Here is a 57531-nt window from a genome sequence, read left to right on the forward strand (position 1 = left end):
CCTGAATGAATTGGTATGCCGGCTTTGGCCAGACAACCTGGCTGCCGAGCAGTTGTTTGGCATGTATCAGCATAGCCTGGGGCAGTTACAAGATGTTAGCGCAGGCAAAGCTGAATTGGAGCCTTGCCTGCGTGAGTTTGAGTTTGCGCTATTGGCTGAGCTGGGTCAGCCCATAGACTGGCAGTATGCTGCAGACGGCAAGCCACTGCAGCCGGATTTGCACTACCAATGGCAACATGAGCACGGCTTTGTGCCCGCATTGCAGGGGTTTGCTGGCCAAGATTTACTGAATATTGGCTGCGGGCAATGGCAAGATGCACAGACCCGCTTGTGTGCAAAGCAGCTAAGCCGGCACATTTTATCTCCCCGGCTTGGCAGTAAACCGCTGGCCAGTAGAGCCTTGTTTGAGCAAGGTTAGTTAATGACTTTATAGTTTTGGAGTAACGCATGCATAAGCCTATCTTTCTTGGTGTTAATATCGATCATGTGGCCACATTACGTCAGGCTCGCGGCACTTATTATCCTGAGCCGGTGCATGCGGCGTTAATGGCAGAGCACGCCGGCGCTGATGGCATTACGGTACATTTGCGTGAAGACAGGCGGCATATTATTGATCGCGATGTTTTTTTACTGCGCCAGACTATTGCTACCCGGTTAAATTTCGAAATGGCGGTGACCGACGAAATGTTGGCTATTGCCACCGAGTTAAAACCACACTTCGCCTGCTTTGTGCCAGAGAAACGACAGGAGCTAACCACGGAAGGCGGGCTGGAAGTCGCCGGGCAACTAAGCCGCATTACTGATGCCGTCACGCAAATGCGTGAGCAGAATGTGTTGGTATCACTGTTTATAGATGCCGATCATAGCCAAATTGAGGCGGCTGCTCACGCAGGTGCACCTTATATCGAAATTCATACCGGTAAGTACGCCGAGACGCAGGATGCCGCAGAGCAAGCCGCAGAGTTGGCTCGTATTCGCAGTGCAGCAGAGTTCGCAGCATCGCTTGGTTTAATCGTCAATGCTGGACATGGGTTGCATTACCATAACGTGCAAGCCATTGCCGCGATACCACAGATGTATGAGCTGAATATCGGCCATGCCATTGTGTCTCGCGCGGTGTTCAGCGGTTTAGACGCTGCGGTGCGAGAAATGAAACGTTTAATGGTTGAGGCTCGCCGCTAAATGGCCATTGTCGGGCTGGGTACCGATATTGTTGAAATAGCCCGAATTGAACAAAGCCTGATACGCAGTCCTGCACTGCAGCAGCGCGTGCTTACTTTGGCAGAGCAAGCGATTTATCAACAGTTGCAGCAAAGCCATCCTGGCAATGCGGCACGTTATTTTGCTAAACGTTTTGCGGCGAAAGAGGCCGCAGCCAAGGCGCTTGGTACCGGCATTGGCCGTGGGGTATCGTTTCAACATTTCAGTGTTAGCAACAACGCCAATGGCGCGCCACAGCTGGCGTTAACTGACTATGCGGCAGAGTACGCGCAGCAGCTGGGCGTGACGCATATTTGGCTATCCATTACAGACGAGCAGGCCTACGCTGCCGCAACGGTTATTCTCGAGCGGCAATAAGGCTTTTACCAATCTGACCATTGCTGACTTTCCTGGTAAAGCGCCTGCAGCACATCATCCAGCTCGAGAAACTCAGGCTCCAGTTCAGTCAGGTTCTTGCCTTGTTTCAGGTTCGTTTCAATTAATTCCGCCAGATCTTTTAATCGGGGTACGCCAGTGTAGCAGCAGGCACCATGCAGTTTATGCACCTGTTGTAGTAGTTGTGCGCTGTCGTGGTTTTTCAGAGCGTGCTGCAACGCCTCGCGTGTCGCGGGCACACTGGCCAGTAACATCTGAAGCATTTCTTTCATTAGGCTACACTTACCGCCTGCGCGTTCAAGTGCAGTAGGCCAGTTCACTAGCTTGCTGGCTGGCCAATTAGGTAACTCTGGTAGTATACGGCTGGCAGGGCAAAACTCCTGCAGGCTGCATTGCAGCATTTTTTCGTCCAGGGGTTTGGTTAAAAATTCATTAAACCCCAGCGTTAGTAAGCGCGCACGCTCGCCATCTACGGCATGAGCGGTAACGGCAATAATAGGCGTGTGCTCATTAAGTGAACTCTGCCTGATCCTATGACAGGCAGTAATGCCGTCCATCACTGGCATATTGATATCCATAAAAATAATATCATAAGCATGTTGAGTGGCTTTATGCCAAGCTTCTGCGCCATCACGGGCGGAGTCAACTTGTTCAACTTGTTCTGCCAGTAAGGTATTGATCAGCTTTAAATTGGCATCGTTGTCATCCACTGTCAGCACTTTTAGACTGACTTGTTGTTTAACCTGGTTTGGCGTTTCGGCGGCGTTCATGCTCAGATACGGTTGTGCCAGGGTGTGCGCCAGTTTACGGATATGCGGCGGTTTAGACAGGCACGCATCGGCCCCTGAGCTGAGCAAAGTTTCACGCAGGTGCGGCGACAACGTATTAACCAGAAGGTAGGTGTTGTCACAATGCGGTTTAACCTGCTGCATTAGCGTCAGCACTTGATTAACCTGGTTAATCGCGATAGTCCGGCCAATCAAGCCGATATCGTAATGTTGCTGATGTGCCAGTGCCTGCTGCAGCTGGCCTTTGGTGGCACAAGCAGTGACCTGCAGTCCCCAATGATGTAACAAGCTAAGGATGGCTTCCCGGGAATGCTGCTGTGGCTCAAAATACAGTAATTGCTTGTTCTCCAGTACTTCCAGCGGCAAGCAGTCTGCCACCGATAAATGATGGCGCTGACATTTAATGGTGAACCAAAATGTAGAGCCCTCGGCTTGTTTACTTTCGAACCCCAGGTTGCCACCTAACGCTTGCACCAGCCGCTGAGAAATCATCAGCCCTAAACCCGAACCACTTTGATGGCTGCGCGGATCCTTGCTGGTAAAACCTTGAAATAACATAGTTTGTTGATCATCGCTGATGCCGCGGCCGGTATCTTGTACCGAAACATGCAGGATCAGTTGATCTTCATTCAGTAAGGTTGCAGAGACCCGAATGACAATGCTGCCATGGTCGGTAAATTTGATAGCATTGCCGGCAATATTCATCAGTACCTGAATAAACCGGCCGGGATCTGCAATTAAGTCATCCGGACAGCCTGGCTCAATCATTAATACCAGCTCGAGGTGTTTATCAAAGGCATTAGCGGCCAGTAGTTCTATGGCATCATTCAATATATCCCGTAATGAAAACGGTTCAGGATTTACCGCCAGCCGGCCTTCCTCCAGTTTGGAGAAGTCCAGCACATCATTAACCAGATGCAGTAGGCTATTGGCCGATTTTTGAATTGTCGTCAGATAGTCATGTTGGCTGCTGGACAACTGAGTTTTCAGCAACTGCCGGGTAAATCCGATAACACCATTTAATGGTGTGCGCAGTTCGTGACTCATCTTGGCCAGAAACTCTGATTTCTGCCGGTTTTCTTCTTGCGCTTTACGTTTGGCGAAATCGAGCTGAATATTCTGTACTTCAAGCTGTTCCATGCTTTGTTGCAAGTCGCTGGTAACTTGCTCGATATGCTGCAGCATATCTTGTTCCTGGCTGGTTAACTGTTCACCCAGTTGATTCAGACCCTGCTGCAGTTGTGCCAGTTCATCAACATTATTTTCTACCGCCTGGCTGGTATTGTTGCCTGACAATAACTGGAGAATATGCTGCTGCATTGTTTGTAGCGGGCGGTAAATACGACGCAGTAAATAAACCGCCGGAAAACTGGCCAATAATAAGCATGCCAGCAGCAGCAGCAATGCATTGAACAACAGTGTTTGTTGTTGCAAATGTAGTTGGTTAAGCTCGAGTTGCAACAGCAAGTACGCCTGGTTAGCTTGCTGGCCAGGTGTGCGGTCTAACTGCAGTGGCAGATAAAGCAGAATACTGTTGTCTTGACGCACGGTAAGCCCGCTGGCACTAAGCTCGCTGGCCGATTGCAGGCGCTGTTGTGTATTGTAACGCTGGGCATTAGTGCTAAGCAGCAGCTGATTATCCGCAGTTAGCAGCGAAATATTGCTTAGTAAGGGCGAATTTAGCCGGTGGCTGGCATCCAGCAGGTGTTTTAATGCGGTAATATTGTTTCGGCTGAGTAAGTCTTGTGTGCTGATCGCTAACGGTAAAGCGACCTGTCTGGCACGTTCAATTACCGAAAGTGTTAACTCCTGATAACGAACATAGCTAAAATAGCCAACGCAGAATACACTTGCCAGCACTGCAGGAAACAGGCTGCATAATAGTAACCAGGAACGTAAACTCATTTTTGTCATTGCTGCAGGCTGTAAAATAGTCGCTGTTGCAGCGATAATGACATAAGACGCCGCGCTTGCCTACAATACGCGCTTGGCTATAAATCTATAGAGAGCCCATGGTTAACATATACAAAGCCAAACCCAAAGCCAGCCTGCTGGGAAAAGCCCTGACATTTAGCATCGACAAAGCCGATTACGAAGTACATGGCATAAGCCGCCAGGCAGACAAAATTGCGTTTGTCAGTGCTGCATTGCCCGGTGAGCAGGTACAAGCCAAGATCACGGAAGATAAAGCCGGTTTTATTAAAGCCACGACAATAAAAGTGCTTAAGGCCTCGCCATTGCGGGTTACGCCGCCGTGCCAGTTTGCCAAACTGTGTGGCGGTTGCCAGTTGCAGCACCTGGCGCCGCAGGCGCAGCGTGAACTAAAGCAGCAGGGAATTGACGAACTTATCCGCCACCAAACAGGTTTGCAACTGTTGCCATGGCACCCTATGTTGTCGGCAGAGGATAGCGGCTACCGACGCCGGGCGCGTATTGGTATTTGGTATGATAAAAAGCTGCGCCGCTTTAGTATTGGTTTTCGCCAGCAGGCTGACAAACAAATTGTCGCGGTAACGCATTGCATGGTGTTATCGGCCGCGCTGACACCGGTGTTTGATGTGCTGAATAAAGTACTACCACAATTAAACGATGCCAACGCGGTTACGCACGCTGAGGTGCTGCAAACCGATGAAACAGCCTTTGTTATTTTGCGCCATGTCAAAGCGCTCACTGTAGCAGAGCAGCAGTTGTTTGTTGCAGCCTGGCCCGAGGCTGTTTGGTTGGGCGAAGCCGAACCCGGCCAATTCAGTTATTGGCAGCAGCCGCGCATTGCGCAATATCAGTTACCTGTGCAACAGCTTACTTTACAGTTTTCCCCCGATGACTTTATTCAGGTTAATGCCGAGCTGAACCAACAAATGGTAACGCAGGCGCTAAGCTGGATGAACGTAACCCCTGCTGACAGCGTATTGGATTTGTACTCGGGTATCGGCAACTTTACTTTGGCATTGGCACAGCGTGCCAAAAAGGTGCACGCGCTTGAGGGCGTAGCGAAAATGGTGCAACAGCTGGCAACCAATGCTAAGTTAAACGGTCTTAGCAACATAGACGTTAGCCAGGCTGATTTACATTTGCCCTGGCCCAAAGGCGGCTGGAACCTGCCGCAGTATAGTAAGGTATTGCTCGATCCGGCCCGGGCTGGGGCCATGGGTGCGGTTGAGCAAATTGTTAAGCTAAAACCGGCACAGATATTGTACGTGTCGTGCAACGCTGCCACCTTTGCCCGTGATGCCAAGGTGCTGTTGCAGCAGGGCTACAAGTTAGAAAAAATTGGCGGTGTGGACATGTTTCCACACACCAGCCACCTGGAATTAATGGCGTTGTTCAGCAAGCAGTAAACAGAAGGAACAGCAGATGGTAAGGGTTCGCCAGTCGCACAGTACAGACTACAACAGCGGTGAAACGTTGGAATGGTTATGCTCGCTGGGCTTGACTGAGAAGAAAATCAGTAGCGTAATGATGGGCGCAGAGTGGCTAAAGCAACACCAGCTTACCGAGCCTGAGCCAGCAGTACGTAATGGCTGGGAAATGGTCGAGATTTTAGCCGAATTACGTATGGACAGTGACTCGCTGCTGGCGGCGTTATTGTTCCCGTTATTAGAAGCCGGGCTGGTCAGTATTGAACAGTTGGAGAGTGCGTTTCCGGTTAACGTGTTAACCATGCTACGTGCCGTGCAGCAAATGGAAGCTATCCGCACTATTCCCACCGGGCCTAACCAGAGTGTAAACCCTCAGCAGGCAGACAATCTGCGCCGCATGTTACTGGCGATGGTAGAAGATGTGCGCGCCGTGGTAATTAAGTTGGCAGCGCAAATTTGCTATCTGCGTGAAGTAAAAAACGCCGACGAAGAAACCCGGGTACTGGCAGCAAAAGAAACCAATGCTATTTTTGCTCCGCTAGCAAACCGTCTGGGTATCGGCCAGTTAAAATGGGAATTGGAAGATTTAGCCTTTCGCTATTTGCATCCGCAGTTATATAAACAAATCGCCGGCTTACTTGAAGAACGGCGGCTTGACCGCGAGCAATACATGCAGGATTTTGTCACTTCGATTCGGCAGAAAATGGCCGATGCCAGTTTAACGGTTGAGGTGTATGGTCGGCCGAAGCATATTTTCAGTATCTGGAAAAAAATGCAGAAGAAACAACTGGCCTTTGATCAGTTGTATGACATTCGTGCCGTGCGGGTTGTTACGGAGCGGGTGCAGGATTGCTATGGTGCGTTGGGCATTGTGCATACCAGCTGGCGTCATCTGCCAAAAGAGTTTGATGATTACATCGCTACGCCAAAACAAAACGGTTATCAGTCAATTCATACCGTGGTGCTGGGGCCACAGGGGCGGCCGGTTGAAATTCAAATCCGCACCCGGCAGATGCATGAAGACTCAGAGCTGGGTGTAGCGGCACATTGGCGTTACAAAGAAGGCGCTGTAGCCGGTAAAGACGGCGCTAATGATGAAAAAATTGGTTGGCTGCGTAAAATCCTGCAGTGGCAGGAAGATGTGGTCGATAGCAGCGATTTAGCCGAAGAGCTGCGTAATCAGGTGATTGAAGACCGGGTTTACGTATTTACGCCAAAAGGCGATATTGTCGATTTACCTATCGGCTCAACGCCGCTGGACTTTGCTTACTACGTGCACTCCAACGTGGGACATCGCTGCATTGGTGCTAAGGTGTCTGGTCGCATTGTGCCGTTTACTTACCAGCTGAAAACCGGCGACCAAGTTGAAATTCTTACCGGCCGTGAGCCAAACCCAAGCCGTGACTGGCTAAACCCGCATTTAGGCTACTTAAAATCCAGCCGGGCACGGTCTAAAGTGCAGTATTGGTTTCGGCTACAAGACAGAGATAAAAACCTGGCTGCCGGCAAAGAGCTACTGGACACTGAACTAACCCGCTTAAATTTAGTAATGGAGTACCCGGCTAAAGTGCTTAGCCGCTTTAATGTCAACAGTATGGAAGAGCTGCTAGTTGGTATGGGCGGTGGCGAAATAAAAGTCACCCAGGTGGTGCACTTTATTCAAAGCCAGTATGTAAAAGATGAGCCCGAAATAGATCCGCGCTTAATTACCAAGCCGCTGCCTGCGACCAAAGCGAAAAGTGATGTGGTGGTGCAAGGCGTAGGTAACTTGTTAACGCATATGGCCGGTTGCTGTCACCCGCTGCCGGGTGACGCCATTATTGGCTATATCACCCAGGGGCGGGGTATTGCCATTCACCGTGATGACTGTGATCAGTTTAAAACACTGCAAGACAGCCACCCGGAACGGGTAGTTGATGCCACCTGGGGCGACAAATATGCTTCGGGTTACGAGGTGGATATTCGCATCGTGGCGCACGACCGTAACGGTTTGTTGCGTGATATAACCAGCATTTTGGCCAATGAAAAAGCCAACGTTACCAAAATGAGCAGTAGCTCAGATATTAAGGCGCAAACAGCAGTGATCAGTATGACCATGGAGCTGTATAACCTCGACTCGCTAAATAAGCTATTAAGTAAAATCAGCCAGATAGATGATGTGGTAGAAGCCAAGCGTTTTCATCACTAAACATAAAGAGAGTGTTGTGTCAGACAATATTAGCCGGCTGTTGAGTATAATGAGCCGCCTACGGGACCCGCAAAGTGGCTGCCCGTGGGATTTAAAACAAAGCTACGCCACTATAGTGCCGTATACGCTGGAAGAAGCTTACGAAGTGGCAGATGCCATTGCGCGGCAAAGCTTCGACGAGTTAAAAGACGAGCTGGGTGATTTACTGTTTCAGGTAGTGTTTTACGCCCAAATGGCCAAAGAAGAAGGCCGTTTTAACTTTGATGATTGCGTGGCAGCTATTTGCGACAAGTTAGAGCGGCGCCATCCGCATATTTTCAGCGATGCGACTGCAGAAGATGCTGACACTGTTCTTAGAAACTGGGAGGCGCTGAAAAGTGCTGAGCGCAAAGACGTTGGGCAACACAGCGTGCTGGACAATATTCCACAAGCTATGCCAGCACTAAGCCGGGCGTATAAGCTGCAAAAACGCTGTGCCAATGTCGGTTTTGACTGGCCAACAGTAGAGGGGTGCTGGGACATGGTAAAAGAAGAAATTGTCGAAGTAGAGCAAACTGCAGCTGGCAGCCCCGAGCTGGCCGAAGAGCTGGGCGATCTAATGTTTGCACTGGTTAACGTAGTGCGCAAACATAAACTTGATCCGGAAGCGGTGCTGCGCGCCGCCAACACCAAGTTTGAAAAACGATTTCGCGCGGTAGAACAAGCCTTAGCAGAGCAGGGCAAAAGCCCCGAGCAGTCAGACTTAACGGAAATGGATGCGCTATGGCAATCTTTAAAACATAATTGTTAGTGATTTGTTTATTTTGTATTTTTTCATCGTTAGAGTGTGTTGCTCTAACCGATGGAGATTTTATGTTTCGCTATCAACTTGTCATCGCAGTACCTCTGTTGTTGCTGTCAATATTTACCCCAGGCCATGCCATTGAGTCTCCGTCTGTCTTTGAGAAGTCAGAATTAATTTCTATCGATAGTAATAATCTCTCAGCTGAAGCTTTCTGGCGCTCATACACCAGCACTCTTCAAGCAGATAAATATGCTGCCAGATACTATTTACTTGGTGTGATGGATGCTACAGAGGGTAAAACCTGGTGCAGTTATCAACAGTTTAAAACCATCTCGCTGCGTGATTACTTAAATGGTTATTTTAATAAGCTTACCAAGCCACAGCTGCAACAACGTGCTTCATCAGTTATCGAAGCAGCTTTGATTGAACTTAGTGCATGTAAAGGGAATTTATGAAACCAAGTTACGCTACTTTAAAGAAAAATCACTATTCTTTAAGCACCTCAATCTTTCCTGTCTGCATCACAATACCGCATCCTTTACCCCCGGTATTTAACATGGCGGTGTAAATGAACAGTCGTATTTTGAGCTACATACTGGCGTTAATTTTCTTCGCTTCGGGCGGGGCTAAATTATTGTCGTTGCCATTCGAAGTTGAAGCCTTTGCTCGCTGGGGTTATTCAATTGAATTTATGTATTTCACTGGTGCCATTGAATTAGTTGGCGCGCTAGGATTACTTTTGCCTCGACTGTCATCATTCACTTCTCTATGTCTGGGAGGGCTTATGCTTGGCGCTATTGGAACGCACCTTGCTCACAACGAGTGGTTAATGTTCTCTGTTGCTTCTGCTATAGCGGTAGCAGCATTCTGGCGTGGCTGGTCTGGCCGGGACGAGATTCGTCAGTTAATCACAACTCTTCGCTGCAAGTAGTAGCTCTAGCGCATGCTAAACTGCTTAAGTAAAGCGAAGCGCTTGTAGCGCTTCGCATTGATTAACGGTTAACTTTCTTCTGCTTCGATTACTGGTGCGCTATGCCCGGCGCGGCTGTGTTTATCGCGTAACTTACCCACTACCGAACTCAGCTTACGTTGCATTTTGTCGGCGGCGCCGGTGATGGCCTGCCCCACAGTGGCAGCATGCTCAGTTATTGCCAGCGGATCTAGGCCTTCAAAACGGGCTTCGAGCAGGCAGCGTTTGTCGTGGCCATCATTTTTCTGCTGGCCATTCTCGTCACTTAAATGCACTTCAATCCGGGTCAGATGATCGGCAAAACGGCTAAGTTTAGTGTGCAGTGTATCGCGGATAAATTCAGCTAAGCGCTCGTCTGATTGGATATGACGGTCTGTATGAACTTGAATTTGCATAGGCTACTCCTGTGATTGACAAAATAGCGGGTTAAGCTTTATTAACTGACCCCGCTGGCGTCGATTGGTTTCCGTTTGCTATTACTTATCTTGTGGCAGCAAGCATTTTAGTCAAGGCACCAGTGGCGAAAAAATTACTGCGCTGCTGAGCGTCGCATATAAATCACATTAGCCTGCAGCTTTACGTTGAGTGGTGCAGCTCGCTTTGCTATACTTTCCGCCCGTCCTGATACCAATTCTTGCACAATCGTTGTACCCCTGTGTTACCGCACCGGGCGCATAGTGTTTTGTAGTTTTGGTATTCATCTATTGATTAACATGGTCTCAGGGGTCTCATGACTACAAGATATATCTTTGTGACGGGTGGTGTGGTTTCCTCCTTAGGTAAAGGCATTGCTGCAGCGTCATTGGCAGCCATTCTGGAAGCGCGCGGCCTTAAGGTCACTATCCTTAAGCTAGACCCCTACATTAACGTTGACCCGGGCACGATGAGCCCTATTCAACACGGTGAAGTATTCGTTACCGAAGACGGTGCTGAAACCGACCTTGACCTTGGCCACTATGAGCGTTTTATTCGCACTAAGATGACCAAACTGAATAACTTTACCCAAGGCCGTATTTACGCCGACGTATTGCGCCGTGAGCGCCGTGGCGATTACCTGGGCGCTACCATTCAGGTTATTCCGCATATTACCAACGAAATAAAAAGCCGTGTTGTTGCGGGTGCTGAAGGTTATGACATTGCTATCGTCGAAATTGGCGGCACGGTAGGCGATATTGAATCGCTACCGTTTTTAGAGGCCATTCGCCAGCTCGGCACTGAAGTGGGCCGCGAGCGCACCCTGTATATGCACCTTACGCTGGTGCCTTATTTGGGCACTGCTGGCGAGATCAAAACCAAGCCCACTCAGCATTCCGTGAAAGAGCTGCGCTCTATCGGTATTCAGCCAGATATTCTCGTGTGCCGCTCTGATCGGGCTATTCCATCAAACGAGCGCGCCAAAATTGCCTTGTTTACCAATGTGGAAGAAAAAGCCGTTATTTCACTTAAAGATGTGTCTAGCATTTACCAAATTCCGGCGCTGTTAAAGTCACAAGGCCTGGATGATTTAGTATGCCGCCGTTTTTACATTGAAGCGCCGGAAGCTGATCTGGTTGAGTGGGAGCAAGTGCTGTATCAGGAGTCAAACCCAACAGGCGAAATTACTATTGGTATGGTGGGTAAGTATGTTGAGCTACCCGATGCGTATAAATCGGTCAACGAAGCACTGGGCCACGCGGGCTTGAAAAATCGTGTTACAGTGAATATTAAGTACATTGATTCGCAAGATGTCGAAAGCAAAGGCGTTGGCATTTTAGCCGGGCTTGATGGCATTTTAGTGCCGGGCGGCTTTGGCGAGCGCGGTGTTGAAGGTAAAATTTTAGCCGCACAGTACGCCCGCGAGCACAAGGTAGCTTATCTGGGTATTTGTTTGGGGATGCAGGTTGCTTTAATTGAATTTGCCCGTAACGTGGTCGGCATGAACCATGCGCATTCCACCGAATTTAACAAAGATACACCTTACCCAGTTGTGGGCTTAATTACCGAATGGCGTGATGCCGACGGTGCTGTAGAAACCCGCACTGATAAATCAGATCTTGGCGGCACTATGCGCCTGGGTAGTCAAAACTGTAACCTTATAGACAATACTAAAGCCCGTGAAATTTACGCCAAAGCGGTTATTCAGGAGCGGCATCGCCACCGTTATGAAGTGAATAACAACTTACGGCCACAATTAGAAGAGGCAGGATTAGTGGTATCGGGTTTGTCGGCCGACAACCAACTGGTAGAGATGATAGAAATACCATCACACCCGTTTTATGTCGCCGGGCAATTTCACCCGGAGTTTAACTCGACACCACGCGATGGTCATCCGCTGTTTCAGGCCTTTGTCGCAGCAGCGTACAAAGCGCAGAAGCAGCAACGCGTATAACTTGTGCTAAGCCGGGAATTTTACCCGGCTTTTTCGTTTTAACAGGGAAATTTAAGCATGTCTGAAATAGTAAAAATTATCGCTCGTGAAATTATGGACTCACGTGGCAACCCTACAGTAGAAGCCGATGTGTATTTAGCCAGCGGTGCTATGGGTCGTGGCTGCGCGCCGTCAGGTGCATCTACCGGTTCACGCGAAGCCTTAGAGCTGCGTGACGGTGACAAAAGCCGCTATTTAGGTAAAGGCGTAACCAAAGCGGTTGCTAATATCGATGGTGCAATTCAAGCGGCGTTAAAAGGCCAAAATGCCTACAATCAGGCTGAAATCGACCAGATCATGATCGATTTAGACGGCACCGAAACTAAAAGCAAGCTGGGTGCGAATGCCATTCTGGCGGTGTCACTGGCAGTAGCTCGCGCTGCAGCTGCTGACAAAAAGATCCCGTTGTACCAGCATATTGCGGATTTAAACGGCACATCTGGCGTGTACAGCATGCCGGTGCCGATGATGAATATTATCAACGGTGGCGAGCACGCCGATAACAACGTGGATATTCAGGAATTTATGGTGCAGCCGGTTGGTGCTAAAACCTTCGCAGAAGCGCTGCGCATGGGCGCTGAAATTTTTCATAGCCTGAAAAAAGAGCTGCAAAAGCGCGGCTTAAATACCGCTGTCGGTGATGAAGGCGGTTTTGCACCGGATTTAAAATCAAACGAAGAAGCGTTGTCGGTTATTGTTGAAGCAGTAAAAGCGGCCGGCTACCAGATGGATAAAGACATTACGTTGGCGCTGGACTGTGCGGCCTCTGAATTTTACAAAGACGGTAAGTACGTTTTAAGCGGTGAGAACAAGAGCTTTGATTCTTACGGCTTTAACGATTATTTAGCCGGTTTAAGCCAGCGTTATCCTATCGTGTCTATTGAAGATGGTTTAGACGAAAGCGACTGGGATGGCTGGAAAGACTTAACCAATAAAATTGGTAGTAAAGTGCAGCTGGTAGGTGATGATTTATTCGTTACCAACACCAAAATTTTAACCCGCGGTATTGAGCAGGGCATTGGTAACTCTATCCTGATCAAATTTAACCAGATTGGCTCGTTAACCGAGACGCTGGCCGCGATTAAAATGGCCAAAGATGCCGGCTTTACGGCGGTTATTTCACACCGTAGTGGCGAAACTGAAGATGCCTTTATTGCTGATTTAGCTGTGGGTACTGCTGCAGGCCAGATTAAAACCGGTTCACTGTGCCGCTCTGACCGGGTATCGAAGTATAACCAATTGCTGCGCATCGAGCAGGAACTTGGCAACAAAGCGCCATACAAAGGCCGCAGTGAAATTAAAGGCCAATAATTGCTGCACTGTAGGCTAAGATGTTTAGCCTATTGTCTGGTAGATAGTCAAAGCCACCACGCGGTGGCTTTTGTTTTTGCTGCACAGTCGAGGTTAAGCTAATCTGGTTTAAGATTATACGGCTATAACATCCGTCACACTTGCTTTGTCACAATGACCGGTTAATATCTTTACATCTTAGCCCGGCATATGCGCAAAACCGTAACCGTACTACCTTAGTATGGCGTGGCAGTAGCCACTGTCATATCGGTATCATGTAAGTGTCTTATAACCCTGCTGCCAGGCAATGTGCCGATTAACCGTCGTATTGATCAGCTGTTGCAACATAATAGCCACTTTAGTATTGCCTATATTAATATCGACAACTTTAAAATTTATAGCGACCAATACGGCTATAGCAAAGGCGATTTAGTGATTGAACTGCTGGCGCAGATTATTCAAAGCGAGATCGAGCCTGCGATAGATTTTGTTGGTCATATCGGCGGTGATGATTTTATTGTGTTGTTTGCCAATCTTGATAGTGCGGAAGCTGCCGAGAGTATATTGCGGCGTTTTAGCCAGCGCGTGCGGCATTATTATTTACCTGAACATTTGCAAATGGGTGGTTTTAGCGCAATGGATCGGTTGGGTGCTGCAACGTTTTACCCGTTGATCACATTATCAATTGGGCTGGCCTCTGCAGCAAAGCTGCAGGCCAAAAAACAGGTCGGGGAGAGTATTTTTATTAACAAAAGACGGGCGCCGGACATTGCGCAACCTGCGTTGTTAGCGCAGGCTGATGTCGGTTAAATGCTGCTGAATATGTAGGCAATACTCAGTGTTATATTGTTGTTTGCACGGCGTTAAAAACGATAGCCTATGCCGACACTGACGTTATCAACATTAAAGCCACTGCGGGCAAAAATGCGACGGACTTCGGTGCTTAAAAACCAGCTGTCACTAATATTGTACTTGTAGCCCAAGCCGAACAGAGCCACATTTTTCTTAGCGCTGGCTTCGCATTTGAAAAAGTTATACTCAATGTCATCCCAAGTCACTTCATATTCTGATATTAAACCATTATGGCAGGTAAACCCCTGCGGCTCGCCGTTATAAAAAGTGGTGGCGTTTATTTCGGCCCGCAGTATACCCGCGCGGTAATAAAGCTCACCCTCGGCCATTGCGGCTTTGCCAAGCACGGTCAGCATAGCTCCTTTAAGTTGGTAGCCATTGCCATATAAAGAGCCGCTGTCGTAGTCAGGCTCAGTCGACGTTTTGTCCAGTGCATCCAAATAGCCTAGTTCAATACTCCAATTGGAATTAATTGAATAGCCGAGGTTAGCCTCATAGCCGCCGCCTTTGCTCTTGTTAGTCGCATGCTCAACTCTGCTGTAATTTGCAGCGGCAGAGATAGAGAAATGCTCAGCCGCAGCTGTCTTGTTTGCTGCATTTTGAGCACAGACAGGATGAGTCAGCAAAGCCAAAGCGGTGCTGGCTAAAGTCCAGTACCGGGATTTAATATTTATCACACGTATTCCTTAGCGGGTATCAACATAATCTGAGCAAAAATTCGCTCTGTTTACTGCGGATGTTAGACGAAAACGGTACATTATTCGCTGTATTTTGTAAATAAATTGTTTTTTAGGCGATGGTTTTTATCTCGCAAGTTTGAGTTAATTATGTACCTAATCTGGTTTCAGCTTAAGCTGATTTCAGTCAGGTGCTCTTGAATATGTAGGTAGTGTGCAGTGTAGTACTGCTGTTTTGTTAGCGTGCCATAGGCAAAGTGCGGTGCCAAATCGCCTTGCCAGGCAATAAATAATTCCAGCTCTGTAACAAGTTCGGCCAGAGCCACATCATTTGGCACGCTGTTGATTAATGCCGGGGCGCCGGGAATAGGCTGATCCAGCGCGTGATGCATACTGCCTGTGGCGGCAAAAGCGTTAAACGCAATACTGCCGGCAGTATACTGAAACAAGGCAGTTTTGGCCTCTGGATAACCCAACCTAGAGTAGCGTATGCTTTGCGCCAGATGCTGTAATACCGTGCTGACATTCCACTGGCCTTGGCTGATAAGCTTGGCCGGTGGCAAGCGTTTAAGTTGCGTTAGTAATTCGTCTAGCGGGTAATGTCGTGCCATGGCCACTACTTTGCCGCCCAAAAGTACGGCAATGGGGGCGCCAATAGCAAGCTGCAAAAAGCTACGTCGGTTCATGGTATATGTGGCCTGGCTTCGCATAGGGTTTTTACTCTATAGCACGCTAAAATATTACGCTGCAAGCTTATGATTTGTTTTTACATCATCAAGTGGATTGGCTAACATCTGGCCATGATTGATGTAAGCAATAACCAGCCGCATTTCTGGCAGGTCTCCAGCGAAAACCAGACTTATACCGAGCTTTGCAATGCTTTGTATGAGCGTGAACTGCTGCGTCTGTCACAATTAAGCGCGGAGCAGTTATTGCGCCTGCCCAATAGACTGGCCAGCTTACCCTTTTATATTCGCCGTGCTGCCAGCAATATTCTGCAACAGCAAACAGAGCTGGCACTGGACAGCCAAAACGCATCCTGGTACTACAAACAAGCGGCAACGTGTCCGGCACGTAAGCAACAGGCGGCACCCATTGATGCGTTCTACCACAGGTACGCTAAGCCCGGCTTAATTGTGCCGTTGTATATCACCCGGCTGACTGAGGAGCAAATTGTGCTAGACAGTGTGGATGAGGTTGATGCGGCTGGCCAGCGTTTGCACTGTAACGAGCAAGGCTGGTTTAGCTGGTCTGGTACCCCGCTTGAGCAGCAAAATAGCGACAAATTCTTATTAAAACCGGTGAAAAGTATTATTGCCGCCGCGTGTTGTGGGCATCAATGGCTAAATGGTGACAAAAAGCCGCCACGCCTACTCAGTTTGCGTGAACTATTACTCGCCAGCCGGTTAAATTGGCAAAACTTTGCCAAACCCTTACCCGCACTATTGGATTGATCGTGTTTTTCCTGCTTTGCAATCGCTGGCGTAGGCTTCATAATGACCGCAGTCTGATAAATGAAGCTTTATTATGCGAATACTCACGTTACTGCTGATTGTGCTGTTGGGCATGCTGCAATACCGATTGTGGTTGGGACAGCACAGTATTGCTGATTACCTTAAGCATCATGAAGAGCTGCGTAGCCAGCGTTTAAGTAATGCCGAGCTGGAAAAACGTAACCGGCTATTGCGTGCTGATGTTAGCGATTTACAAAATGGACAGGAAGCAATAGAAGAGCGTGCCAGGAATGAGCTGGGTTTAATCAAACAAGACGAAGTATTTTTTCGCATGTTTGGCCAAGCCGCAGTGGGGACGCCAAAAGATGACTGACACGGTTTATCCGGCTATTGCTTGTATTATTCCCGCCGCTGGCATTGGCCAACGTATGCAAGCAGGCAAGCCCAAGCAATATCTTAGCCTGCAGGGCAAAACTATCCTTGAACACAGTGTGGCTCGTTTAGCCGCTATTCCTTCACTTGGCCCTATCTGGCTGGTACTGGCGGCCGATGATGCTTATTTTGATGCTACGCCGTTAGCGCAGTCTACCGTTACCCGTGTAAAAGGTGGAGCCGAGCGTATGCACTCGGTGCTAAATGCATTGCACTTTATTGACGAGCACCAGTATCCCTGGGTACTGGTGCATGATGCTGCGCGGCCACTGGTACGACAGAGTGATATTTCATTACTACTGCAACGCTGTATCGATACAGGTCATGGCGGTATTCTTGCCTGTCGGGTGCGCGACACCATGAAACGCGGTGAGCGTTATGTTAGCGAAACCGTCGACCGCGAGCATTTATGGCATGCGTTAACGCCACAGCTGTTTCCTACGGCGTTGTTAAAGGCTGCGCTGCGTGATGCTATCAGCCAGGGTATTGCCGTTACCGATGAAGCATCGGCCATGGAGTGGGCGAGGCACACAGTGTTGCTGGTAGAAGGGCGTAGCGACAATATAAAAATAACTCAACCGACAGACTTAGCGCTGGCGGCATTTTATCTGGAGCAAATGGCTGAATGAACATTCGGATTGGTCATGGTTATGATGTCCATGCCTTTGGTGGTGATGGCCCGGTTACGCTGGGCGGCGTGAAGATTGATTACTGCCATGGCTTATTGGCGCATTCTGATGGTGATGTGGTGCTGCATGCGCTGGCTGATGCATTACTTGGTGCTTTGGCTCTGGGTGATATTGGCCACCACTTTCCAGACACTGACGCTGCCTACAAGGGCATCGATAGTCGTATTTTGCTGCGCAAGGTGTTTGCAGATGTGCAAAGTCGCGGTTTTGCCATTGGTAATGTCGATATCACTATTTTGGCACAGGCCCCGAAAATGGCACCGCATATAGATGCTATGCGCCGATGCATTGCTGCCGACCTGGCCTGTACTGAGTCTCAAGTGAATGTTAAAGCCACCACCACCGAAAAACTGGGTTTTGTTGGCCGCAAAGAAGGTATAGCGGTGGAAGCCGTAGCCTTATTGGTAGGTGTATGAGTATTAACGCTACGTTAAACTACTTATATGGTGCGCCATCAGGTCAGGCCAAGCTGCGCTGTCAGGCAGAAGACTTTATCGTTGATGAGCAATTAAATTTTAGCCCCAGTGGCAGCGGAGAGCATGTACTGCTGCACATCGAAAAACGCGGCCAGAATACCCAGTTTGTGGCGAAGCAGCTGGCGATGCTAACCGGATTGCGGGTGCGCGATATCAGCTATGCCGGCTTAAAAGACCGGCATGCGCTTACCCGACAGTGGTTTTGTTTTAAATGGCCAATAAAGCAGGATTTAGCCTGGCAAGACTGGCAGCTAGAGGGCTGCAGTATTCTCAGTGTGCAGCGGCATTTTCGTAAGTTACGCTTAGGTGCACTTAAAGCTAACCATTTTCAGATCCGCCTGCGTGAGTTAACCGACAGTGCAGAGCTGCTTGAGCGCGCGCAGCACGTTATGCAGGGCGTGCCAAATTACTATGGAGAACAACGCTTTGGTATTGCCGCTGGCAATTTACAGCTGGCACAGCAATTGTTTGCTGGCGGCACTATCGCCGATCGTAAATTGCGTGGACTGGCATTATCGGCGGCCCGCTCTTTTGTGTTTAACCAGCAGGTAGCAGAGCGTGTTGCACAGGGATATTTTGCCACAGTACTCGATGGAGACGTGTTACAACTCGACGGCAGCGGCTCGGTTTTTCGGGTAGCGCAAGCGGATCAACAGTTGCAGCAGCGGCTATCAATAGCAGATGTACACCCGACTGCGGTCTTGCCCGGGGTGGGCGAGCCCATGGTAACTGGCACAGCAGCCACTTTTGAGCAGCAGGTATTGGCGCAACATAGCACGCTGGTGCAGGGGCTGGTAGATTACAGGCTGCGGGCAGAGCGACGTAGTGTGCGGCTAATGCCACAAAATTTGACGCTACAACTGCAACAACAAGATGCAATAGTTAACTTTTCGCTGCCGGCAGGCTGCTTTGCTACCAGCGTGCTGCGCGAATTGGTGCATTACCGTGATGCCAGCAAAGATGGCACTGTACTGGAGTAACTTATGCGAATTCTATTAAGTAATGATGATGGCGTGCATGCCAAAGGTATTCAGGTATTGCAGCAGGCACTTTGCCAAATAGCAGAGGTGACCACCGTTGGGCCAGATCGGAATTGTAGCGGCGCCAGCAATTCTCTAACGCTGATCAACCCACTGCGGGTGCAGCAGCTGGACAATGGCTTTTTATCGGTAAATGGTACGCCCACCGATTGCGTGCATCTGGCGATAAGCCAGCTGCTGGCGCATACGCCAGATTTAGTTGTGGCCGGGATTAATCATGGTGCAAATCTGGGCGATGATGTACTGTATTCGGGCACTGTTGCTGCAGCAACAGAGGGCCGTCATCTTGGATTGCCAGCCATAGCGGTGTCATTGGCTGGGCGGGATGAGGAGTATTTTGCTACAGCGGCTTTTGTTACCATTCAGGTAATTAAAAAGCTTAAGTCGCATCCACTACCGGCTGACCAAATTTTAAACATTAATGTGCCAGCAGTACCTATAGAGCAACTAAAAGGTATTCAGGTAACCCGGCTGGGCCGACGCCACAAAGCCGAGACCATGACCAGTGCCATCGACCCCTGGGGCAAGAAGATATATTGGTACGGTTCACTTGGTCCCGAGCTGGATGCCGGTGAAGGCACTGATTTTTACGCCGTGGCTAATGGCTACGCATCAATAACGCCGTTACAGATTGATATGTCTGCCTATAAAAGCATGGACAGTCTGCGACACTGGTTAGAAGGGATCTGTTTGTAACATGGCAGTAGCAACGACACGCAGCGCCGCGGTATTGGCGCAAAAATTACAATTGGATGGGGTCAGCAACGCGCAGGTGTTGGCGGCCATATCTCATACTCCGCGTCATTTGTTCGTTGAAGCGGTATTGGCACATAAAGCTTATGAAAACACGGCATTGCCGATTGGCCAAGGCCAGACTATCTCGCAGCCCTACATTGTTGCGCGTATGACCGAACTATTGCTGCAAGATAAAGTGGCAGGCAAGGTATTAGAAATAGGCACCGGCTCAGGTTATCAAACGGCTATACTGGCGCGGCTTTTTCCGCATGTATGTAGTGTTGAACGCATTAAAGCCTTGCAGTTTCAGGCAAAGCGCCGCCTACAACAACTAGACTTACATAATGTCTCAATGAAACATGGTGATGGGTGGCAAGGTTGGCCAAGCAAAGCACCGTTTGACAGCATTATTGTTACCGCCGCTCCGATAGAAGTGCCTGTGGCATTGCTGCAGCAGCTCAGTGATGGCGGGCGGCTGGTTATTCCGGTAGGTGCGCAGGAGCAAGTATTGCGCGTGTATCAGCGTGAAGGCGATAGCATTAGTAGCCGTGATATAGAGGCTGTGCGTTTTGTGCCGTTGGTGCCAGGTGCGCTGGCCTGATTAAGGACGAGTAATGCAGTATATTCAATGGATTATTAAAGGGTTGGCGATGGGGGCTGCTGATGTCGTTCCCGGCGTATCCGGTGGTACCCTGGCATTTATTCTGGGTATTTATGAGCGCCTGTTGGCAGCGATAAGTAACTGTAACCTTAAGGCAGTGCGTTTACTGTGTCGTGGTAATGTGACTGCAGTCTGGCAGCATATCGATGGCACTTTTCTACTATGTTTATTTGCCGGCGTACTGTGCAGTATTTTTTCTCTGGCTGGCGTCATTACTTATTTGCTTGAACATCAGCCGATACCGCTGTGGGCACTATTTTGTGCACTCATCATCACGGCATTGCCGCATCTATGTGGCAGTATACGTTGGAATATCTGGCGTTTTGTATGCTGTGCTGCTGGTGTTGCACTGGCAATTATAGTGGGCATGCTAACGCCGCGTGAGCTACAACCAGAAGCTTGGATGTTTTTTGTTGCTGGTGCGGTAGCAATATGTGCGATGATTTTACCAGGTATTTCTGGCAGTTTTATTTTGCTGATGTCTGGCATGTATGCGCCGGTGTTATTAGCCGTTACCGAACTGCAGCTTGGGGTGCTATCGCTGTTTATGCTGGGTTGTATCGTTGGCTTGCTAAGTTTTTCCCGGCTGCTGAACTGGCTGTTACGCCATTACCATGACACCAGTTTAGCGGTGTTAGTTGGTGTGGTTATTGGCGCGTTATATCGCATATGGCCATGGCAAGCGCAACAGCAAGTGTATTTACCCTGGGACTATGCTCGTCAAATAGGGCCTGCCGACTTAACGGCGGCGGCATTAAGCGCGCTGTGCGGTGTAGGAGTAATGTTGTTGCTGCTAAATATGGAAAAGTGGTTGAAAGTAACCGCCGAGCCGACATCATCAGCAAGCTGATAAGGAGTTAGGTATTCGTTGCTTTGCTAACTGTGCGCTAACGCTAATGCCTTATTTCGCCTGGCGCTATATTGCCAGGGCAGGAGTATTGTTATTGGTACTGGTAACGGTGGCGTGCTCATCGCGTTCCGGGCCCGCACCGGTTACGACACTCGAGCTGAGAGAGAATTTTTACCAGCAGCGAAATCGGGGCACCTTAGATGCCAGCAATTATACCGTGCAACGCGGTGATACATTATATGCTATTGCATTTCGTGCAGGTAAAGATGTGCGTCAGCTTGCTGCAATTAATGCGATCTCCAGCCCCTACACGATTTACCCGGGACAAAAGCTGAAATTAAACGGCAGCATAAAAAAAGCGACCGACAAAAACAGTGTCAATCCAAGCCAGCGTGTATCTGGCAGCAACACCAAGCTAAGCCAGAAAAATACAAATAAGAATAATTCAAGCCAAGTAAAATCAAATAGTTCGGTAAATCCGGCTAAAGCTGTTGCGCCAAAAAATCAAAAGGGTTATGTTCAAACAGCAACTGAAAAAAACAAAAAAGTTGCGGACTATACCTTAAATGGGAACCTTGTGCAATGGCAGTGGCCGGTAAAAGGCAATATTATTTCTGGCTTTTCTCATCAGCAACAAGGTAATAAAGGTATTGATATTAGTGGGCGTGAAGGCAACATAGTTAATGCTGCTGCCAGTGGGCAGGTGGTTTATGCCGGCAACGCCTTACGAGGGTATGGCAATTTAATTATCATCAAGCACAATGATGACTACCTAAGTGCTTATGCTCATAACCGCAAGTTGTTGGTGGCAGAGAAGCAAATGGTTACTGGTGGGCAACAGATTGCCGAGTTAGGCAGTACTGATGCCACAGATCCGCGGTTGCACTTTGAGATACGCTTTCGGGGTGCCTCGGTAGATCCATTAAAATATTTACCAAAATAATAAGATCGAAACATAAGTAATATCAGGAACGGACGTGATAGCGCTTAGCCGACCCAGCACCCTGTAGACGTGGGAGAAAGGATATGGGACAAAAGAGTGACGATGAAGTTTTAGATTTTAAAGAAGAAGATATCGCAGATGATGCTGCGTTATTAGATGAGGATGCTGAACCGGAAGCCACGGATCTGGCAACAGAAGAAAGCGTTACAGAAGACGTATTTGCCCGTGATGACAGCCATAAAGCTATGGATGCCACGCAAATTTATTTAGGTGAAATTGGTTTTTCGCCGTTATTGTCTGCCGAAGAAGAAGTGTACTTTTCCCGTCTGGCATTGAAAGGCGATCAGGCCGCACGTAAACGCATGATTGAAAGTAACTTGCGTTTAGTGGTAAAAATTGCCCGCCGCTATATTAATCGTGGTTTAGCCTTACTGGACTTAATTGAAGAGGGCAATTTAGGCCTTATTCGCGCGGTTGAGAAGTTTGATCCCGAGCGTGGTTTCCGTTTTTCAACCTATGCCACCTGGTGGATCCGCCAGACCATAGAGCGGGCCATAATGAACCAGACCCGTACCATCCGCTTACCTATTCATGTTGTAAAAGAGCTAAACATCTATTTGCGAGCAGCACGTGAACTATCGCAAAAACTGGATCATGAACCGACGCCGGAAGAAATTGCTTTTGCGCTGGACAGGCCGGTTGATGAAGTTCGCAAGATGCTGAAGTTAAATGAAAAAATAACTTCGGTAGATACGCCGGTAGCGGGAAATTCTGAAAAGCAGTTACTGGATGTGATTGCTGATGAAAAAGAATTGGGCCCAGAAACTGAGCTACAGGATGAAGACATTCGTCAGCACTTAGTGGTTTGGCTGAATGAATTGAACCCGAAACAGCGTGAAGTGTTAGCGCGGCGCTTTGGTTTACTGGGCTATGAACCGTCAACGCTGGAAGATGTCGGCCATGAAATTGGCTTAACCCGCGAGCGGGTGCGGCAAATTCAGGTCGAAGCGCTACGACGTTTACGCGAGATAGTGACCCATCAGGGCTTGAATATCGAAACGCTGTTTCAGGAGTAGCTGCAATACTGTTGCGCTACGTTTTGTCAGCATAACACAGCCAACAAGGCGCCATCAGGCGTCTTGTTTGTTTTTAAGATACTGCACTAACAATGTGGCGGCGTGGCTGATATGCGCAGTGAGCAACGCGCAGGCAGCAGTGGTATCTTTGCTACGCAGCAGCGCCAATAATTGCTGATGTTCGTCGGCACTGGTGCCGGCGTAATCCAGCGCGTGCTCCTGGTAACCCAGATAGCGCGAGACCTGCTGATGTAACTGGTCGAGCAATTGCAACAAGTGTGGCTTGTCGCACGGCTGATATAGTAAGCGATGAAATTGCCAGTTTAATTCACCGCGCTGATAAGGCGGCAGCGCCTTGTCGCGATGCATTTGTTGTAATAGATCTTCTGCCTGGCCCAATTGGCTATAGCTTAACTTTGGCGCAGCAAGTTTCAACGCTAACGGTTCCAGTTGCAGACGCAACATAGCCAGTTCTTCTGCTTCAGCCGCACTAAAACCAGGCACCCGCATACCGGCTTTACCATGGGCGGTTAACCAGCCTTCGCTCAGCAGGGCTTGCTGCGCATCGCGCACCACGATACGGCTGACCGCATAATGCTGCGCCAGTTGCTGCTGCGTTAATACCTGGCCTGCAGCCCAATGTTGCAGCTGAATATCCTGTTTTAATTGTTGATACAGGGCCTGCTTTTTCAGCATCAGCGGCTCCGGCGCAGGCCGTTAACCAGCAGCAGAGTTAAACCGCCGGCAATAATGCCCCAAAATGCCGCGGCAATACCGAAAAAGCTTACCCCCGACGCGGTAACCAATAAGGTGACTACCGCGGCCTCCCGGTGTTCGCCCTCGTTGGTGGCTGCAGCCAAATTTGCACCTATGGTGCCCAGCAGTGCCAGGCCTGCCAGCGCAGCAATCATCTCCTTTGGTAAGGCGGCAAATAACGCTACCACGCTGGCACCGGCAAGGCCGGCCAGCAAGTAAAATACCCCGGCGGCAATGCCGGCAATATAGCGTTTATCTTTATTGGGGTGTGCCTCCGGCCCGGTACAAATGGCGGCGGTTATAGCGGCAAGGTTGATAGAAAACGCGCCCCAGGGCGCCAGCAGCAGGGTAGACAGCGCAGTGCTGCTGATAAGTGGCGACACCGGCGTCTGATAGCCGCTGGTGCGGATAACCGCGACGCCGGGAATATTCTGCGATGCCATGGTAACCAGCAACAATGGCAGGCCAACACCCAACAGTGCACTGACTGACCAATGCGGCGTTACCCAAACCGGCGTGGTAAAGCTTAACATTATCGCGTTGTAGTCAAATTGGCCTTGCAGCAGCACGCTGATTAGGCCGCTGAGCAGCACCCATAAAATGGCATAACGTGGCATTAAGCGTTTTGCCAGTAAATAGCTGATACACATTATGCCCACCAACAGCAGCTGGCTTTGTAGTGAGGTAAAAATACTTAAACCAAATTGCAGTAAAATACCGGCCAACATCGCGCTGGCCAGCGGCAGTGGAATAAGCCTGGTAAGTTTATCAAACCAGCCACTGAGGCCGATAATAACGCCCAGCGCAGCGGTAAAGATAAATACCCCGACGGCTTCGTTAATAGTTAACCCCTGCAGGCTGGTTGCCAACAGCGCCGCACCCGGGGTGGACCAGGCGGTAATAATAGGGGCTTTATAATACCAGGATAAACCAATACAGGTTGCCGCCATACCAATACCCAACGCCAGTAACCACGACGCCATAATATCCTGCGAGGCACCGGCCGCTGCAGCCGCTTGTAATACAATGGCTACCGAACTGGCAAAACCCACCAGTACCGCGACAAAACCGGCCACTATTGCTGACAGGCTGAGATCTTTAATCGACATAAGTTAACTCAAACTAAAAAAGTATACCTAATTTAAAATGTATACATTTTTTGTCAAGTTAAACCGGCTCGTGGCAAAATTATAATTGCTGTTTTAGCTGATACAACAACTCCAGCGCCTGGCGGGCGGTTAAATCATCCGGGTTTAGTGTTCGCAGCTGCTCTACTATCGGGTGCTCTTCTTGCAGCAAACTCAGCTGGGGCTGCACTGCCGCGGTAGTTTTCTGCGGTACTGTGCTGCTGTGCTGCTCCAGCTCGCTAAGTTTATGCCGTGCCCGCTGAATAACGGCTTTGGGCACGCCGGCCAATTGGGCGACCTGTAAGCCGAAACTCTTACTGGCGGCGCCGTCCTGCACATGGTGCATAAATACGATATCGTCACCGTGTTCTACCGCATCTAAATGTACATTCGCCAAGCCCGGTAATTGCTCTGCCAGTTCGGTCAGTTCAAAGTAGTGGGTAGCAAACAGCGTCAGGGCTTTAAGTTTGGTAGCAAGATAATCGGCACAGGCCCAGGCCAGACTTAAACCATCATAAGTGCTGGTACCACGGCCTATTTCATCCATCAGTACCAGGCTGTGCTCGGTGGCATGATGCAAAATGGTTGCAGTTTCAGTCATCTCAACCATAAAAGTAGAGCGGCCGGAGGCTAAATCGTCCGAGGCACCGATACGGGTGAAAATGCGGTCTATCGGGCCTATTTGCGCTTTGGCGGCCGGCACAAAACAACCGATACAGGCCATCAGCGTAATGAGTGCGGTTTGGCGCATATAGGTCGATTTACCGCCCATATTCGGGCCGGTAATCATCAGCATACGGCGCTGGCTGTTCAGCGTTAACGGGTTAGCGATAAAGGGCTCGGTTAGCACTTGTTCTACCACCGGGTGGCGCGCTTGCTCCAGCACAATACCTGGCTGGCTGCTCAGCTGTGGCCGGCAATAATTCAGGCTGTCGGCTCGTTCGCTAAAGGTGCATAACACATCCAGTTCCGCCAGTGCCTGTGCCAGTTGCTGCAGCGTTGCTAAAAACGGTGCTGTCAGTTCAAACAACTGTTCATACAGCTGTTTTTCGACCACTAAGGCTTTGCTCTGGCTGCCCAGTACTTTATCTTCGTACTCTTTTAACTCGGGAATAATATAGCGTTCGTTGTTTTTCAGCGTTTGGCGCCGTACATACTCCGGCGGTACTTTAGTATCAGCACTGCGGCCGGTTTCAATGTAGTAACCGTGCACCCGGTTAAAGCCCACCTTAAGCGAGGCAATGCCGGTGCGCTCGCGCTCGCGCAGCTCCAGTTGCTCTAAATAATCGGTAGCGCCGGTTGCCAGGGCACGCCAGTGATCCAGTTCGCTGTTGTAACCCGGCGCAATAACGCCGCCATCACGGATTAATACCGGTGGCGTTTCTACTATGGCTTGCTCCAGTAACTGACATAGCTGCGGCAGTGGTTGGGCGGCATGGCTTATTTGTTTAAGCAAGGTGCTGTCAAGTGCTGCCAGTTGTGGCGCTAACAGCGGCAATTGCTGCAGTGCCTGGCGCAAGCGGGCGAAATCGCGCGGCCTTGCGCTACGCAGGGCTAGCCTGGCGATAACCCGTTCAATATCACCGATTTGTTTTAATTGCGGTTGCAGTGGCTCATAGTCTGCGGCCAGTTCAGTAACCGCATCCAGCCGGGCATTAATCTGGTTTTGATCGCGCAGCGGCGCATGGATCCAACGTTTTAATAACCGCGAGCCCATCGCTGTTTGACTGCGATCCAGCACAGCAGCCAACGTATGCTCATAGTTACCGGCCAGGTTTTGCGTTAGCTCCAAATTACGCCTTGTGGCCGCATCCAATACGATATTGTCTTGTGAGCGTTCCAGCGCCACGGCGCGGATATGCGGTAGGGCTGCACGCTGAGTGTCTTTGACATATTGCATTACGCAGCCGGCGGCCATTAGCGCTACCGGCGCATCATCCACACCAAAACTGAGTAAATCTTTAGTGCCAAACTGCTGGCACAATAAGCGCTTAGCGGTAGCCAGTTCAAACTCCCACACCGGCCGGCGGCGCGCGCCTTTGCGTTTTTCCACTAAGTAGGTATCGGCAAAATCTTCCGGGTAGAGTAACTCGGCAGGGTTTAGCCGCTGCAGCAGCGCGGCCAGATCGTCAATATTATCCACCTGACTTAACAAAAAGCGGCCGCTGCTGATATCCAGCTGTGCCAGACCATAATGACCACGCAGCACACTGATGGCACACAGCAAATTGTCCTGACGCTCATTTAGCAATGCTTCGTCGGTTACGGTGCCCGGGGTGACAATGCGCACGACTTTGCGTTCTACCGGGCCTTTGCTGGTGGCCGGGTCACCGATCTGCTCACAAATCGCGGCAGACTCGCCCAGCTGTACCAGCCGGGCTAAATAGCCCTCGACCGCATGATAGGGCACGCCGGCCATCGGTATCGGCGTACCGGCGCTTTGGCCACGCTTGGTCAGTGAAATATCTAATAACGCCGAGGCACGTTTGGCATCATCAAAAAATAACTCGTAAAAGTCACCCATGCGGTAAAACAGCAAAATATCCGGATGTTCACTTTTTAAGCCCAAATATTGCTGCATCATAGGGGTATGAGCGCTTAAGGCTTGCTCCGTTTTTGTCTCTGACGGCATAATAGCGTTCTGAATTCCCTGTTGGATAAAATATGACGGTCGCAGCAGACAGCCTGCAGCTGGCGACAGAATTAGGCCAGCTATTATTACGGAAAAAGTGGACTATCACCACTGCTGAATCCTGTACCGGCGGCGGCATTGGTTATTGGTTAACCGCCGTACCCGGCAGCTCAGCTTATGTTGACCGTGGTTTTATTACTTACAGCAACAAAGCTAAACAACAACTGCTGGCGGTGCGTAGCGCCACCTTACTGCAATTTGGTGCGGTAAGCGAACAGACCGTACGTGAAATGGCCGAAGGTGCCGCTAAAGCCGCAAATGCCGATATGGCTATTGCGGTATCCGGCATTGCCGGGCCGGATGGCGGCTCGGTGTACAAGCCGGTGGGCACAGTTTGCTTTGGTTTTTGTGTTAATGGCAACGTTGCCAGCAGCCATTTGGTATTTGCCGGCGACCGCCAACAAGTACGCCAGCAAGCCATCGATTATGCCTTCAAACAAAGCATTGAGCTGTTGACAGCTTTAGCAAACTAGACTACTGTACGAGCATACAGTGTTAATTGTCCGGCAAGCCCGGCTCAACCATGGATATCAAAATGGACGACAACAAACAAAAAGCGCTCGCCGCCGCCTTAGGTCAAATTGAACGTCAGTTCGGTAAAGGCTCTATCATGCGTTTGGGCGACAGCACCGCGCTGGATATTGCTGCAGTATCTACCGGCTCATTAGGCCTGGACATCGCATTGGGCATAGGCGGTTTACCTTATGGCCGTATCGTCGAAATTTATGGCCCGGAGTCGTCCGGTAAAACTACCTTAACCTTACAGGTTATTGCCGAGGCACAAAAAGCCGGTAAAACCTGCGCCTTTATCGATGCCGAGCACGCCTTAGACCCCGTATATGCGAAGAAATTGGGCGTAAATGTCGACCAGTTGTTGGTGTCGCAACCTGATACCGGTGAGCAGGCGCTGGAAATTTGTGACATGTTGGTGCGCTCTGCTGCGGTAGATGTAGTGATTGTCGACTCAGTAGCGGCGTTAACACCAAAAGCGGAAATTGAAGGCGATATGGGCGACAGCCATATGGGCTTGCAAGCGCGCTTGATGTCACAGGCGCTGCGTAAACTTACCGGTAATATTAAACGCTCTAATACCTTGTGTATTTTTATCAACCAGATCCGTATGAAGATTGGCGTAATGTTCGGTAACCCGGAAACCACTACCGGTGGTAATGCGCTGAAATTCTATGCCTCTGTGCGCTTAGATATCCGCCGTATCGGCTCGGTAAAAGACGGTGATGAAATTACCGGTAATGAAACCCGCGTTAAAGTAGTGAAAAACAAAGTGGCGCCACCGTTTAAACAAGCCGAGTTTATTATTCAGTACGGTGCCGGTATTAATAAGCTGGGCGAATTGATTGATTTAGGCGTGGCGCAGGGCCTGGTAGATAAAGCCGGTGCCTGGTATGCCTATCAGGGCAACAAAATTGGCCAGGGTAAAGCCAATGCAATGAAATTTTTAGCCGATAATCAACCGATTGCTGATGAAATTGAAAAAGAATTGCGCGCCCGTTTGCTGTTAAAGCCGGGCGAAAAACCGATTGAAGAGAGCATACCAGAGGCGTTTGAAGCCGATTTATAAAAATTGTTCATCTAAGGTTAATAAAGCCAGCTTATGCTGGCTTTTTTTGTAATACACTTTATCTTGCGCTGTGGTAGTTACGGCGATAAGCTGTTGACTCAGTCGAATTGGCGCCATGCCACGTCCGGCAAAATAGTAATAAAGCTGGTGCACTATAATGAGAGAAACAACAAACCGTTGTCTGTTGCTTGCCTGTATTGCACTTGCAGGATGTAAAGCGGATATTAGTGTACAGCAAGAGCCTTTGGACCCGGTGGTGCAAGAAATTGCGCTGGCTTTTATCGAGCGCCCACTGCTGATAAACACTGACGAACCCTACCTAACTAATCTGCGTGATCCTGCGGCGTTTAATCCCGGAGCCCGTTTAGTATTAAAACAAAATGCTTTTGCTGAGTCTTCTGAAAACATATTAACCGACGCTTTATTTGACGAAAATGCTTTGTATGACGTTAAAGATTTGCATGCCTCACCCGATGGTATGACATTGCTGTTTGCCATGCGCGCACCCGAGTTAGACAATGTACCGGATGAGTTACAACCAAAGTGGGATCTCTGGCGTTACGATGTAGGCACCAACGCCATCACTCCTCTTATCGCCGATATGCAGTTGGCGCAACGTGGTCATGATATTAGCCCGGCATTTTTAGCCGATGGCCGTATTATTTTCAGCTCTAGTCGTCAGACTACGTCGCGGCAAATTCTGCTGGATGAATTTAAGCCGCAATACAACGCTCTGGATGAAGACTTAAATACTCTGACATTTAATCTGCATGTGATGAATGCAGATGGTAGTAACATTCGCCAGCTAAGTTTCAATTTAAGCCACGATTTATATCCTGTAGTGTTGGATGATGGTCATATTTTGTATAGCCGTTGGGATAACCAGGCTAGTCGCTCCATGTTTAACTGGTACAAGATGCGTCCTGATGGCAGCGAAAATCAATTAGTGTATGGTTGGCATTCACATAATAGCGGTGCGCAACAGTCGGCGGTGGAGTTTGCTAAAGCCGTGGTATTGGCTGATGGTGCCGTTTCACTAGCGCTAGCGAGTAATAATGCGCCATATTATAACAGCTGGCCACAACGCGTTGCGCTAGCATTGGCCAGTGATAACACCCAGCCGCTGGCTGGCGAGGTGCTTAATACTGCTGCACAAGAGCCGTTGTTTCCGTGGGCTTTTGATAACACCGGCCGTGCCGAGCGGGCTGGTGCGGTCAATAGCTACGCGCCGCTAAAAGATGGTAGCGGCCGCTACTTAGTTAGTTGGTCACCTTGTCGGGTGCTGGTTGAAGACGTGGCGTTCAGCTGTGCTCAGGTTGAGGACAGCAGTGAACTTGAATTGGCGCGACCGTTATACGGCCTATGGCTGTTTGATACCCAAAAGCAAACTCAGCAGCCCGTAAGACCCGGGCAGGAGGGATTGCTGGTAACAGATCCCGTGGTGTTGCAATCATACAACCCTCCGGTCTTTTTGCCCGAAAATCCACTGTTTGACGCTGAATTGGCTAATGAAAATGCTGCAGTACTGCATATTCGCAGTGTGTATGATTTCGCCGGCACGGCCACAGTTAATCTTGCCCGTTTAGCCGACCCTATGCAAACAACTGCCAGCGATAGACCCGCACGGTTTTTGCGTTTAGTACGTGGTGTACCGATACCACCAGATGAAGTAGTAGACACACCAAACTTTGCTTTTGGTGTTAGCCGTCGCCAATTAATGCGAGAAATCCTCGGCCACGTTGCAATTGAACCAGACGGTTCGGTGCTGGTGAAAGTGCCGGCTAACGTGCCATTCAATTTGGCGCTATTAAATGCGCAAGGTCAGGCTATTTCGCCACTTCATCAGCAATGGCTTACGTTGCGCCCGGGAGAAACTCGCAGTTGTAATGGCTGTCACACTTCGCAAAGTACAGCACCACACGGTCGTGTCGATGGTGCGGGAGAAGCGGCAACGGCAAATGTTGGTGCGTTAAGCAGCTCTGCGTTTAGCAACGCCAATCCGCAACTGATAGCCGAGCCAGGCGAAACGATGGCACAAACGGCCGCCAGATTAAATGGCATACCCGAGCTAAATGAAGCACTAAGTTACCTGGATATTTGGACTGATCCAGCTCTGCGTATGCCAGATCCAATACTAAATACCAGTTTACAGCAGCTGCAAACGGCTCAGCCTGCTGGGGTGGAATGTTTCGCTCAATGGATAGCCAGTTGTCGGTTGCGTATCGATTACCCTAGCCATATTCAGCCGTTATGGACATTAGACCGGCGTCAATTTGATGAGCAAAGTAATGAACTGATTGCTGACCGCACCTGTGTCAGTTGTCACAGTCGCACTGATGCCGCTGGCGATAGCCGGGTGCCGGTGGCACAGCTTGAGTTGGATGCGGAAGCATCAGATCTGCAAGCGCAGCATTATCGCAGTTATCGTGAGTTACTTAGTAACGATAATGAACTGGAATTGGTAGGCGGTGTGTTAATTGACCGCTTGGTGCAGGCCACAGATGCAAACGGCAACCCTCTGTTTGTTACCGATGAGGATGGCAACCTGGTGTTGGATGATGACGGTAATCCGATACCCATCATGCAACCGGTACCGGTAAATGCCAGCCTGCGCGCCGGTAATGCACTGCAAAGTGGCGCGTTTTTCGACCTGTTTGCTACTGATGGCAGCCATCAGGGCGATTTGAGCGCAGCAGAATTGAAGTTACTGGCCGAGTGGCTTGACATAGGCGCACAGTATTACAATTCGCCTTTTGTTATTCCGGAGCAGTAAATGATCAAGGCCTGTCTGCTAATCATGGGGTGGATCCTTTGCACTAGTGCAATGGCATCGTCACTTGACGTCACGGTAAACCACGACTTTGTGAATTTACATTCCGGGCCCGGTAGAGGCTACCCCATAGTGCAAGTGGCGCTAAAAGGAGAGAGTTTAAGCTTGTTCCAACGCCGTGCCGGCTGGGTACAGGTTGGCTTTAAGCAGCAACGCCTTTGGCTGGCGCGGGCCGATTTGGTGCACTTGCTAACGTTAGATCAGCAACAATTTGTAGTTAATGATGATCGACAGAGTGAATTTGAACAGCGTGATGTTGAAGTTGGACTGTTATTTGGTGATTTTAATGGCAGTAGTTTTTATCAGCTGTCTGCAGCGTACTTGTTCAGTGAATATCTGCAAACGGAACTGGCTGTAGGTCAGGCTAACGGTGACCAAGCCGATAATCTGTCCGCTGAGTTGAGTATTTATGTTAGCCCGATGCCACACTGGCGCATATCACCTTACTTCGGCTTAGGCGGTGGCTTACTGCGCACTTCGCCGCGCACTGTGCTGGTACAAACACCGGACCGCAACAACAGTCTCGCTAGTATGGAGCTGGGAATGCGCTATTACTTAAGCCGCAACATGATAGCCCGCGCAGCGTATCGGCGCAGCATCATTGTGACTGACCGCAACGATAACGAAGAGATAGACACATGGAAGCTTGGTTTCAGCGTATTTTTTTAGCCTTTGGGTTATTGGTGCTGCCAGCTGTTGCGCAGCAGGTTGAACCTGACATTATTCAAAGTAACGTCAGTGAAGATGTATTGGACAGTGAGAACTGGTTGTTTGGCGCTAAAGTGGGGATACTTAGCATTGAAGATTTTGGTAGTAGTGCCATTACGGCGTTACAGCTTAGCTATCACATTAACGAAGATTTCTATCTCAGCACTGAGTACGCACGTGCTAAAGCTGGACGCACCTCCTTTGAGGAGCTAAGTGGCGCGGCACCCTTGCTCACCGATGACGAGCGGCAATGGAGTTACTATGGCGCTCATCTGGGGTATATGTTGTTACCTGGGGAAGTGTTTTTGAGTAGCAATTTTGCACTAAACAGTGGGTTGTCGGTGTTTGCTGGTGGTGGAAATGTAGATTTTGCCGGTGACAGAGTGTTTGCCTTGCACCTGGGCAGCCAGTTTCGTTTATACGCCACTGACTGGCTGGCGTTAGAGCTCTCGTTCAGCGATTACGTGTTTGAAACTACTATTCTGGCACGCAGTAAAACCACACATAATTTAAGTCTGGCACTGGGAGTGGCAGTCTATTTTTAATAGCGGCAACAATAATCTTGTATGGGAGATGCTATGAAGTACCGCATTTTGGGTCTATTGCTGGCGCTTTGCACCACATCGGCTGGAGCTGTCACAGCGCCTGATTTTACATTAAAAGCGTTAGATGGTACCAACCTGAGGCTGGATGAGCAACGCGGCGATATTATGCTGATTAATTTTTGGGCCAGCTGGTGTGGTCCTTGTATTCAAGAGATGCCGGCATTGGAAAAGCTTGCGCAAAAATATCAGATGCTTGGTGTACAGGTATGGGGCATTAATGTCGAAAATGATAGCGCTGCGGCAAAGGCTTACCTGGGCAAGGTTCAGGTAAGTTTCCCCATCTTATTTGACCTGGATAACAGCGTCTCAGAAAACTATCGGGTTGAGGCTATGCCCACGACGGTTATCCTCGACAAAGACGGCGCAGTGCGCAGTGTGCACCGAGGTTACAAACCCGGTTATGAGAAAAAATATGAAGACGATATCAAAGGCTTACTACGTGAGTAAAGCTATGGGTTGTTCTGCGGTAGTGATGTTAATGCTAAGCGGTTGCGCCAGTATTGAACCGTGGGTAAAGCCTTATCAACGCGATAAACTGGCTGATCCCATTATGGCATTTGGCCGACATCCGGTAGCACTGCAACATGTGGCACACGTGCAAGACTCGCGCGAAGCAGCTAAAGGCGCGAATGGCAGCGGGGGCGGCGGCTGTGGTTGCAATTAGGCAAACACTACTATTACTGCTGACCTGCTTGGCTGCAGCGGCGCAAGCAGCGGTATTGCCACAAGACAGGGCAGACCTGATGTATCACAGCTATCAGGGCGGTGGAGTATCAATCGATGGGCCTGCGCTAATGTTGCGCAAAAAGGCAGGGCAGGCGTTATCGCTATCAGCTTATTATTATGTTGATACCGTGTCGGGTGCGTCTATTGATGTGGTGGCCACCGCATCGGCGTATACCGAGCAGCGCCGGGAAGCTCGCTTGGGTATAGACTACCTTGCTGGCAATAGCATTATTAGTGCGAATTACGCGCAAAGTGATGAAGATGATTATCAGGCAAAATCTGTGTCTTTTGCGGTTTCCCATGACACTTTTGGCGGTATGACCACGCTTAGCCTGGAAGCAGGTTTGGGCGATGATACGGTTAGCCGTAATGGTGATGAGAGCTTTAGTGCTGACGTTAAACGTTACAACTATAAGTTAGGCTGGACCCAGGTGCTGAGCAGCAGTTGGATTGCAGCAATGAATCTGCAAGTTGACTTAGACGAGGGCTTTTTAAACAACCCCTATCGCAGTGTGCGGTACCTTGATGCCAATGAACCCCGTGGCTATGGTTATCAGAGTGAGGTCTATCCTGACACCCGTAATGCGGTGGCTGTGGCGCTGGTTAATAAAGTGTATCTGCCGTATCGCGCGGCACTGAGCTTCAACTTACGCCATTATCAAGACAGCTGGGATATTCGTGCCTTAGATGCCGAGTTGGAATACGTGCATCCCCTTAGCGCTCAGTGGACACTGGAAGCCAAAGTGCGCTGGTATAGCCAAACACAGGCAAAGTTTTATAGCGATTTATTTGCTTTTGCCAGCCAGCAGAACTTTATGGCACGCGATAAAGAATTAAGCGATTTTTCCAATTGGACCTTAGGTCTCGGGGCCAGCTACGGCCTGCCTGGCTGGGCATTTTGGCCTGCGGCTAAACCGGAGGTCAATTTGCAATGGGATCATATTCGCTTTAGTTACAATAATTTTCGTGATGTCACTGCAGCTGATGCACAGACCGGGCTGGAGCCATTGTACCGGCTGGATGCCAATGTTATCAGGGCGTTTTTCAGTGTGTACTTCTAACAGGATCTTAAGATGAAAGCGTTACTTTTGTGTGCTGTTTTTTGGTTTAGCTTCAGTGTTGCAGCAGCGCCAACGCCGGCCAGTGAGCAACTTGAGCAACTAAAACAGCAAGTTATTCAGTTAAACCGAGAGCTGTTTTTGTTGGAAGAGGAGCTGCTATTCCCACCGCAGACACAACTGGCGGTGTTTTTATCAGTCGACAGTGGGCAATTTTTTCAACTCGACAGTGTAGAGCTGCTGCTCAATGATCAGCCAGTCGAAGGGCATTTGTATACGGCGCAGCAATGGCATGCTTTACAGCGCGGCGCTATTCAGCCTTTATATAAAGGCAATATTAAGGCAGGTGAACATAGTTTAACGGCAGTGTTTATTGGTAAAGGGCCGGATAAACGCGATTATCGCCGTGCAGTCAACCATCGCTTTAACAAGGCCGAAGATGCCGTGCTGCTGGAGTTGCAGATTAAAGATCGCAGCTCTGACTATCAACCAGACTTTATTGTGCAGCCATGGTCAAACGACTAGCCGCCAGCTTATTGTGGTTGCCTCTGCTGCCGATACTTGCCGCAGAGCCTGACCAACTGAGCGAGAAGCACTACCGCCAGGCTGCGTGGGCATTTTACCAGCAACAACCTGCGCTGGCGTTGGAAACGTTGCAGTTGGCACCGCAACAAGACAGTCGCACCCAACTGTTGGAAGCGGGTTTATATTTGCAGTTGGGCATGCCGGGGCACGCAGCGGAATTGCTGCAGCAGATACTAACGTTATATCGCGGTGATAATGCGCTGCCGCAGACACTAAGAAATATCGCTTTACTGCAGTTTGCCCGTTACCAGCTGGAACTGGGCGATAAAGCGCAAGCGAAATTATATCTAAGCCAGGTTGATATCTCTGCCGATAGCACTTACCTGGGGCAGCAACAGTTGCTTAGCCAACTGGTGTTTTGGCCAGATATCGCGCTGCCCGCTAAGCCAGACTTCAGTGCTTTGGCGCAACAAGCGGAAATGCCTTATATCGTTAGTAATCAGGCGTTAATTCTGGCGAAACAGCAACCTGAATTGGCATTGCAGTGGCTTAGCCAGTTACGGCAGCAGTTTTCCATTGCCACTGAGCAAGGTTTCTGGCAGCAACTGTTCAACACACCCTGGCGTAGTTTGACCAGCGCTGATGGTTTTAATTACCCGGCAGAAGAACAGCAAGCCCTGCAAGATTATCTGCTATTGATACAGGCTCAGTTGTATATCAGCCTGCAGGATTTTGCTGCTGCGGATGCTATTCTGGCCAACTTTGCCAGTGACAGTGTGCTAAGTAACAATGCGCTAGAGCTCTATAGTCATATTCTTACTGAACAACGGCACATTCCTGCGTTATTAGCGGTGTTGCAACAACAGATACTGCGACAACCATTTGGCGATACGGCATGGTATGCGGCGACACGTATTGGTGAGCAGCTAGAGCGGGCGCTGGCGAATAAAGATGCCTTGGCGGCGTATCGCTGGGCAGATAATTATTATCAGCAACAGCAGCAGCTGATCCACGAACAAGCCCGGCCTATTCAAGTGCAACAACTGAGCGACAATGCCAGCCCATGGCAGCAGCAACAGTTGAGTAACGATAACCAGCTCTACCGGCTGTCAGAAGATATTTTAGGGTTGCAGCAACAACTTAATGCTGCCCCGGTGCGGCAGCAGCGGCTTGGCCGGTTGCAGCAAACACTGCAATACAAGTTACAGCAGCAACAGCAGCTACTGCCGTCGCAGCTACCCGATTTGTCTGAACGGCAGATGCTGTTGGCTGATAAATTTGCCCTGCTGCAACAGCAGATAAGCCAGGCCCAGCAAAGCGAGCTGTCATTACTGCTGACCCAAGGAGAACCGCACCGGCAGCTCATGTTGTTACAAAATGCCGAGCAACGCCTGCAGCTTCTTATTACAGCCGCCCAGCCCCAGTCTGAGGTTTATGCCAGCAGGCTTAAGCGGTTACGCGGCATTATGCAGTGGCACTACCAGCAAAAAAGTGCGCAGCACGATTGGCAGCTGCAGCAGCAACAGCAGCTGCTTAACCAACAGCTTAACCAGCTGACACAGCGCTTGCAGCAATTACAACAGCAAGGCGGCCAGACCGAGCAGCTGTTAGTTAAACAGCAACGCCTTACGCTATTGAGCGAGCATCAACAGCAGCTAAATTTAGCCCTGCTCAGCCAACAACAACAGCTACTTGCCCAGCTCAATCAGCGTTTGCAGCAACGTCGTAATGAAGATATTGCCATGCTACAAAAGCTGCAGCGACACAACAAAGAATCTATGGCGCGAGTGATGGAGACTGTATTGGCACAAGGCTCAAGCGGAAGTAATGAGTCCGCCATTCAGCGCAGCGGGGCCGAGCTATGATGCGGCCTAAATACTCATTACTGCTGTTATCCGGCCTGCTATTGCTACCGGGTTGCAGTTATCAGCAGGCCAGCACAGCACGGCCACGACTCGCTGATTTACCTGCGTTTGACCGCAGTATATTGCAATCTGATGCGCCGGTGTCAGAGCAGCAGCTGGACCAGTTGTATCAGCAAATACTGACACTGCAGCCAGCAGCAGAAACCCGACAGAAAATCTTATACCGTTTGTCACAAATGTACACCCGACAACTGGAGCAAGCAGAGTTGCCAGCAGATCAGGAACGGGTAGCGCTGGAGCAGATGGTGAGCCGCTATCAGCAGCTACTGGTAGACTATCCACAAGACCCGAATAATGAATTGATCCGCTATCAGCTATCACGTAGTTATGACTTACTTGGGCAGCAGGATGCCTGCTTGGAGCAACTGGACATTTTGCTGCGCGACTATCCCAGCGCAACGTTCAGTAGTGAGATCTGGTTTCGCAAAGCGGATATTCACTACAGTCGTAGCGACTATCCGCTGGCACTGCCGGCCTATTTGGCGGTGCTGCAAGGCAGCGATGCCGCGCTGAAGTTACATGCCCGCTATATGGCTGGCTGGAGCTACTTTAAGCTGCAGCAATTTGAGGCGGCGGATGAGCAATTTTTGCGCGTATTAGATAATAGCTACACTGAGCTATTGGCAACGGGATCCGAACAGCCGCAACAAAGTTTACGTGATGAGGTGATGCGTACTTTAAGTATTTCCCTTAGCTATCAGCAGCAAGGCGCTAGCTTGCAAGCCTTGCTTAAGCGGGTTGATTACCCTGGTGGTGAGCGGCCATTACCCTATGTTGCACAGTTATATCAGCATCTGGCAGAGTTTCTTGTTACTAAGCAACTTTACACCGAAAGCCTGCAAAGTTATCGCTTGTTTGTCGCCGACTATGCTTACAGCCTGACTGCAGCGCAGTTTCAGCTTAAACTCATTGAGGCTTATTTACAAAATGCTGATGCGACAGCGGCGTTGGCAGAGCAGCAACAATATTTACAGTTGTTTGGCCCGGGATCAGTGTTTTGGCAACGAGCCAGCGTAGTCGAAGTGGCTGAAGTTGGCCCTTACTTACTGCAATATCTGGATTACTTCGCCCGGCAAGCCTATAACGCTGCATTAAAGCAAAAGCAGGATAGCAACAGTAATGGTATGGCCGATGCCGAGAATCAGCCCGAGTTGCTGTTTGCCACGGCTATCCCGCTGTGGCAAGACATGTTGAGCATATTGCAAGATCCGATACTGGCACAGGCGTTGCCGCAAAGCGTATTGCAACAGTACTCGCAGGCAGATCTGCGTTATTTGCTGGCAGAGTCTTATGCCGGTGCCGCACAAGAGGAGGATGCGCTGGCGTTGTACACCGAACTGGGCTACCAGGCAAATATTAGCGATGCCAGTTTGTTTACTGCACAGGATGCGGCTTACAAAGCTTTGCTGCTGAGTCAAAAAAACCTGCAGTTTGCTAATGGTGCTCAGCGCGCCTGGCAGCAGCAAACGCAGTTTGTCACCCGCCACAGTCAACATCCGGCGGCGCAGCAAGTGGCTTTACAGCAGCTACAACAACGCTATAACCAGCAAGATTATCATGCAGTACTGCAACATAGTTCAGCGGTGACAGACTGGCCGCATCCCGAGTCCAGCCAGGTCTCGCTGGAAAACGAAGCGCGATTTTTACATAGCCAAAGCGAACTGGCATTGCACGACTATGCGGCTGCCGAACGTAGTATTAATGCATTATTGTTACAGATCTTGCCAGCTGAGCGGCGAAATTTGCTGACAACCCAGCTGGCATCCAGTATTTACCAGCAAGCGCAGCAAACCAATACACCAGTTTTAGCGGTACAGGGGCATTTGCAGCGGTTACTCGATACCTTGCCTGACTCGGCCTATCATCAGGCGGCAGCATTTCAACAAATTGAGTTGGTTAGAGCGCAAGCTGATTATCCAGCGGCAATTCTGTTGTTAACCGCGTTTCTTCAGCGCTACGACAATACAGAGCGCACGGCCACGGCCAACGCTATGTTGCTTGATAGTTATGAGCAAGCCGGGCGCTGGCCAGAGGCTGCTGCCCTGTTACTAACCTTGGCAAAGCAAGGCGATGCAGAGCAACAGCGCGAGGCGCAGTATCTGGCTGCGCAGTATTATCAGCGTGCCGGCGATATCGCAACGGCACTGGATAGCTGGCGCAGTTATGCCAACCGTTATCATCAGCCGCACTTATTGGCGCAAGAAGCCAGGTTGCAACTGGTGCTGCTGTACCAACAACAACAAGATCTATACCGGCAAAATTTCTGGCGCGAAAAAATTATTGCTTTTGAACAGCAATTTGCCGAGCAGGGCAACGCCCGTAGTCAGCAGCTGGCTGCGCAGGCTGCGTTGGATCTGGGCCGTCACAACAGTCAGTTGTTTGCAAACGTGCGTTTGGCACATCCATTGGCTAAGAGCCTGCAGCAAAAACGTCAACATATGACAACAGCGATTAAGCAATTTGAGCAAAGTATGCACTATGGCATAGCTGGCTTATTAAGTGAGGCGCAGTTCCAGGTGGCTGAATTGTATCAACATATGGCCAAAGCCATCTTAGAATCTGACCGGCCAAAAACACTCGATGAGCTGGCTCTGGAAGAGTACCAGTTGTTGCTCGAAGAGCAGGCGTATCCGTTTGAAGAGCAGGCGATAGCAATTTACCAGCAAAATACCCGCTTAACGCAACAACAGCTATGGGATAGCTGGATTGAGCAAAGCTTTCAACGTTTGTCAGTATTGTTACCCGCCAAGTTTAACAAGACAGAATCTTACCGCGGGGTTGCCGATGCTGCTTATTAACCTGACACCACTTTGTCGTGTAACAAAAATGCTGTGGCTACCACTGCTGCTAGCGGTGGTGACGGCCTGTAGCCAGTTGCGTCCAGTGCCGGCGATCAATCCTGCCGTGACGACGCAGGCTGAGCCTGCAGCAAATTTGCCCCTTACCTTGGCACAGCAGCAGCAATTTGATCAGGGCCGCAGGCTGTTGCAGCAAGGCGAAGTTGACACTGCGTTAGCCTTGTTCAGCGCATTGTTTATCGACGTTCCGCAGGCCCCGGGAATCGGCTATAACCTGGCTCTGAGTCAATGGCAAAGTGGTGATGTAATGCAAGCGCAGCAAACATTGGCAAAGCTGATTCAGGCAACGCCCAATTACCTGGCGGCGCATAATTTGGCGGGTGTTCTGGCACGACAGCAAGGAGATTTTCGCCTCGCGCAGCAGCATTACCAGCAGGTGTTAAAGGTGGACGAAGGCAATGCCACTGCTCATAAAAATTTGGCATTTTTGTATGAACTGTATTTGGATAACCCTGCGCAGGCGCGCAATCATTACCAGCGTTACTACGATTTGACCCAAGACGAGCAAGCTAAAATCTGGTTGGCGTTATTACAACAACAGGAGCAAGCCGATGCACAAAACTAAGCTTATGTTAGCGGTAGGTATGCTGCATTGCCTGTCAGCCGTGGCTCAGCAAGCGGAGTCGGTGAAAATTGAAACCACGGTAAGCGGCAACCAAGAGCAGCCGAAGACCATTTATGTTTTGCCATGGCAAAGTCCGGTTAGCGTGATCCGTATTCCCGGCCAGCCGTTGCAGCCGTCCATCCCGGCGTTGTCGCCACTGGATCGTCAACAGTTTTTGCGCTTTATCGCGCTACAGCAAGCAAATAGTACGGCATATATGCCGCAGGCAACATTACCCCAAAAAGAGCAATAAGAGGATATTTTTCATGGAGTTGTTAAACGGCATAGTTCGGTTTTTACAGGAAGGTGGTGTCTTTATTTACCCCATCGCTTTTATCCTGGTGCTTGGCATCGTGATAGCGGTAGAACGTTGGTGGTTTTTGCGTTCGGTATACGGTGTAAACCAACGAGCTATGACGCAAGTGCAATCGGCTGTCGCACAGGCAGACGGTAGCCAAATCCTGCAACTGGCCAGCAACAGTGCGGCGCCCTTGCTGGCCATGCTCGCCAGTGGTGTGCAGCGTTTACGTTCTTCTGAGCGGCGCGAAGACATGGAGTACGCCATGGAAGAGGTGGTGCTGGAGTACAGTTTACGCTTGCAAAAGCGCACACCGTTTTTAGCCACCCTGGCGAACGTCGCCACGTTGTTGGGGCTGTTAGGTACTATTATGGGCTTAATTGCCGCATTTTCCGCTGTCGCGAACGCCGACCCATCCGAAAAGGCCAGTCTGCTGTCATCCAGCATTTCAGTGGCAATGAATACAACCGCTTTTGGTTTAATGACAGCTATCCCGTTGGTGTTTGTGCATGCGTTATTGCAGGGCAAAACCGCCAGCATTATCGACACTATGGAAATGGTTGGCATTAAGCTGATGAACAGTATCGCCAAAAAAGCAGATGGTGGCTCGGATGATAAAACGGCGTAAAGCAAAGCTTGCCGAGGCGGAGCTCGACATCACGTCGTTTATGAACCTGATGATCGTGTTAGTGCCGGTATTACTGCTAAGCTTGGTGTTTGCGCAAATCCGCGTGCTGAATATTCAGTTACCGCCATTAAGCGAACAGCAACTACAGCAAGAACAACAGCAACCACAGCAACTAGAGCTAGAAATTCGCCCCGATCGGTTACGGCTGAATTACCCAGCTGGTGAGCCGTTAAGAGTATTTGAGCTAACCGATCAGGGGGCTTTGGATTTTGCCGGACTTAGCCTGTACTTACAGGATTTAAAGCTGACTTTTCAGCAGAAAAGTATAGAAAAACAAGATATTACGATACTTGCGCCGGACCAGCTAGACTATCAGACGTTAGTGACGGCAATGGATACGGTGCGCTCGTTCAAAGCGGTCGTTGCAGCACAAGTGGTTGATGCCGAGTTGTTTCCGCAGATATCGTTGGGTGAGCTGCCAACAGACGAGGTGACGGAATGAAAATGTCATTTCGTGCCAAACGCTTAGAGCGTCAAAATCAGCGGTTAGCACAAGCAGGTAAGTTAAATCTGGTCGCGTTGATGGATATTTTTACCATTCTGGTGTTTTTCTTAATGGTCAATCAGTCTGAAGTTAAAGTACTGCAAAGCAATAAAGATATCAGTCTGCCACGTTCATTATCAGAACAATTGCCAACAGAAAAAGTGATGTTAACTATAACCAGCAATGGCGTGTTGGTTCAAGGCAAGCCGGTATGGCAAGGTGATTGGCAGCAAGACAGTAGCAGCTGGTTACCACAGTTGTCACAGGCATTGAGTACCGAGCTGAATTATTTGGCAAGCCGGGCGGGACCTTTATCCGAAGCGCAGCAGCCAGCTGGCCGGTCGCTGACCATTTTAGGTGACGCGGCAACACCTTATGTATTGCTGCGGCAACTGATGGCGATTTGTGCTCAGACCGAGTACCGCGATTTATCGCTGGCGGTAGAAGTGATGGCGCCGGCGGTGGTGGAGGCACCATGACGGCAATAACGATGGTTCCAGAGCGGCACTGGCAGCGTGAGGATAAACGTTTTTATCAATTGCTCTGGTTTGGCGTTGCGCTGTGGTTAGTTTTTGCGGTGTTGGTGCCGGGATTATCCGTACCAGAGCGCAGTCGGCAACTGCAGGAACAATTGCCGCCGCAATTAGCGCGCGTAATGCTGGAAGAGCGTAAAGCGCCACCACCACCAGAGCCAGAACCCTTGCCAGAGCAGGTGGTGGAGCCCGTTAAGCCGGAACCCAAGCCCGAACCTAAGGCCGAGCAGGTGCCGGCCGAACCTCAGCCGGTAATACCGGATCCACAGCAGGCCAGGCGGCAAGCTGAGCAGGCAGGTTTAATGGCGATGCGTGATGATTTAGCTGAGTTAAGGCAAAGTTTTCAGCTAAATAACACGGCGCCGAAAGTGCAAAGTAAAGGTGAAGCGCAGGCTACGCAGGTAGAGCGAAAATTGCTGCGTAATGCCGCAGAAAAAAGCTTTGCTACGGCCCAGGCCGCTGCGGTAGCCGGCGATATAGTGCGTTCAGAGCTCGCTGATACAGGCAGTACGGCACTTGCTGAGGCCGAATTAAAAGGCTTATCGGCCACGGGCCGGCCTGAAACACCAGATGACAGTGCTACCACGAGTGAGCGACGCGTCCCGGGGCGTTCCGAGGCAACAATCCGCCGGGTACTGGAGGCAAATAAAAGTAGTTTATACACACTTTATAGTCGTGCGCTGCGCGCCAACCCACTGTTAAAAGGCAAAGTGGTGTTTGATTTAGTGATTAACCCGGATGGTAGTTTGGCAGAGGTATCAATCGTTAGCAGTGAGTTACTCGACAGCAAGTTGGAAAGACAACTGATATTGCGGTTGCGCTCCATCAATTTCGGCGCCGAAACTGCAGCCCTGACCCGTTCACAGTGGACGGTGGAATTTTTACCGGGATAAACCGGAGGTATATACAATGCGTGATTTGATCATAGTTACCAGCCTGATGTTGGCTGCGCTACTACAAAGTGTGCCCGCCCAGGCCAGCGCGCTAGAGCAGGCTAAACGATTGCACGACCGGCTAGCGGGTGTGCCGGGAGATGCTGCTACGTTAAGCCAGATGCAAGCGCTGATTAACGCCGGTGACGCCAACGCTGCAGCAATGCTGGCTATGCAGCATGCCGACTTTTACCGCACGACGTTAAAGCTGTTTGCTGCGCCGGCGACTAACCGCGATTTGGATATCTTTGAGCCTTTGAACGACTATAGCGCCACTGTTATTGGCTTGGTGCGCGATGAGGTCGATTTTCGCCAATTGTTGCAAACCGACATTCTGTATGTTGGTGCCGACAGCCTGGGTTTACCGCCGTATCAGAGCAATAACAATGCTCACTACCTGGCGCTGGAGCAGCAGGCTGTCGATTTGGCGCAACATTTGGAACCGCGTGCGCAAAGTAGCTTAAATGGTATACCGGCAGAAGCCAGCGCCGGTGTGATGACCAGCCGTGCCGCAGCCAAAGCGTTTTTTTATCTTGGCACCAACCGTGCGATGTTTCGCTTTACGCTGATGAGCCAGTTATGTACCGACTTAGAGCCACTGCAAGACATCAGCCGGCCCACCGAGCGTATTCGGCAGGATGTCAGCCGCAGCCCGGGCGGCGATAGCCGTATTTTCAATAATCGCTGTGTCGGCTGCCACGCCGGTATGGACCCATTGGCTCAGGCATTCGCTTATTATGACTACCAGTTCAGCGATGCCGAAGGCGCAAATGGCCGTATCTTTTATCAGCAAAGTGGTACGCAAAACTCCACTACACAAAGTAGGGTACAACCTAAATACCATATCAATGCCGGCAGCTTTCCTTACGGTTACCGCACGGCAGATGATAGCTGGGTAAACTACTGGCGTCAGGGTCAAAATAAAGCTCTGGGCTGGGACACAAGTCTTCCCGGGCTGGGCAATGGCGCTAAAAGTCTTGGTGAAGAACTGGCAAATAGCAGTGCTTTTGCGCAATGTCAGGTAAAAAAAGTGTTTCGCACTGTCTGCCTGCGTGAGCCAGAAAATCTAACGGATGTCACCACACTGCAGCAGATAACCGATAGCTTTCAGACCGAAGGTTACAATCTGAAACAGGTGTTTGCTGACACTGCCACTTACTGTATGGGAGATTAGACGATGAAGTTATTATTACTCCCGTTACTCATTCTTGGCCTGCTACTCAGCGGTTGCGGTGGTGCAGACGTTGAGCAGAACCCACCGCCGCCGGTGCAGGAAGACAATATCAACTATACCGGGCCAGCGCCACAAACTGAAGATATTCAGCTGTTTAAGTTAACTTTGTGGGATAATGTCGCCAGTAGCAATCGTTGCGGTGCCTGCCACGTGCAGGGCAATACGGCACCTTATTTTGCTCGCAATGACGATATTAATCTGGCGTATGCCGCGGCAACGCCGCTGGTAAATTTGGCCGACCCGACACAATCTTTATTGGTGACGAAGCTGGCGGGCGGGCATAATTGCTGGCAAGCTAGTGACAGTGCTTGTGCTGATACCATGGCGCAGTGGCTGCGGAATTGGGCAAATAGTGCCGATACTGAGGCCGCCACTATTACGCTTGTTGCCCCTCCCGTGCGTGAACCTGGTGCCAGTAAAGCTTTGCCGGATGATCCTACTTTGTTCGCTGCTACGGTACACCCGCTGTTGCGACAGTATTGTGTTAACTGCCACGCGCCGGATGCAGCGCAAACTCAAGCCCCATTTTTTGCTGATAGTGATGTTGTTGCGGCCTATGATGCCAGTCGTAAATTGATTAATCTCGACTCGCCTGAGTTGTCTCGTTTTGTTGCCCGTTTGGGAGACGAATTTCATAATTGTTGGTCAGATTGTGCCGCCGACGCTGCCGAGATGCTAAGTGCAATAAGCCAAATTGCGGATAACGTCGCACTAACACCGCTTAACCCTGATCTGGTGCCATCTAAAGCGCTCCGGTTAGACGATGGGGTAGTCGCATCCAGCGGTGGCCGCTTCGAAGCTAACCAGATTGCGTTCTATCAATTTAAAACCGGCGATGGCGCTATTGCCTATGACACGTCGGGAGTTGAGCCTGCAGCAAACTTAAGCTTACAGGGCGATATTAGCTGGGTAACAGGTTGGGGGCTGCAGATTAATTCTGGCCGGGCCCAAGCCAGTACACAAAATAGCCGCAAGTTGGCGCAGTTAATTACAGCGACGGGCGAGATGAGTATTGAAGCCTGGCTGGTGCCGGCAAATGTTACCCAAGAGGGCCCGGCAGCTATTGTTAGCTATGCAGGTAGTAATACAGAACGAAATTTTACTCTTGGCCAAAGTCAGTACAATTATAACTTTTTGCTGCGCTCTGACAGTTCGGATTTTGCCGGCATACCGGCTTTAAGTACGGCCGATGCAGCTGAAGTATTACAGGCAACACAGCAGCATGTAGTGCTGACACAGGACCCGGTGAATGGCAGGCGTATCTATGTCAACGGCATTGATACTGGCGCGCGTGACACGGCCTCGGTAATTCGTAATTGGGACGATACCTATGCACTGATTGTCGGCAATGAAGCCAATGGCAATCGGCAATGGCAGGGCACTGTGCGATTATTAGCGGTGCACAATAAAGCGTTAACGGCGGCGCAAATTCAGCAGAACTACAATATTGGTGTCGGGCAGAAATTTTATCTACTGTTCGGCGTTGGCGAGCTGATTGGCCTGGCTGACAGCTATATTGTGTTTGAAGTGGCACAGTTTGATAATTATTCATACCTGTTTACTTCGCCTTACCTGATTAATCTGGCTGAACGCAGCTTGCCGCAGGCGCTAACCATTAGCGGTATGGCGCTGGGGATCAATGGTAAAGAGGCGGTAACGGGGCAGGCTTGGATAACGCAGCAATTTGAATTTGCTGCAGGTACCGACCTCAGCAGTGCAGTAACGTTATCTGATTACGGCACCATTATTGGTACCGAGCTGGGTGCTGCCAGCGACGAGTTCTTCTTGTCTTTTGGTCGTATAGGCGAGTTTGAGCACGTTCGTACCGATAGTGCCGTGCCAGTACAGCAAATTATTGCCAGTAATAGCCAAAGTAGTGATATTGGTCTGAGAACCTTTGCTGAAATTCATGCCAGTATGAGCGCGCTGACCGGCGTGTCGCAGCAACAACCTGCTGTTACTGCGGTATATCAGACGATTCAACGTCAATTACCGTCGGCCGACAATATTGATACCTTTGTCTCGGCACAACAAATGGCAATTACGCAACTGGGTATTGCCTATTGCAATGCTGCAATTGACGATACGGCACTGCGTCAGACCTGGTTTACCCAAGTCGATTTTTCAGCATCACCTGCTATTACATATAGCAGCGCCAACCGCTCTAAATTTATCACGCCGCTACTTGATCGCTTCATGCCACTGGCACCAGCAACTTCAGCATTACGTGTTGATGTTACCAACGAGCTGGATGGCCTGATAGACCGGCTAAGTAATTGTGGCGGCAGCTGCAGTAATGATCGCAGCCTAACCATTGCCAAAGCAGCTTGCACCGCCGTGCTGGCCAGCGCTGAACTGCTAGTGCAGTAGGAGAAATATCATGAAACGCAAAGCAGCTTTGCACCCTGATAGCCCGTTGTTTCACCCTTGCCACAGCAAACCTGTGAGCCGGCGTGACTTTATTGCCTACGGCATGAGTTATGGCGCAGCCGTGCTAACCAGCGGTTCTGTTTTGGGCCTGTTTGCCAACCCGGGTAAAGCCTACGCTGATTTATCACCCGATTTGGAAGCGCTGAAGCAATTATGCGGTATTAACGTGCAGGGCGCGGGTAAAATTCCGTTTATCTGTTTTGATTTAGCCGGTGGTGCCAATATTGCTGGTTCAAATGTACTGGTAGGCGGCGCGGGTGGCCAACGTGATTTTCTTTCAGTACAAGGCTACAGCAAACTGGGATTACCCGCTGATATGGTACCCACAGCGGTAAATGCGGCTAATCCGGCCGGTGGTTTTATTAACGACCAATTGGGGTTGGCGTTTCACAGCGACTCGCAAATGCTGGCCGGTATTCTGGAACGCACCAGTATGGCCACCCAGGCAATGACCAATGGTGCGGTAATACCGTCACGCTCAGAAAACGATACTGGTAATAACCCACATAACCCAATGTATGCTATTGCCAAAGCCGGCGCCAGCGGCTCGTTAATGCCACTTATAGGCTCCCGTAATTCTGACTCTGGTGCCAACTCTATGGCACCGATAGAGTTTTATAACGCTGAGCTTAGGCCCACCAAAATTGACCGGCCTAGCGATGTAACCGGCTTGGTGGATGTGGGCGATCTGTTTGGCTTACTCAGCCAGAGCGATGCGGTAGCGGTGATGGAGTCGGTGCAACGGATAAGTGATAGTAAGCTGGGCCGCGTTAACACTAATATTAATCGTGACGCGGTGATTAAAGATCTGCTGCGTTGTGGTTATGTAAAAAGTGCTGATCTGGCCGATCGGTTTGGTAACCCAGCGACACTGGACCCGGCCGCTGATCCTGACATCGTTGGCGCGAGCGGTATTTTCAGTACGGCGGAATTTAACGGCGATGCCGAATTTCGCAAAACCGCATCAGTAATGAAACTGGTGGTAAATGGCTTTGCCGGAGCCGGCTCCATCACCATTGGCGGCTATGATTATCACACTGGCGAACGCGGTACCGGTGAGCTAAGAGACTTAAGAGCGGGCCGCTGTATCGGTGCTTGTATGGAGTATGCTGCCCGCATGAACCAGCCGCTAATGATTTATGTCTATAGTGATGGTTCGGTAGCCAGCAACGGCCGTATCGACGATTCTGAGTTCGGCCGCGGTAAGGGCGAATGGACCGGTGATAACTCCTCCACGGCGGCTTCATTTATGTTGGTATACAGTCCAAATGGCCGGCCGTCATTACTGGGGGGCAGCCCGGAACAGCAAGCCCGGCATCAACAAATTGGTTTTATGCGTGCCGATGCATCAGTAGAAACCGGCTCTTCTATGGCCGCAAACAATGTCAATTTGCTGGTGCAAACGGTATTAGTCAATTATCTGGCACTGCATGGTGAACAAGGTAGGTTAGAGCAGATAGCACCGTTTCATGGGCTTGGTAATGCCGCTAGCCTGGATCGGCTAACCGCTTTCGCCCCGATTATCTAACATGTTGCTAATTTAAATGCTGGCCTGTGACATAAATTGGTTCTGTCACAGGCAAGTTTGTTAAGTCAGGTATATAGTTGAATCAATATTTGCGGGCTGAAGAACAAGCGCTATGAAACATTTGTTGCTCACTTTATGTTGTCTTTACCTGAGTATGCCAGCCTATAGCTGCGTGTTACGCATGGGCATTGAAACCAGCTTCGCACCTTATATTTTGCAGCAAAACGATAGTTGGAGTGGCTTGAACGTAGAGCTGCTGCAACGATTAGCCAAGGAAATTGATTGCGAACTCGAATTTATTCACAGCCCATGGTTGCGTGCATTAAAGCTTATTGAGCAAGGTGAGTTGGATGTATTGAGCCATCTTAGCTACAACCATGAGCGCAGTGAGCAGTTTGCCTTTATTGGCCCGCATCAGCAGGAAATTATCTATCTGGTAGGCGTACCGCAGGCGTTTCCCGGGCTAACGGAACTGGCTAAGTTGAAACAAGCCGGTACAGCCGGAGTTATTGCACTGCTCAACGGTGCTTATTATGGTGATGAACTGGATAGTATTTTAAATGATGCAAAGAATCGCACCCGTTTTGTGTTTATCCGTGGCAATGAAGACAAGCAAGCCTTGTTGCTAAATGGCAGGGTGCATGGTGTGTTGGAAGATATCGCGGCTTACCACTATTGGAAAAAGCGGGCTAGCTTGCCAACCGCCGATTACCTGCCGTTATTTGAAGTATATCAAAGCCCGGTATATTTCGGCTTTAACCGTAAAACCCTCAGCACACAGCAGTTGCAGCAGTTAGCATCAGCATGGCAACGATTATATGATAACGGCAGCTTTGACAGCATAGTGCAGCGTTATCAGCTAGCTGAATATCAGTTCAGCTTACCTTTGCCGGCGTCAGTATTGCCGGTATTATGACAACACTCAGCACACTTATAACCGTGGTGCGGGTTGCAGCTCAGCGTAGTTATCAATCTGGTACTTTTTATAAATAGCGGCAAGTTCACCTTGCAGGTAGAGCCGTTGCCAGGTATCTACCAATATCTGCAGGCGCTCGGTTGACAATGATGTTTTGCTAAAACCGAAATATACCGGGCTTTGATACACTTTAATTAACGGTTGGTATCGCTCTGCATCGGGATAACTGTGTTGTTGCCAGTAGCGCAATACACTGACATCTTCCAAAATTGCATTCACTCGGCCTGCACGTAGCAGCGCCAGTTTATCTTGAATACTACTTATGCTAACCAACTGGCGAGAAAACGCTTTTTGCTCAGTTAATCGTTGAAACTCTTCGCCATAATAGCCGCCATGCAAGGTAGCAATACTACCAAAGTCAATCTCGCTGGCTAATTGTTGCAACTCAGCGGCGGCAGGCAGCCGCGTTGGATCGCCCACCAGATAGATGCTTTCAATATGATGTGGACCAATAAACGCAAAATGTGCTTTGCGCTGTTCACTAAACGACAAATGGCTCAGTATATCCAGTTCGCCATGCTCACTCATTTGCAACGAACGCAACCAAGGGCTATTGATAAACACCAGCTGACAATTCACTTCGCGGGCCAAACGTTGCATTAATTCAACACTCAGGCCGGACCATTGCTCCTGCTGCTTAATCAGGTGCGGTGGAAAATCTGTTTCTGCCGCCATGCGCAGGGTACAGGCGGGGGGCTCAACTGCATTAGCCAGGCTGGTAAAAGCTAGCAGTAATAGTACTACTGAAAAAGGCATAGCGTTTAAAGCTCCCTACACAATTAAATGCGTAACACTGTAATTTACAGCACAACCGCCAAAATTGTACAGTTAGAATATTACTGCGTTAAACCGCTGGAAAAATGCATCTTGTGATTGGCATCAATAAATATAGCTTCATAGCCTTCAATGCGCTCGATCAATTCCATACCCTGCTGTAATCCAAGCACGAATAGGGTAGTTGAAAGTGCATCGGTTTTTGTTGTGTCGGCCCCTATAACTGACACACTTAACATGCCCAAGGCGCTGTTGCCCGTTTTGGGATCCAAAATATGATGATAGCGCACACCGTCTTCAATAAAATAACGTTCATAATCGCCAGAGGTGCTAATAGCGCTATCTTGTAACGGTATTTGTGCGGCATATTTGTGTTCCTGCCGTGGGTGTTTAATGGCAACCAGCCAGGGTTTACCGAATTTGTCGCCTAGCAGCCGGCTGTCACCGCCTGCGCTTAGCTGCGCATGCGCTACGCCGTTGGCAGCAAGTAACGCTATACCGCGTTCGACAGCATAACCTTTGGCAATGCCGCCTAAGTCAATTTTAACACCTGCTTGGCTATACCTAACCTTATTACCTTGTAGTAATTCAATACTTTGATAATTCACTAACTGACGTGCGCGTTGCAGTAAGGAGGCATCAGGCTTTTTTCTGGCCCGATAATCGTAGTAAAAACCAACCGAGGCAAAGGTAACATCAAAAGCGCCATTACTTAGCAACGAAATATGTTTAGCTTGTTGCAACAGCTGATACATTTCTACTGACACCGGAACAGCTTGTTGCGCCGCTAATCTATTTAATATGCTTAGCTCGCTGCTGTCGATATAAGGGCTCATCAGCTGATTAATGCGCTCAAATTCGGCTTTTACCTCAGTAATCAGCTGCTGCGCCTTTGCTTCATCCTCGTCCCAGAGTTCAATATAAGCTTGGGTTCCCAGTGTCTGAAATGCCTGACGATGCCATTGAGCCGCAGCATTGCTGCACACAATACCACTAATAAGTAAATAAAGTGTAGCAAACAACGTGGATCGGATTAGGTGCATGAAAAAAGCCAAATGCGTTTCGCGAATACAGCTATTGTTACAGAGCTGATTAACTTACTCAATGTTTGCGCTCAAAACGTGCAGCACAACAATGAGGTTTCAGGATGAAAACGCCCGGCGTTTATATTGTAGAAAAAAGTGCTTTTCCCAATGCTGTTGTCGAAGTAGCAACGGCTGTACCGGCTTTTGTTGGCTATACAGAAAGAGCGTTAAATGGTACTACATCACTAACTAACCGGCCAGTGCGCATCAACGCTATGTCGGAGTTTCAACATTTGTTTGGCATGGCGCCAATACCGTTATTTGACGTGTCACAAGTCAGGCTAACGCCGAACAACAGTGTTGTTGCTGATGGCAAATACTATTCGCTGACTCAGCTCAGTGGAAAGTATCTGCTGTATTATGCCATGCAGTTGTTTTATCAAAATGGCGGCGGCGTGTGCTATATCGTATCGGTTGGCAGCTACGCTGATGCTGTTGACGGCGAAAAGCTAATGGCGGGTACCGAGGTGCTTACCAGAGAGCAGGAGCCGACCTTGCTGCTGATCCCCGACGCGGTATTGCTAGGCGAAGCTGAATGCATTGCTGTGCAACAGGCGGCACTGGCGCATTGCGGTGGCAAGATGCGCAATCGGGTGGCTATTTTAGATGTCTGGCAGGGCAATAAACCACGGCAACCCCCTGATGGCGATTGCATTGACAATTTCCGTGGCAAGCTGGGCACTGATTATCTGGATTTTGCTAGCGCTTATTATCCGTGGCTAAACACCAGCATAGTGCAGCAGAGCAGTCTGAACTATCAGCATTTGGCGCCGGTTGCGTTGTTGCAACAATTGCTAAAACAACAGCTAAACCTGCCCGATGAGTTACCTTCGCTGCATACCACAGCCAGCGCTGCTGACAAACTGGCGCAATTTAAATTGCAGCAGCAACTCGATGTTATTAGCCAGCTAAGCGCAGACTGGCGCACGCTTGACAGTGCAGAGCGCATGGCCAAACAACAGCTGTTACATCAAAGCTTGCAAGCTATCAGCCCGCTTTACAACCAGCTACTTAGCCAAATGTGCGCGATGTTAAATTTACTGCCGCCGGCAGCGGCGATGGCGGGTATTTATACTCTGGTAGATAACACTCACGGCGTATGGAAGGCACCGGCCAATGTCAGTTTAAGTGCAGTGGTAGCTCCTGCAGTAAACATTACCCACGACGAGCAGGAAGACTTAAACGTTGGTCCACAAGGTATATCAGTCAATGCTATTCGCAGCTTTGTCGGCAAGGGCGTATTGGTATGGGGTGCCCGCACGCTAGACGGTAACAGCCTGGACTGGCGCTATATCAATGTTCGGCGCACCATGATCATGCTGGAAGAGTCTATCCGGCTTGCTACCAAGGCCTATGTGTTTGAAAGCAACACCGCCAGCACCTGGGTGACTCTTAAAAGTATGATTAGCCATTTTCTTACCGGCATTTGGCAGCGCGGTGGCTTAGCGGGCGCCTCAGCAGAAGATGCCTTTAGTGTTAGAGTAGGCTTGGGTGAAACCATGACCCCAGACGATATTCTCAACGGTATTTTGCGCGTTACGGTGTTAGTAGCGCTTACCCGGCCGGCCGAGTTTATGCTAATCACACTTGAGCAGCAGATGCAGAAATCCTGATCCACAGGTCACCAATTGGCTTAGCAAGGAGCAAAAAATGGCGGATGACACTTCAACCCAAGCTACTGCAGTATGGCCCATAGCTAAGTTTTACTTTCAGGTGCAATGGGATTCACAAGTTATGTGCTTTCAGGAAGTATCGGGCCTGGATGTCGAGACACAAGATATAGATTACCGTGCTGGCGCGCCAAGTAATGATAGTAGTCCGACGTTTTCAGCCATCAAGATGCCGGGGCTTAAAAAGCAAAGCAATGTAACTATGAAAAAAGGGCTGTTTAAATTAGATAACAGGTTCTGGGACTGGTTTAACCAAATCAAGCTCAACACCACAAAGCGCCTGCCCATTACCATCAGTTTGCTGGACGAGGCGGGCGGTACCACCATGGTATGGACATTAAGCCATGCCTGGCCCACCAAGATCACCGCAACCAATCTGGACTCAGATGGCAATGAGGTCGCGATAGAGAGCATTGAAATTGCGCATGAAGGTATCAGCATGGATACCCCGTGACAGGAAAAGCACTGCGGTGCAGCTTGACGGCGATGGTAATACCCCCCGCTTTTAAAGCCCCCAAACCGACCGAAAACAAATCAGATTGTATACGGTCAACACCAGAGAAATTCTTACATCACAGGCCTGGGATAATACTGAGATGCTACAAAAAACGAGTTTTTACACAGCCTGAGCGATCAGCGGACGTTAACCCTCGCAGGACAGGCCGAACCACGCGCAGCGGTTTTAGGTCCAGGCCACGAAGTGGCCGATTGTGACTGCGTTAGTTATGCATTTAGTTCTTCTGGGGTCAGTTATTAAGCCAGCTAGGGTAGCGTTGGTTGATAAGGTCGATAAACTGCCATATTGGCATGCCAAGTTTTCTAGGAAAATCACCTTCAAAGTAATGCTTAATATCGGCTTCAATTTCAATTTCACTTTCATCTTTACCGCTAACATCATACAAGCTTGATTCATTTGAAATAAAGAATGGCTGATTTTCGGGATCTGGCTCTACAATGTTTACCAATAGCTGCACTTCCCGGCTCCGCGTCTCTGTTGTCGATAGTAAGCAATTCTCAAAAGTTATACGAAGTATCTTGATTGCGTGTTGAGTTTTAAGCTTCTACTGAGTTAATAAGCTTGTTTGACATTCGGTTGTTAACTTTTACAAGTTTGAAATGTATTAAAAAGCTGTTGTTGAGAATGCCACCAATTGCATGCTGTTCCTATTTTATGTAAATCCATGAGGGCTTATGAAAAAGTTTTTGATTCTATTGGTTCTTTTAATCACCGCAGGCCAAGCAAGAGCTGAATTGGATACCAACCTAGGGTTGGGAACTGAGTATGATGTTAAAGATAAAATACTTATCCAAACGCGTGACGGTGCTGAGATTTCCGCAATTGTAGTGAAGAAAAAAGGAAATAGTTTGCCGCTTCCTACAATTTTTCAATTCACTATATACGTCCGGGACGATAAAAATGGAAGAGATATTAATAGTTTAAAAAAAGCAGTTGATAATGGATATGTTGGTGTGATTGCCTATTCTAGGGGGAAACGTCATAGTTCAGACAATGTATTTCCTTATGAGACTGATGGAAAGGATGCGTACGATGTAATCAATTGGATCAGCAAACAGACATGGAGCAATGGAAAAGTTGGTATGTATGGTGGTAGCTACAATGGATTTACTCAGTGGGCAGCAACCAAACAACTAAACCCATCTTTGAAGACAATCGTACCTTATGTAGCTAATAGGCCAGGCATGGGGTTGCCTATGGAAAGCAACATCTTTATAAATCCTAATTATGAATGGGCTTTTTATGTCACCAACAACAAAAGACTAGACAACGTCGTTGGCAATGATCGAGCTCGATTTCGTAAAATGCAAAATATTTGGTGGGAAACAGGCCGCCCTTATCGAGAACTGGATGAAATAGATGGTCAGCCAAATAAGTTTTTTCAAAAATGGTTGTTGCACCCTAGCTATGATGAGTATTGGCAGTCAATGGTGCCATATAAAGAAGAATTCGCGAATATAGATATTCCTGTGTTATCTGTGGATGGTTATTATAATGATTCACAAGTGTCTGGGCTCTACTATCTTAGACAACACCTTAAGTATAATCCTAATGCTCAACATTATTTAATTATTGGTCCATATGACCATTTCGGTGCTCAGCGTGGTGGTCAATCTAACATGCGAGGGTTGGCAATTGATGATAACGCATTAATAGACTTGAATAAAATTACTTATGAGTGGTTTGACTACATTCTGAAAGAAGGTGTGAAACCTAGTTTTTTGAAGGACAAAGTAAATTATTATGTGATGGGCGAAAATGTATGGCGTAGCGCACCAACTATAGAATCAATGAGTAATTCAACTCTTCAGTTATTTTTAACTGAAAAAGAAGATTTTGTTAGTAAATTTTACAAATTGGATTCTAGAAGGCCGGCTAAGGAAGACTACCTGCAGCAAGAGGTTGACTTTTCAGATCGTAAAATTTCAAATAACGATTATTATCCAGACCCTATTATACGAGACCAGATAGATACTGAAAATGGGTATGTATTTGTTAGTGACACTTTTAATAATGAAACGATTGTAAATGGTTCCTTTAGCGGTGAGCTTGTAGTAAGTATCAATAAGAAAGATGTTGATCTTGGCATTACGTTATATGAGTTATTACCTAATGGGAAGTATTTTCATCTATCCTACAATATTTTTCGCGCTAGCTATTCGAACGATCCTAGTAAAAGGAATTTGCTTACCCCAGGTAAAAAGGAAAAACTAAAATTTTACGACTCTCGCTTAATTAGCAGGAAAATGGAGAAAGGTAGTCGTTTAGTTGTATATGTAAATGTCAATAAGAACCCTTTTTCTCAAATTAATTATGGCACAGGAACCGACGTAAGCGATGAAAGTATTAACGATGCTGAAGAAGAGCTTATAATAAATTGGTACAACGAGAGTTTCATTAACGTTCCAGTTTTAAAAAAAAGTGTCAAGAATTTAAATGGATAGAAATGACCTTTCCCCCAAATTTAAAACCATGACATCGATGAGATTTCCAAAAAAATGGAGCCAATGGAGATCTCAAAATGAAAAAGCGTTACACCGAAGAGCAAATTATCAAAGCTATCAAGCAGCATGAAGCAGGGGCAAAGGTCGACGACATTTGCCGTGACATGGGCGTTTCTGTTGGCACGTTCTACAACTGGCGTAGCAAGTATGCCGGACTTGAAGTGAACGAGGCCAGGCGGCTGAAGGAGCTTGAAGTCGAAAATAATAAGCTTAAAAAGGTGTTGGCTGACAAGATGCTGGAAGTCGAAGCCATGAAGGATGTGCTGTCAAGAAAGTGGTGACGCCAGCGGCAAGGAAACCTGTTGCTCAATATCTGATTGACGCATTTCGCCTGAGTGAGCGGGTGGTCTGTAAGCTGGCGGGGCTAAGCCGAACGGCATTTCGCTATAAACCTGAGACAAGTACAGATAGCAGGGTAATACACCCATTTTTAATTGACGCTAAAAGTAGAAGGTTGCGTTATTAAAGCCTGTTTGTATTTCGGTGGTATGCCACCAATTGCCTTGTTTGGTCGTTCATTATTGTAAAACCAAAGCCATTCTGTCGCATGATCTTGCACTTCGGCAATACTGCTGAATAAATATTGGTTTAGCCATTCGTAGCGAACGGTGCGGTTAT

The 57531-nt window shown here is 49.2% G+C and carries 57 protein-coding genes and 1 pseudogene (2 of these 58 running past the window's edge); 46 read left to right on the forward strand and 12 right to left on the reverse strand.

The genetic code is table 11. The annotated features are described in order from the left end of the window. The 3 genes in view from recO to acpS are tightly spaced (at most 29 nt apart) and all read left to right on the forward strand, a layout consistent with a single transcriptional unit that may run on beyond the window. Nucleotides 1-418, forward strand: the 3' portion of a protein-coding gene (gene recO / locus I4W93_RS00275) for a DNA repair protein RecO (protein ID WP_205312524.1). 266 nt of this gene lie to the left of the window's left edge; 418 of the gene's 684 nt are visible here — the last part of the coding sequence; its start codon lies beyond the left edge, outside the window; it ends in the stop codon at nt 416-418. 29 nt (nt 419-447) lie between these two features. Next, nucleotides 448-1182: a pyridoxine 5'-phosphate synthase gene (gene pdxJ / locus I4W93_RS00280; protein WP_205312523.1), complete on the forward strand. Its 735-nt coding sequence runs from the start codon at nt 448-450 to the stop codon at nt 1180-1182. Beyond that, nucleotides 1183-1578, forward strand: coding sequence for a holo-ACP synthase (gene acpS, locus I4W93_RS00285; RefSeq protein ID WP_205312522.1), 396 nt, complete (start codon nt 1183-1185; stop codon nt 1576-1578). Between the two features lie 5 nt (nt 1579-1583). Here the strand turns inward: acpS and barA are convergent, their stop codons facing one another. Next, nucleotides 1584-4289 carry a two-component sensor histidine kinase BarA gene (gene barA / locus I4W93_RS00290; RefSeq protein WP_205312521.1) on the reverse strand — a complete coding sequence of 902 codons (2706 nt, stop codon included), beginning with the start codon at nt 4287-4289 and terminating at the stop codon, nt 1584-1586. A gap of 107 nt (nt 4290-4396) precedes the next feature. Between barA and rlmD the strand changes: the two genes are divergently transcribed. The 5 genes from rlmD to I4W93_RS00315 all read left to right on the forward strand — a co-directional run bounded on the left by rlmD (nt 4397) and on the right by I4W93_RS00315 (nt 9646). Beyond that, a complete protein-coding gene (rlmD, locus tag I4W93_RS00295; protein WP_205312520.1) occupies nt 4397-5722 on the forward strand; it encodes a 23S rRNA (uracil(1939)-C(5))-methyltransferase RlmD in 1326 nt (441 codons plus the stop codon). 16 nt (nt 5723-5738) lie between these two features. After that, nucleotides 5739-7931: a GTP diphosphokinase gene (gene relA / locus I4W93_RS00300; protein WP_205312519.1), complete on the forward strand. Its 2193-nt coding sequence runs from the start codon at nt 5739-5741 to the stop codon at nt 7929-7931. 16 nt (nt 7932-7947) lie between these two features. Next, nucleotides 7948-8721, forward strand: coding sequence for a nucleoside triphosphate pyrophosphohydrolase (mazG, locus tag I4W93_RS00305; protein WP_205312518.1), 774 nt, complete (start codon nt 7948-7950; stop codon nt 8719-8721). 62 nt (nt 8722-8783) lie between these two features. Further along, nucleotides 8784-9170: a Rap1a/Tai family immunity protein gene (locus tag I4W93_RS00310; RefSeq protein WP_205312517.1), complete on the forward strand. Its 387-nt coding sequence runs from the start codon at nt 8784-8786 to the stop codon at nt 9168-9170. A gap of 113 nt (nt 9171-9283) precedes the next feature. Continuing rightward, on the forward strand, nt 9284-9646 hold the full coding sequence (locus tag I4W93_RS00315; protein ID WP_205312516.1) for a DoxX family protein: 363 nt from the start codon (nt 9284-9286) through the stop codon (nt 9644-9646). Between the two features lie 68 nt (nt 9647-9714). Here I4W93_RS00315 and I4W93_RS00320 read toward each other — a convergent pair whose 3' ends face one another. Next, nucleotides 9715-10080, reverse strand: coding sequence for an HPF/RaiA family ribosome-associated protein (locus I4W93_RS00320; protein WP_205312515.1), 366 nt, complete (start codon nt 10078-10080; stop codon nt 9715-9717). Between the two features lie 335 nt (nt 10081-10415). Between I4W93_RS00320 and pyrG the strand changes: the two genes are divergently transcribed. The 3 genes from pyrG (at nt 10416) to I4W93_RS00335 (ending at nt 14192) form a co-directional block, all read left to right on the forward strand. Next, the gene (pyrG, locus tag I4W93_RS00325) at nt 10416-12053 is read left to right on the forward strand and encodes a CTP synthase (protein WP_205312514.1); all 1638 of its coding nucleotides are present in this window, start codon (nt 10416-10418) and stop codon (nt 12051-12053) included. A gap of 57 nt (nt 12054-12110) precedes the next feature. Further along, entirely contained in the window at nt 12111-13403 is a 1293-nt protein-coding gene (gene eno / locus I4W93_RS00330) for a phosphopyruvate hydratase (protein WP_205312513.1), read from the forward strand. Nucleotides 13404-13691: 288 nt separating this feature from the next. Further along, the gene (locus I4W93_RS00335) at nt 13692-14192 is read left to right on the forward strand and encodes a GGDEF domain-containing protein (RefSeq protein WP_224673184.1); all 501 of its coding nucleotides are present in this window, start codon (nt 13692-13694) and stop codon (nt 14190-14192) included. Nucleotides 14193-14245: 53 nt separating this feature from the next. Here I4W93_RS00335 and I4W93_RS00340 read toward each other — a convergent pair whose 3' ends face one another. Together I4W93_RS00340 and I4W93_RS00345 are read right to left on the reverse strand one after the other, a co-directional pair. Then, on the reverse strand, nt 14246-14911 hold the full coding sequence (locus tag I4W93_RS00340) for an outer membrane beta-barrel protein (RefSeq protein WP_205312511.1): 666 nt from the start codon (nt 14909-14911) through the stop codon (nt 14246-14248). Nucleotides 14912-15078: 167 nt separating this feature from the next. Beyond that, the gene (locus I4W93_RS00345; protein ID WP_205312510.1) at nt 15079-15597 is read right to left on the reverse strand and encodes a DUF1569 domain-containing protein; all 519 of its coding nucleotides are present in this window, start codon (nt 15595-15597) and stop codon (nt 15079-15081) included. 114 nt (nt 15598-15711) lie between these two features. On the opposite strand from I4W93_RS00345, the gene I4W93_RS00350 reads away from it, so the two are divergent. From I4W93_RS00350 to rpoS, 10 genes are all read left to right on the forward strand, one after another. After that, nucleotides 15712-16365, forward strand: a complete 654-nt coding sequence (locus tag I4W93_RS00350) for a hypothetical protein (RefSeq protein WP_205312509.1) — start codon at nt 15712-15714, stop codon at nt 16363-16365. Between the two features lie 73 nt (nt 16366-16438). Continuing rightward, complete coding sequence (ftsB, locus tag I4W93_RS00355; RefSeq protein ID WP_205312508.1) at nt 16439-16738, forward strand: cell division protein FtsB; 300 nt, start codon at nt 16439-16441, stop codon at nt 16736-16738. Further along, complete coding sequence (gene ispD, locus I4W93_RS00360) at nt 16731-17426, forward strand: 2-C-methyl-D-erythritol 4-phosphate cytidylyltransferase (RefSeq protein ID WP_205312507.1); 696 nt, start codon at nt 16731-16733, stop codon at nt 17424-17426. Before ftsB ends, ispD begins: the two co-directional genes overlap by 8 nt. Beyond that, nucleotides 17423-17902, forward strand: coding sequence for a 2-C-methyl-D-erythritol 2,4-cyclodiphosphate synthase (gene ispF / locus I4W93_RS00365; RefSeq protein ID WP_205312506.1), 480 nt, complete (start codon nt 17423-17425; stop codon nt 17900-17902). The genes ispD and ispF overlap by 4 nt, the downstream gene beginning before the upstream one ends. After that, nucleotides 17899-18942, forward strand: coding sequence for a tRNA pseudouridine(13) synthase TruD (gene truD, locus I4W93_RS00370; protein ID WP_205312505.1), 1044 nt, complete (start codon nt 17899-17901; stop codon nt 18940-18942). Before ispF ends, truD begins: the two co-directional genes overlap by 4 nt. Nucleotides 18943-18945: 3 nt before the next feature. Then, nucleotides 18946-19698, forward strand: coding sequence for a 5'/3'-nucleotidase SurE (surE, locus tag I4W93_RS00375; RefSeq protein ID WP_205312504.1), 753 nt, complete (start codon nt 18946-18948; stop codon nt 19696-19698). A gap of 1 nt (nt 19699) precedes the next feature. Further along, a complete protein-coding gene (locus I4W93_RS00380; protein WP_205312503.1) occupies nt 19700-20338 on the forward strand; it encodes a protein-L-isoaspartate(D-aspartate) O-methyltransferase in 639 nt (212 codons plus the stop codon). Nucleotides 20339-20351: 13 nt separating this feature from the next. Further along, nucleotides 20352-21248 carry a DUF368 domain-containing protein gene (locus I4W93_RS00385; protein WP_205312502.1) on the forward strand — a complete coding sequence of 299 codons (897 nt, stop codon included), beginning with the start codon at nt 20352-20354 and terminating at the stop codon, nt 21246-21248. A gap of 46 nt (nt 21249-21294) precedes the next feature. After that, nucleotides 21295-22191: a peptidoglycan DD-metalloendopeptidase family protein gene (locus tag I4W93_RS00390; RefSeq protein WP_205312501.1), complete on the forward strand. Its 897-nt coding sequence runs from the start codon at nt 21295-21297 to the stop codon at nt 22189-22191. An 83-nt stretch (nt 22192-22274) separates the two neighbouring features. Then, a complete protein-coding gene (gene rpoS / locus I4W93_RS00395) occupies nt 22275-23267 on the forward strand; it encodes an RNA polymerase sigma factor RpoS (protein WP_205312500.1) in 993 nt (330 codons plus the stop codon). 54 nt (nt 23268-23321) lie between these two features. On the opposite strand, the gene I4W93_RS00400 is transcribed toward rpoS, so the two are convergent. The 3 genes from I4W93_RS00400 to mutS form a co-directional block, all read right to left on the reverse strand. Continuing rightward, the gene (locus tag I4W93_RS00400) at nt 23322-23963 is read right to left on the reverse strand and encodes a GntR family transcriptional regulator (RefSeq protein ID WP_205312499.1); all 642 of its coding nucleotides are present in this window, start codon (nt 23961-23963) and stop codon (nt 23322-23324) included. Continuing rightward, on the reverse strand, nt 23963-25132 hold the full coding sequence (locus I4W93_RS00405) for a benzoate/H(+) symporter BenE family transporter (protein WP_205312498.1): 1170 nt from the start codon (nt 25130-25132) through the stop codon (nt 23963-23965). Before I4W93_RS00405 ends, I4W93_RS00400 begins: the two co-directional genes overlap by 1 nt. A gap of 79 nt (nt 25133-25211) precedes the next feature. Further along, the gene (mutS, locus tag I4W93_RS00410) at nt 25212-27782 is read right to left on the reverse strand and encodes a DNA mismatch repair protein MutS (protein ID WP_205312497.1); all 2571 of its coding nucleotides are present in this window, start codon (nt 27780-27782) and stop codon (nt 25212-25214) included. A gap of 32 nt (nt 27783-27814) precedes the next feature. Here mutS and I4W93_RS00415 point away from each other — a divergent pair, with 32 nt between their 5' ends. After that, nucleotides 27815-28315 (forward strand): CinA family protein, encoded by a 501-nt coding sequence (locus I4W93_RS00415; RefSeq protein ID WP_205312496.1) that lies wholly within the window; start codon nt 27815-27817, stop codon nt 28313-28315. Between the two features lie 62 nt (nt 28316-28377). Next, entirely contained in the window at nt 28378-29421 is a 1044-nt protein-coding gene (recA, locus tag I4W93_RS00420) for a recombinase RecA (RefSeq protein WP_205312582.1), read from the forward strand. On the opposite strand, the gene I4W93_RS20270 is transcribed toward recA, so the two are convergent. Further along, nucleotides 29416-29538: a hypothetical protein gene (locus tag I4W93_RS20270; RefSeq protein ID WP_255604579.1), complete on the reverse strand. Its 123-nt coding sequence runs from the start codon at nt 29536-29538 to the stop codon at nt 29416-29418. The genes recA and I4W93_RS20270 overlap by 6 nt on opposite strands. Before the next feature lie 40 nt (nt 29539-29578). Between I4W93_RS20270 and I4W93_RS00425 the strand changes: the two genes are divergently transcribed. The 19 genes from I4W93_RS00425 (at nt 29579) to I4W93_RS00515 (ending at nt 50303) form a co-directional block, all read left to right on the forward strand. Continuing rightward, nucleotides 29579-32194 carry an HzsA-related protein gene (locus tag I4W93_RS00425; RefSeq protein WP_224673186.1) on the forward strand — a complete coding sequence of 872 codons (2616 nt, stop codon included), beginning with the start codon at nt 29579-29581 and terminating at the stop codon, nt 32192-32194. Further along, nucleotides 32195-32920: an SH3 domain-containing protein gene (locus I4W93_RS00430; RefSeq protein ID WP_205312495.1), complete on the forward strand. Its 726-nt coding sequence runs from the start codon at nt 32195-32197 to the stop codon at nt 32918-32920. It abuts the gene before it with no gap. Next, the gene (locus I4W93_RS00435; RefSeq protein ID WP_205312494.1) at nt 32890-33504 is read left to right on the forward strand and encodes an outer membrane beta-barrel domain-containing protein; all 615 of its coding nucleotides are present in this window, start codon (nt 32890-32892) and stop codon (nt 33502-33504) included. Before I4W93_RS00430 ends, I4W93_RS00435 begins: the two co-directional genes overlap by 31 nt. 33 nt (nt 33505-33537) lie before the next feature. Continuing rightward, complete coding sequence (locus I4W93_RS00440) at nt 33538-34011, forward strand: TlpA family protein disulfide reductase (protein ID WP_205312493.1); 474 nt, start codon at nt 33538-33540, stop codon at nt 34009-34011. Then, complete coding sequence (locus tag I4W93_RS00445; RefSeq protein ID WP_224673188.1) at nt 34004-34228, forward strand: DUF4266 domain-containing protein; 225 nt, start codon at nt 34004-34006, stop codon at nt 34226-34228. The genes I4W93_RS00440 and I4W93_RS00445 overlap by 8 nt, the downstream gene beginning before the upstream one ends. Then, nucleotides 34215-35351: a DUF3570 domain-containing protein gene (locus I4W93_RS00450; protein WP_224673190.1), complete on the forward strand. Its 1137-nt coding sequence runs from the start codon at nt 34215-34217 to the stop codon at nt 35349-35351. Before I4W93_RS00445 ends, I4W93_RS00450 begins: the two co-directional genes overlap by 14 nt. Nucleotides 35352-35363: 12 nt before the next feature. Continuing rightward, entirely contained in the window at nt 35364-35873 is a 510-nt protein-coding gene (locus I4W93_RS00455; protein WP_205312491.1) for an AraC family transcriptional regulator, read from the forward strand. Then, a complete protein-coding gene (locus I4W93_RS00460; RefSeq protein WP_205312490.1) occupies nt 35858-37738 on the forward strand; it encodes a hypothetical protein in 1881 nt (626 codons plus the stop codon). Before I4W93_RS00455 ends, I4W93_RS00460 begins: the two co-directional genes overlap by 16 nt. Beyond that, a complete protein-coding gene (locus tag I4W93_RS00465; protein ID WP_205312489.1) occupies nt 37735-40596 on the forward strand; it encodes a tetratricopeptide repeat protein in 2862 nt (953 codons plus the stop codon). The genes I4W93_RS00460 and I4W93_RS00465 overlap by 4 nt, the downstream gene beginning before the upstream one ends. Next, nucleotides 40583-41221 (forward strand): tetratricopeptide repeat protein, encoded by a 639-nt coding sequence (locus I4W93_RS00470; RefSeq protein ID WP_205312488.1) that lies wholly within the window; start codon nt 40583-40585, stop codon nt 41219-41221. The genes I4W93_RS00465 and I4W93_RS00470 overlap by 14 nt, the downstream gene beginning before the upstream one ends. Beyond that, nucleotides 41208-41513 (forward strand): hypothetical protein, encoded by a 306-nt coding sequence (locus tag I4W93_RS00475; protein ID WP_205312487.1) that lies wholly within the window; start codon nt 41208-41210, stop codon nt 41511-41513. The genes I4W93_RS00470 and I4W93_RS00475 overlap by 14 nt, the downstream gene beginning before the upstream one ends. A gap of 13 nt (nt 41514-41526) precedes the next feature. Further along, entirely contained in the window at nt 41527-42186 is a 660-nt protein-coding gene (locus I4W93_RS00480) for a MotA/TolQ/ExbB proton channel family protein (protein ID WP_205312486.1), read from the forward strand. Beyond that, entirely contained in the window at nt 42170-42688 is a 519-nt protein-coding gene (locus tag I4W93_RS00485; RefSeq protein ID WP_205312485.1) for a biopolymer transporter ExbD, read from the forward strand. Before I4W93_RS00480 ends, I4W93_RS00485 begins: the two co-directional genes overlap by 17 nt. Next, nucleotides 42685-43209, forward strand: a complete 525-nt coding sequence (locus tag I4W93_RS00490) for an ExbD/TolR family protein (RefSeq protein ID WP_205312484.1) — start codon at nt 42685-42687, stop codon at nt 43207-43209. The genes I4W93_RS00485 and I4W93_RS00490 overlap by 4 nt, the downstream gene beginning before the upstream one ends. Next, nucleotides 43206-44156, forward strand: a complete 951-nt coding sequence (locus I4W93_RS00495; protein ID WP_224673192.1) for an AgmX/PglI C-terminal domain-containing protein — start codon at nt 43206-43208, stop codon at nt 44154-44156. Before I4W93_RS00490 ends, I4W93_RS00495 begins: the two co-directional genes overlap by 4 nt. Before the next feature lie 16 nt (nt 44157-44172). Then, entirely contained in the window at nt 44173-45369 is a 1197-nt protein-coding gene (locus I4W93_RS00500) for a hypothetical protein (RefSeq protein ID WP_205312483.1), read from the forward strand. Between the two features lie 3 nt (nt 45370-45372). Then, a complete protein-coding gene (locus I4W93_RS00505) occupies nt 45373-47799 on the forward strand; it encodes a LamG domain-containing protein (RefSeq protein WP_205312482.1) in 2427 nt (808 codons plus the stop codon). Between the two features lie 10 nt (nt 47800-47809). After that, nucleotides 47810-49387, forward strand: coding sequence for a general secretion pathway protein GspF (locus I4W93_RS00510; RefSeq protein WP_205312481.1), 1578 nt, complete (start codon nt 47810-47812; stop codon nt 49385-49387). A gap of 112 nt (nt 49388-49499) precedes the next feature. Further along, the gene (locus I4W93_RS00515) at nt 49500-50303 is read left to right on the forward strand and encodes a substrate-binding periplasmic protein (protein ID WP_205312480.1); all 804 of its coding nucleotides are present in this window, start codon (nt 49500-49502) and stop codon (nt 50301-50303) included. Nucleotides 50304-50318: 15 nt separating this feature from the next. Here the strand turns inward: I4W93_RS00515 and I4W93_RS00520 are convergent, their stop codons facing one another. Both I4W93_RS00520 and I4W93_RS00525 read right to left on the reverse strand, forming a co-directional pair. Continuing rightward, on the reverse strand, nt 50319-51119 hold the full coding sequence (locus I4W93_RS00520; protein ID WP_205312479.1) for a substrate-binding periplasmic protein: 801 nt from the start codon (nt 51117-51119) through the stop codon (nt 50319-50321). Nucleotides 51120-51199: 80 nt separating this feature from the next. Further along, on the reverse strand, nt 51200-52180 hold the full coding sequence (locus I4W93_RS00525) for an FAD:protein FMN transferase (RefSeq protein ID WP_224673194.1): 981 nt from the start codon (nt 52178-52180) through the stop codon (nt 51200-51202). 104 nt (nt 52181-52284) lie between these two features. Here I4W93_RS00525 and I4W93_RS00530 point away from each other — a divergent pair, with 104 nt between their 5' ends. Next, nucleotides 52285-53835, forward strand: a complete 1551-nt coding sequence (locus tag I4W93_RS00530) for a phage tail sheath family protein (protein WP_205312478.1) — start codon at nt 52285-52287, stop codon at nt 53833-53835. 37 nt (nt 53836-53872) lie between these two features. After that, entirely contained in the window at nt 53873-54346 is a 474-nt protein-coding gene (locus I4W93_RS00535; protein WP_205312477.1) for a phage tail protein, read from the forward strand. A 292-nt stretch (nt 54347-54638) separates the two neighbouring features. Here I4W93_RS00535 and I4W93_RS00540 read toward each other — a convergent pair whose 3' ends face one another. Continuing rightward, the gene (locus I4W93_RS00540) at nt 54639-54866 is read right to left on the reverse strand and encodes a hypothetical protein (RefSeq protein WP_205312476.1); all 228 of its coding nucleotides are present in this window, start codon (nt 54864-54866) and stop codon (nt 54639-54641) included. A 217-nt stretch (nt 54867-55083) separates the two neighbouring features. Here I4W93_RS00540 and I4W93_RS00545 point away from each other — a divergent pair, with 217 nt between their 5' ends. Continuing rightward, the gene (locus I4W93_RS00545) at nt 55084-56853 is read left to right on the forward strand and encodes a CocE/NonD family hydrolase (protein WP_205312475.1); all 1770 of its coding nucleotides are present in this window, start codon (nt 55084-55086) and stop codon (nt 56851-56853) included. Between the two features lie 77 nt (nt 56854-56930). Beyond that, nucleotides 56931-57331: pseudogene (locus I4W93_RS00550) on the forward strand (transposase); the annotation flags it as partial. Between the two features lie 12 nt (nt 57332-57343). Here the strand turns inward: I4W93_RS00550 and I4W93_RS00555 are convergent. Next, nucleotides 57344-57531, reverse strand: a protein-coding gene (locus I4W93_RS00555) for an IS3 family transposase (RefSeq protein WP_205312474.1) (it continues 924 nt past the right edge of the window). Within the gene, nt 57344-57531 belong to an annotated coding region that runs on past the window's edge; the region does not span the whole gene.

It is taken from the genome of Rheinheimera maricola (assembly GCF_016918075.2).
In the GTDB taxonomy this organism is placed as follows: Bacteria; Pseudomonadota; Gammaproteobacteria; order Enterobacterales; family Alteromonadaceae; genus Alishewanella; species Alishewanella maricola_A.

Excerpts from the sequence above, each read along its gene's own strand:
- pdxJ (WP_205312523.1), top strand. The coding sequence starts at position 448 with ATGCATAAGCCTATCTTTCTTGGTGTTAATATCGATCATGTGGCCACA.
- acpS (WP_205312522.1), top strand. The coding sequence starts at position 1,183 with ATGGCCATTGTCGGGCTGGGTACCGATATTGTTGAAATAGCCCGAATT.
- barA (WP_205312521.1), bottom strand. The coding sequence starts at position 4,289 with ATGAGTTTACGTTCCTGGTTACTATTATGCAGCCTGTTTCCTGCAGTG.
- rlmD (WP_205312520.1), top strand. The coding sequence starts at position 4,397 with ATGGTTAACATATACAAAGCCAAACCCAAAGCCAGCCTGCTGGGAAAA.
- relA (WP_205312519.1), top strand. The coding sequence starts at position 5,739 with ATGGTAAGGGTTCGCCAGTCGCACAGTACAGACTACAACAGCGGTGAA.
- I4W93_RS00310 (WP_205312517.1), top strand. The coding sequence starts at position 8,784 with ATGTTTCGCTATCAACTTGTCATCGCAGTACCTCTGTTGTTGCTGTCA.
- I4W93_RS00315 (WP_205312516.1), top strand. The coding sequence starts at position 9,284 with ATGAACAGTCGTATTTTGAGCTACATACTGGCGTTAATTTTCTTCGCT.
- I4W93_RS00320 (WP_205312515.1), bottom strand. The coding sequence starts at position 10,080 with ATGCAAATTCAAGTTCATACAGACCGTCATATCCAATCAGACGAGCGC.
- pyrG (WP_205312514.1), top strand. The coding sequence starts at position 10,416 with ATGACTACAAGATATATCTTTGTGACGGGTGGTGTGGTTTCCTCCTTA.
- eno (WP_205312513.1), top strand. The coding sequence starts at position 12,111 with ATGTCTGAAATAGTAAAAATTATCGCTCGTGAAATTATGGACTCACGT.
- I4W93_RS00345 (WP_205312510.1), bottom strand. The coding sequence starts at position 15,597 with ATGAACCGACGTAGCTTTTTGCAGCTTGCTATTGGCGCCCCCATTGCC.
- I4W93_RS00350 (WP_205312509.1), top strand. The coding sequence starts at position 15,712 with ATGATTGATGTAAGCAATAACCAGCCGCATTTCTGGCAGGTCTCCAGC.
- ftsB (WP_205312508.1), top strand. The coding sequence starts at position 16,439 with ATGCGAATACTCACGTTACTGCTGATTGTGCTGTTGGGCATGCTGCAA.
- ispD (WP_205312507.1), top strand. The coding sequence starts at position 16,731 with ATGACTGACACGGTTTATCCGGCTATTGCTTGTATTATTCCCGCCGCT.
- ispF (WP_205312506.1), top strand. The coding sequence starts at position 17,423 with ATGAACATTCGGATTGGTCATGGTTATGATGTCCATGCCTTTGGTGGT.
- truD (WP_205312505.1), top strand. The coding sequence starts at position 17,899 with ATGAGTATTAACGCTACGTTAAACTACTTATATGGTGCGCCATCAGGT.
- surE (WP_205312504.1), top strand. The coding sequence starts at position 18,946 with ATGCGAATTCTATTAAGTAATGATGATGGCGTGCATGCCAAAGGTATT.
- I4W93_RS00380 (WP_205312503.1), top strand. The coding sequence starts at position 19,700 with ATGGCAGTAGCAACGACACGCAGCGCCGCGGTATTGGCGCAAAAATTA.
- I4W93_RS00385 (WP_205312502.1), top strand. The coding sequence starts at position 20,352 with ATGCAGTATATTCAATGGATTATTAAAGGGTTGGCGATGGGGGCTGCT.
- I4W93_RS00390 (WP_205312501.1), top strand. The coding sequence starts at position 21,295 with ATGCCTTATTTCGCCTGGCGCTATATTGCCAGGGCAGGAGTATTGTTA.
- rpoS (WP_205312500.1), top strand. The coding sequence starts at position 22,275 with ATGGGACAAAAGAGTGACGATGAAGTTTTAGATTTTAAAGAAGAAGAT.
- I4W93_RS00400 (WP_205312499.1), bottom strand. The coding sequence starts at position 23,963 with ATGCTGAAAAAGCAGGCCCTGTATCAACAATTAAAACAGGATATTCAG.
- I4W93_RS00405 (WP_205312498.1), bottom strand. The coding sequence starts at position 25,132 with ATGTCGATTAAAGATCTCAGCCTGTCAGCAATAGTGGCCGGTTTTGTC.
- mutS (WP_205312497.1), bottom strand. The coding sequence starts at position 27,782 with ATGCCGTCAGAGACAAAAACGGAGCAAGCCTTAAGCGCTCATACCCCT.
- I4W93_RS00415 (WP_205312496.1), top strand. The coding sequence starts at position 27,815 with ATGACGGTCGCAGCAGACAGCCTGCAGCTGGCGACAGAATTAGGCCAG.
- recA (WP_205312582.1), top strand. The coding sequence starts at position 28,378 with ATGGACGACAACAAACAAAAAGCGCTCGCCGCCGCCTTAGGTCAAATT.
- I4W93_RS20270 (WP_255604579.1), bottom strand. The coding sequence starts at position 29,538 with ATGGCGCCAATTCGACTGAGTCAACAGCTTATCGCCGTAACTACCACA.
- I4W93_RS00425 (WP_224673186.1), top strand. The coding sequence starts at position 29,579 with ATGAGAGAAACAACAAACCGTTGTCTGTTGCTTGCCTGTATTGCACTT.
- I4W93_RS00430 (WP_205312495.1), top strand. The coding sequence starts at position 32,195 with ATGATCAAGGCCTGTCTGCTAATCATGGGGTGGATCCTTTGCACTAGT.
- I4W93_RS00435 (WP_205312494.1), top strand. The coding sequence starts at position 32,890 with ATGGAAGCTTGGTTTCAGCGTATTTTTTTAGCCTTTGGGTTATTGGTG.
- I4W93_RS00440 (WP_205312493.1), top strand. The coding sequence starts at position 33,538 with ATGAAGTACCGCATTTTGGGTCTATTGCTGGCGCTTTGCACCACATCG.
- I4W93_RS00455 (WP_205312491.1), top strand. The coding sequence starts at position 35,364 with ATGAAAGCGTTACTTTTGTGTGCTGTTTTTTGGTTTAGCTTCAGTGTT.
- I4W93_RS00460 (WP_205312490.1), top strand. The coding sequence starts at position 35,858 with ATGGTCAAACGACTAGCCGCCAGCTTATTGTGGTTGCCTCTGCTGCCG.
- I4W93_RS00465 (WP_205312489.1), top strand. The coding sequence starts at position 37,735 with ATGATGCGGCCTAAATACTCATTACTGCTGTTATCCGGCCTGCTATTG.
- I4W93_RS00470 (WP_205312488.1), top strand. The coding sequence starts at position 40,583 with ATGCTGCTTATTAACCTGACACCACTTTGTCGTGTAACAAAAATGCTG.
- I4W93_RS00475 (WP_205312487.1), top strand. The coding sequence starts at position 41,208 with ATGCACAAAACTAAGCTTATGTTAGCGGTAGGTATGCTGCATTGCCTG.
- I4W93_RS00480 (WP_205312486.1), top strand. The coding sequence starts at position 41,527 with ATGGAGTTGTTAAACGGCATAGTTCGGTTTTTACAGGAAGGTGGTGTC.
- I4W93_RS00485 (WP_205312485.1), top strand. The coding sequence starts at position 42,170 with ATGATAAAACGGCGTAAAGCAAAGCTTGCCGAGGCGGAGCTCGACATC.
- I4W93_RS00490 (WP_205312484.1), top strand. The coding sequence starts at position 42,685 with ATGAAAATGTCATTTCGTGCCAAACGCTTAGAGCGTCAAAATCAGCGG.
- I4W93_RS00495 (WP_224673192.1), top strand. The coding sequence starts at position 43,206 with ATGACGGCAATAACGATGGTTCCAGAGCGGCACTGGCAGCGTGAGGAT.
- I4W93_RS00500 (WP_205312483.1), top strand. The coding sequence starts at position 44,173 with ATGCGTGATTTGATCATAGTTACCAGCCTGATGTTGGCTGCGCTACTA.
- I4W93_RS00505 (WP_205312482.1), top strand. The coding sequence starts at position 45,373 with ATGAAGTTATTATTACTCCCGTTACTCATTCTTGGCCTGCTACTCAGC.
- I4W93_RS00510 (WP_205312481.1), top strand. The coding sequence starts at position 47,810 with ATGAAACGCAAAGCAGCTTTGCACCCTGATAGCCCGTTGTTTCACCCT.
- I4W93_RS00515 (WP_205312480.1), top strand. The coding sequence starts at position 49,500 with ATGAAACATTTGTTGCTCACTTTATGTTGTCTTTACCTGAGTATGCCA.
- I4W93_RS00520 (WP_205312479.1), bottom strand. The coding sequence starts at position 51,119 with ATGCCTTTTTCAGTAGTACTATTACTGCTAGCTTTTACCAGCCTGGCT.
- I4W93_RS00525 (WP_224673194.1), bottom strand. The coding sequence starts at position 52,180 with ATGCACCTAATCCGATCCACGTTGTTTGCTACACTTTATTTACTTATT.
- I4W93_RS00530 (WP_205312478.1), top strand. The coding sequence starts at position 52,285 with ATGAAAACGCCCGGCGTTTATATTGTAGAAAAAAGTGCTTTTCCCAAT.
- I4W93_RS00535 (WP_205312477.1), top strand. The coding sequence starts at position 53,873 with ATGGCGGATGACACTTCAACCCAAGCTACTGCAGTATGGCCCATAGCT.
- I4W93_RS00545 (WP_205312475.1), top strand. The coding sequence starts at position 55,084 with ATGAAAAAGTTTTTGATTCTATTGGTTCTTTTAATCACCGCAGGCCAA.